The organism is Pantoea sp. Lij88 (assembly GCF_030062155.1).
GTDB lineage: Bacteria > Pseudomonadota > Gammaproteobacteria > Enterobacterales > Enterobacteriaceae > Pantoea.
In genome coordinates, this window is record NZ_CP118269.1 from 2,128,156 (window position 1) to 2,185,826 (window position 57,671).

Annotated in this window: 50 protein-coding genes and 1 pseudogene (2 of these 51 only partly in view); 28 read left to right on the plus strand and 23 right to left on the minus strand. The window is 56.8% G+C overall.

The genetic code is table 11. The features are described 5' to 3' along the window. Together PU624_RS13715 and PU624_RS13720 are read left to right on the plus strand one after the other, a co-directional pair. Positions 1-2,513: the 3' portion of a virulence factor SrfB gene (locus PU624_RS13715; protein ID WP_283545434.1), read on the plus strand. It extends 451 nt beyond the left edge of the window; 2,513 of the gene's 2,964 nt are visible here — the last part of the coding sequence; its start codon lies beyond the left edge, outside the window; its stop codon occupies positions 2,511-2,513. Continuing rightward, the gene (locus tag PU624_RS13720; protein ID WP_283545435.1) at positions 2,510-4,876 is read left to right on the plus strand and encodes a virulence factor SrfC family protein; all 2,367 of its coding nucleotides are present in this window, start codon (positions 2,510-2,512) and stop codon (positions 4,874-4,876) included. Before PU624_RS13715 ends, PU624_RS13720 begins: the two co-directional genes overlap by 4 nt. Here PU624_RS13720 and PU624_RS13725 read toward each other — a convergent pair. The 3 genes from PU624_RS13725 to PU624_RS13735 all read right to left on the minus strand — a co-directional run bounded on the left by PU624_RS13725 (position 4,873) and on the right by PU624_RS13735 (position 6,001). Continuing rightward, positions 4,873-5,136, minus strand: coding sequence for a barstar family protein (locus tag PU624_RS13725; RefSeq protein ID WP_283545436.1), 264 nt, complete (start codon positions 5,134-5,136; stop codon positions 4,873-4,875). The genes PU624_RS13720 and PU624_RS13725 overlap by 4 nt on opposite strands. A gap of 2 nt (positions 5,137-5,138) precedes the next feature. After that, a complete protein-coding gene (locus PU624_RS13730) occupies positions 5,139-5,573 on the minus strand; it encodes a ribonuclease domain-containing protein (RefSeq protein WP_283545437.1) in 435 nt (144 codons plus the stop codon). An 86-nt stretch (positions 5,574-5,659) separates the two neighbouring features. Continuing rightward, positions 5,660-6,001: a helix-turn-helix domain-containing protein gene (locus PU624_RS13735; protein ID WP_003853463.1), complete on the minus strand. Its 342-nt coding sequence runs from the start codon at positions 5,999-6,001 to the stop codon at positions 5,660-5,662. 302 nt (positions 6,002-6,303) lie between these two features. Between PU624_RS13735 and PU624_RS13740 the strand changes: the two genes are divergently transcribed. After that, positions 6,304-7,458 carry an efflux RND transporter periplasmic adaptor subunit gene (locus PU624_RS13740; protein WP_283545438.1) on the plus strand — a complete coding sequence of 385 codons (1,155 nt, stop codon included), beginning with the start codon at positions 6,304-6,306 and terminating at the stop codon, positions 7,456-7,458. Between the two features lie 12 nt (positions 7,459-7,470). Then, positions 7,471-10,623 (plus strand): multidrug efflux RND transporter permease subunit OqxB, encoded by a 3,153-nt coding sequence (gene oqxB, locus PU624_RS13745; RefSeq protein ID WP_283545439.1) that lies wholly within the window; start codon positions 7,471-7,473, stop codon positions 10,621-10,623. An 89-nt stretch (positions 10,624-10,712) separates the two neighbouring features. Here oqxB and PU624_RS13750 read toward each other — a convergent pair whose 3' ends face one another. The 3 genes from PU624_RS13750 to PU624_RS13760 form a co-directional block, all read right to left on the minus strand. After that, positions 10,713-11,138, minus strand: a complete 426-nt coding sequence (locus PU624_RS13750) for a type II toxin-antitoxin system HicB family antitoxin (RefSeq protein ID WP_283545440.1) — start codon at positions 11,136-11,138, stop codon at positions 10,713-10,715. 175 nt (positions 11,139-11,313) lie between these two features. After that, entirely contained in the window at positions 11,314-11,808 is a 495-nt protein-coding gene (locus tag PU624_RS13755; protein WP_283545441.1) for an RrF2 family transcriptional regulator, read from the minus strand. Between the two features lie 204 nt (positions 11,809-12,012). Beyond that, complete coding sequence (locus PU624_RS13760; RefSeq protein ID WP_283545442.1) at positions 12,013-13,197, minus strand: MFS transporter; 1,185 nt, start codon at positions 13,195-13,197, stop codon at positions 12,013-12,015. A gap of 202 nt (positions 13,198-13,399) precedes the next feature. On the opposite strand from PU624_RS13760, the gene tus reads away from it, so the two are divergent. Further along, the gene (gene tus, locus PU624_RS13765) at positions 13,400-14,329 is read left to right on the plus strand and encodes a DNA replication terminus site-binding protein (RefSeq protein ID WP_283545443.1); all 930 of its coding nucleotides are present in this window, start codon (positions 13,400-13,402) and stop codon (positions 14,327-14,329) included. Positions 14,330-14,373: 44 nt separating this feature from the next. Here the strand turns inward: tus and fumC are convergent, their stop codons facing one another. Next, positions 14,374-15,771, minus strand: coding sequence for a class II fumarate hydratase (gene fumC / locus PU624_RS13770; RefSeq protein WP_283545444.1), 1,398 nt, complete (start codon positions 15,769-15,771; stop codon positions 14,374-14,376). A gap of 196 nt (positions 15,772-15,967) precedes the next feature. On the opposite strand from fumC, the gene manA reads away from it, so the two are divergent. The 3 genes from manA (at position 15,968) to add (ending at position 19,960) form a co-directional block, all read left to right on the plus strand. Next, positions 15,968-17,143 carry a mannose-6-phosphate isomerase gene (gene manA, locus PU624_RS13775; protein WP_283545445.1) on the plus strand — a complete coding sequence of 392 codons (1,176 nt, stop codon included), beginning with the start codon at positions 15,968-15,970 and terminating at the stop codon, positions 17,141-17,143. A gap of 132 nt (positions 17,144-17,275) precedes the next feature. Next, a complete protein-coding gene (locus PU624_RS13780) occupies positions 17,276-18,775 on the plus strand; it encodes a YdgA family protein (protein ID WP_283545446.1) in 1,500 nt (499 codons plus the stop codon). Between the two features lie 189 nt (positions 18,776-18,964). Next, positions 18,965-19,960: an adenosine deaminase gene (add, locus tag PU624_RS13785; RefSeq protein ID WP_283545447.1), complete on the plus strand. Its 996-nt coding sequence runs from the start codon at positions 18,965-18,967 to the stop codon at positions 19,958-19,960. A 297-nt stretch (positions 19,961-20,257) separates the two neighbouring features. Here add and PU624_RS13790 read toward each other — a convergent pair whose 3' ends face one another. The 5 genes from PU624_RS13790 to PU624_RS13810 form a co-directional block, all read right to left on the minus strand. Then, positions 20,258-21,304: an oxidoreductase gene (locus tag PU624_RS13790; RefSeq protein WP_283545448.1), complete on the minus strand. Its 1,047-nt coding sequence runs from the start codon at positions 21,302-21,304 to the stop codon at positions 20,258-20,260. 102 nt (positions 21,305-21,406) lie between these two features. Further along, positions 21,407-22,324: an arabinose operon transcriptional regulator AraC gene (gene araC / locus PU624_RS13795; RefSeq protein ID WP_003853440.1), complete on the minus strand. Its 918-nt coding sequence runs from the start codon at positions 22,322-22,324 to the stop codon at positions 21,407-21,409. Between the two features lie 76 nt (positions 22,325-22,400). Further along, positions 22,401-23,384: an L-arabinose ABC transporter permease AraH gene (araH, locus tag PU624_RS13800; RefSeq protein ID WP_013357784.1), complete on the minus strand. Its 984-nt coding sequence runs from the start codon at positions 23,382-23,384 to the stop codon at positions 22,401-22,403. 12 nt (positions 23,385-23,396) lie between these two features. Further along, positions 23,397-24,917: an L-arabinose ABC transporter ATP-binding protein AraG gene (gene araG / locus PU624_RS13805; protein ID WP_283545449.1), complete on the minus strand. Its 1,521-nt coding sequence runs from the start codon at positions 24,915-24,917 to the stop codon at positions 23,397-23,399. A 99-nt stretch (positions 24,918-25,016) separates the two neighbouring features. Next, positions 25,017-26,000: an arabinose ABC transporter substrate-binding protein gene (locus PU624_RS13810; protein WP_003853437.1), complete on the minus strand. Its 984-nt coding sequence runs from the start codon at positions 25,998-26,000 to the stop codon at positions 25,017-25,019. A gap of 365 nt (positions 26,001-26,365) precedes the next feature. On the opposite strand from PU624_RS13810, the gene PU624_RS13815 reads away from it, so the two are divergent. The 3 genes from PU624_RS13815 to PU624_RS13825 all read left to right on the plus strand — a co-directional run bounded on the left by PU624_RS13815 (position 26,366) and on the right by PU624_RS13825 (position 30,600). Continuing rightward, on the plus strand, positions 26,366-28,051 hold the full coding sequence (locus PU624_RS13815; protein WP_283545450.1) for a ribulokinase: 1,686 nt from the start codon (positions 26,366-26,368) through the stop codon (positions 28,049-28,051). A gap of 8 nt (positions 28,052-28,059) precedes the next feature. Further along, positions 28,060-29,559, plus strand: a complete 1,500-nt coding sequence (gene araA, locus PU624_RS13820; RefSeq protein WP_283545451.1) for an L-arabinose isomerase — start codon at positions 28,060-28,062, stop codon at positions 29,557-29,559. Positions 29,560-30,132: 573 nt separating this feature from the next. Next, entirely contained in the window at positions 30,133-30,600 is a 468-nt protein-coding gene (locus PU624_RS13825) for a GNAT family N-acetyltransferase (protein WP_283547985.1), read from the plus strand. A 43-nt stretch (positions 30,601-30,643) separates the two neighbouring features. Here PU624_RS13825 and yjfF read toward each other — a convergent pair whose 3' ends face one another. The 4 genes from yjfF to ytfQ form a co-directional block, all read right to left on the minus strand. Then, positions 30,644-31,630, minus strand: coding sequence for a galactofuranose ABC transporter, permease protein YjfF (gene yjfF / locus PU624_RS13830; protein WP_283545452.1), 987 nt, complete (start codon positions 31,628-31,630; stop codon positions 30,644-30,646). Continuing rightward, complete coding sequence (ytfT, locus tag PU624_RS13835) at positions 31,627-32,643, minus strand: galactofuranose ABC transporter, ATP-binding protein YtfT (RefSeq protein ID WP_010245375.1); 1,017 nt, start codon at positions 32,641-32,643, stop codon at positions 31,627-31,629. The genes yjfF and ytfT overlap by 4 nt, the downstream gene beginning before the upstream one ends. After that, a complete protein-coding gene (locus PU624_RS13840; RefSeq protein ID WP_283545453.1) occupies positions 32,636-34,156 on the minus strand; it encodes a sugar ABC transporter ATP-binding protein in 1,521 nt (506 codons plus the stop codon). The genes ytfT and PU624_RS13840 overlap by 8 nt, the downstream gene beginning before the upstream one ends. Positions 34,157-34,232: 76 nt before the next feature. Beyond that, positions 34,233-35,189 (minus strand): galactofuranose ABC transporter, galactofuranose-binding protein YtfQ, encoded by a 957-nt coding sequence (ytfQ, locus tag PU624_RS13845; RefSeq protein ID WP_283545454.1) that lies wholly within the window; start codon positions 35,187-35,189, stop codon positions 34,233-34,235. Positions 35,190-35,874: 685 nt separating this feature from the next. Here ytfQ and ydgT point away from each other — a divergent pair. The 10 genes from ydgT (at position 35,875) to PU624_RS13895 (ending at position 44,281) form a co-directional block, all read left to right on the plus strand. Beyond that, on the plus strand, positions 35,875-36,090 hold the full coding sequence (gene ydgT, locus PU624_RS13850; protein WP_090961338.1) for a transcription modulator YdgT: 216 nt from the start codon (positions 35,875-35,877) through the stop codon (positions 36,088-36,090). A gap of 110 nt (positions 36,091-36,200) precedes the next feature. Further along, the gene (locus tag PU624_RS13855) at positions 36,201-36,644 is read left to right on the plus strand and encodes a DUF2569 domain-containing protein (RefSeq protein WP_283545455.1); all 444 of its coding nucleotides are present in this window, start codon (positions 36,201-36,203) and stop codon (positions 36,642-36,644) included. Positions 36,645-36,767: 123 nt separating this feature from the next. Next, complete coding sequence (gene rsxA, locus PU624_RS13860; RefSeq protein WP_003853423.1) at positions 36,768-37,349, plus strand: electron transport complex subunit RsxA; 582 nt, start codon at positions 36,768-36,770, stop codon at positions 37,347-37,349. Continuing rightward, complete coding sequence (rsxB, locus tag PU624_RS13865; RefSeq protein WP_010245386.1) at positions 37,349-37,927, plus strand: electron transport complex subunit RsxB; 579 nt, start codon at positions 37,349-37,351, stop codon at positions 37,925-37,927. Before rsxA ends, rsxB begins: the two co-directional genes overlap by 1 nt. Next, entirely contained in the window at positions 37,920-40,337 is a 2,418-nt protein-coding gene (rsxC, locus tag PU624_RS13870) for an electron transport complex subunit RsxC (protein WP_283545456.1), read from the plus strand. The genes rsxB and rsxC overlap by 8 nt, the downstream gene beginning before the upstream one ends. Further along, the gene (gene rsxD / locus PU624_RS13875; RefSeq protein WP_283545457.1) at positions 40,338-41,396 is read left to right on the plus strand and encodes an electron transport complex subunit RsxD; all 1,059 of its coding nucleotides are present in this window, start codon (positions 40,338-40,340) and stop codon (positions 41,394-41,396) included. 3 nt (positions 41,397-41,399) lie between these two features. Continuing rightward, on the plus strand, positions 41,400-42,032 hold the full coding sequence (gene rsxG, locus PU624_RS13880) for an electron transport complex subunit RsxG (protein ID WP_283545458.1): 633 nt from the start codon (positions 41,400-41,402) through the stop codon (positions 42,030-42,032). Then, positions 42,025-42,729 carry an electron transport complex subunit E gene (locus PU624_RS13885; RefSeq protein WP_033732568.1) on the plus strand — a complete coding sequence of 235 codons (705 nt, stop codon included), beginning with the start codon at positions 42,025-42,027 and terminating at the stop codon, positions 42,727-42,729. Before rsxG ends, PU624_RS13885 begins: the two co-directional genes overlap by 8 nt. Then, the gene (gene nth / locus PU624_RS13890) at positions 42,726-43,358 is read left to right on the plus strand and encodes an endonuclease III (protein ID WP_283545459.1); all 633 of its coding nucleotides are present in this window, start codon (positions 42,726-42,728) and stop codon (positions 43,356-43,358) included. Before PU624_RS13885 ends, nth begins: the two co-directional genes overlap by 4 nt. Before the next feature lie 203 nt (positions 43,359-43,561). Then, positions 43,562-44,281 carry an HPP family protein gene (locus tag PU624_RS13895; RefSeq protein WP_283545460.1) on the plus strand — a complete coding sequence of 240 codons (720 nt, stop codon included), beginning with the start codon at positions 43,562-43,564 and terminating at the stop codon, positions 44,279-44,281. A gap of 63 nt (positions 44,282-44,344) precedes the next feature. On the opposite strand, the pseudogene PU624_RS13900 reads toward PU624_RS13895, so the two are convergent. Continuing rightward, positions 44,345-45,040: pseudogene (locus tag PU624_RS13900) on the minus strand (CTP synthase C-terminal region-related (seleno)protein). Between the two features lie 668 nt (positions 45,041-45,708). Between PU624_RS13900 and dtpA the strand changes: the two are divergent. Continuing rightward, complete coding sequence (gene dtpA, locus PU624_RS13905; RefSeq protein ID WP_283545461.1) at positions 45,709-47,196, plus strand: dipeptide/tripeptide permease DtpA; 1,488 nt, start codon at positions 45,709-45,711, stop codon at positions 47,194-47,196. Positions 47,197-47,359: 163 nt separating this feature from the next. Next, the gene (gstA, locus tag PU624_RS13910; RefSeq protein WP_283545462.1) at positions 47,360-47,965 is read left to right on the plus strand and encodes a glutathione transferase GstA; all 606 of its coding nucleotides are present in this window, start codon (positions 47,360-47,362) and stop codon (positions 47,963-47,965) included. Between the two features lie 32 nt (positions 47,966-47,997). On the opposite strand, the gene pdxY is transcribed toward gstA, so the two are convergent. The 4 genes from pdxY to PU624_RS13930 form a co-directional block, all read right to left on the minus strand. Then, positions 47,998-48,858, minus strand: a complete 861-nt coding sequence (gene pdxY, locus PU624_RS13915; RefSeq protein WP_283545463.1) for a pyridoxal kinase PdxY — start codon at positions 48,856-48,858, stop codon at positions 47,998-48,000. Between the two features lie 56 nt (positions 48,859-48,914). Next, on the minus strand, positions 48,915-50,189 hold the full coding sequence (tyrS, locus tag PU624_RS13920) for a tyrosine--tRNA ligase (RefSeq protein ID WP_283545464.1): 1,275 nt from the start codon (positions 50,187-50,189) through the stop codon (positions 48,915-48,917). 140 nt (positions 50,190-50,329) lie between these two features. Next, a complete protein-coding gene (gene pdxH / locus PU624_RS13925) occupies positions 50,330-50,986 on the minus strand; it encodes a pyridoxamine 5'-phosphate oxidase (RefSeq protein WP_283545465.1) in 657 nt (218 codons plus the stop codon). A 26-nt stretch (positions 50,987-51,012) separates the two neighbouring features. Next, on the minus strand, positions 51,013-51,327 hold the full coding sequence (locus tag PU624_RS13930; RefSeq protein ID WP_283545466.1) for an MliC family protein: 315 nt from the start codon (positions 51,325-51,327) through the stop codon (positions 51,013-51,015). A gap of 190 nt (positions 51,328-51,517) precedes the next feature. Between PU624_RS13930 and PU624_RS13935 the strand changes: the two genes are divergently transcribed. The 5 genes from PU624_RS13935 to ycgZ all read left to right on the plus strand — a co-directional run bounded on the left by PU624_RS13935 (position 51,518) and on the right by ycgZ (position 53,733). Further along, on the plus strand, positions 51,518-51,721 hold the full coding sequence (locus PU624_RS13935) for a hypothetical protein (RefSeq protein WP_009090370.1): 204 nt from the start codon (positions 51,518-51,520) through the stop codon (positions 51,719-51,721). Positions 51,722-52,067: 346 nt separating this feature from the next. Beyond that, positions 52,068-52,301, plus strand: coding sequence for a YgdI/YgdR family lipoprotein (locus tag PU624_RS13940; RefSeq protein ID WP_283545467.1), 234 nt, complete (start codon positions 52,068-52,070; stop codon positions 52,299-52,301). Positions 52,302-52,316: 15 nt separating this feature from the next. Next, the gene (locus PU624_RS13945; protein WP_003848985.1) at positions 52,317-52,547 is read left to right on the plus strand and encodes a YgdI/YgdR family lipoprotein; all 231 of its coding nucleotides are present in this window, start codon (positions 52,317-52,319) and stop codon (positions 52,545-52,547) included. Between the two features lie 441 nt (positions 52,548-52,988). Continuing rightward, the gene (locus tag PU624_RS13950) at positions 52,989-53,261 is read left to right on the plus strand and encodes a hypothetical protein (RefSeq protein WP_283545468.1); all 273 of its coding nucleotides are present in this window, start codon (positions 52,989-52,991) and stop codon (positions 53,259-53,261) included. A 232-nt stretch (positions 53,262-53,493) separates the two neighbouring features. Then, positions 53,494-53,733, plus strand: a complete 240-nt coding sequence (gene ycgZ / locus PU624_RS13955; protein WP_283545469.1) for a regulatory protein YcgZ — start codon at positions 53,494-53,496, stop codon at positions 53,731-53,733. Positions 53,734-54,078: 345 nt separating this feature from the next. Here the strand turns inward: ycgZ and PU624_RS13960 are convergent, their stop codons facing one another. After that, a complete protein-coding gene (locus PU624_RS13960; RefSeq protein WP_283545470.1) occupies positions 54,079-55,512 on the minus strand; it encodes an anion permease in 1,434 nt (477 codons plus the stop codon). A 100-nt stretch (positions 55,513-55,612) separates the two neighbouring features. Then, on the minus strand, positions 55,613-57,671 hold the 3' portion of the coding sequence (gene acnB, locus PU624_RS13965; RefSeq protein WP_283545471.1) for a bifunctional aconitate hydratase 2/2-methylisocitrate dehydratase. It continues 551 nt past the right edge of the window; only the last 2,059 of its 2,610 coding nucleotides appear in the window; its start codon lies beyond the right edge, outside the window; its stop codon occupies positions 55,613-55,615.

Below are 57,671 nucleotides of genomic sequence, written 5' to 3' on the forward strand. Positions count from 1 at the left end.
GCCTCAGCGCTGCCGATGCGCAGAATGGCGTGACCTTTGCGCTCGCCTGGCACAACTACGAGCTGGGTGAGTTTCTGGACCTGACCTGGGTGGACGGCTGGCTGCGCGAATCCTTTACCGATCGCGTTTCCGATCGCCGCGAACAGGCGATTAATCAGGCGCTGCGCGAGTTTGAGTATCAGGCGCACTACCTCAATCTGCTGGAGCTGCTGGGCGAACAGCTCGACCTCAGCGAAATCCATATTCAGGCCGCCACGCTGCAGACCCCGGCGGTCAACGTCGATATCATTCTGGATGTCGGCAACTCCCATACCTGCGGCGTGCTGGTGGAAGATCATCCGGAAGAGAGCAACGGCCTGAAGCAGACCTATGAGCTGCAACTGCGCGATCTCTCTGAGCCGCATCAGGTTTACAACGAGCTGTTTGATAGCCGTCTGGAGTTTGCCGAGACCCGTTTTGGCAAAGCCAACTTCTCGCTGGAGAGCGGTCGTGAGCAGGCCTTTATGTGGCCCTCTCTGACGCGCGTCGGACGCGAAGCGAGCCGTCTGGCCCTGCAGCGTGTGGGACTGGAAGGCAGCACCGGCCTCTCCAGCCCGCGCCGTTATCTGTGGGATGAAGCGCGCTATCAGCCAGGCTGGCGTTTTAATACCCCTGGCGATCAGGCTGAACCGCTGGCCTATGCCGCGCCCTTCACCACCCTGCTGAACGACGAAGGCCAGCCGCTCTCTACGCTGGCACCTGACGATCGTCTGCCGGTCTTCTCACCGCACTACAGCCGCAGTTCGCTGATGACCTTCATGCTGTGCGAGCTGCTGGCTCAGGCGCTGATGCAGATGAACAGTGCGGCACAGCGTCAGCGGATGCCGCAGAGCCACGCGCCGCGTCAGCTGCGCCATGTGATTCTGACGCTGCCGTCAGCGATGCCGAAGCCGGAGCGCGAAATTTTCCGCCGCCGGATGCAGGAAGCGCTGGCGCTGGTCTGGAAAGCGGAAGGCTGGCTGGCGGACGAAGATGACCTGTCACCTTCGCTGCCGCGCCAGAACCCGAAACCGCTGCCGGATGTGCAGATGGAGTGGGATGAAGCGACCTGTGGTCAGATGGTCTGGCTGTTTAACGAAACCCAGGTCAACTTTGCCGGTCGCGCCGAAGACTTTTTCAGCAGCATGGCCCGTCCGGATCGCCCGCGCGAGGCTGACGAACTGCCTGGCAAAAGCCTGCGTATCGCCTCGATTGATATCGGCGGCGGCACGACCGACCTCGCCATCACCCAGTATCGTCTGGATGATGGTCAGGGCAACAACGTCAAAATCACCCCGCGCCTGCTGTTCCGCGAAGGCTTTAAAGTGGCGGGCGACGACATCCTGCTGGATGTGATTCAGCTGTGGATTTTACCGGCGCTGCAGCAGCATCTGCAGAAAGCGGGTCTGACGCTGGCAGAACCGCTGATGAACAAGCTGTTTGGTCACGACAGCCGCATGGACGGTCAGGCGACACTGCGTCAGCAGGTCACCTTACAGCTGTTTATACCGCTGGCGCAGGCGGTGCTGGAGCGCTACGAAAACTGGGATCCGCTGGAGAGCCACGCAGAAATTAATGCCCTGTTTGGCGAGCTGGTCGATCAGCCACCCGGCGAGGCGGTGCTGGCGTTTGTTAATGGCGAGATTCAGCGCGAGCTGGGCGGCAACAGCCGCTTTGACCTGCTGCAGGTGCCGCTGGTCGTCAGTCTGGCGCAGCTGCATGGCGAATTTATGCAGCACCGCATGGCGATCATTCCGGCGCTGCGCTCAATGTGTGAAGTGGTGTCGCTCTATCAGTGTGACGTGCTGCTGCTGACCGGGCGTCCTTCGCGCTTCCCTGGCATTCAGGCGCTGGTGCGCCATCTGCAACCGCTGCCGGGCAGCCGGATTCTGTCGCTGGAAGGCTATCACACCAGCGACTGGTATCCGTTTAACAAGCATGGCCGCATCGACAACCCGAAATCCACGGCGGCGGTCGGCGCGATGCTCTGCCTGCTGGCGCTGGATCTGCGCCTCAGCAGCTTCTGGTTCCGCGCGGGCGACTTTGAACCCTACTCGACGATTCGCTACCTGGGCGTGCTCGATGAAAACCAGGCGCTGACGGACGAGAACCTCTGCTACAGCGAAATTGACCTCGACGATCCCGGCTATGTGCTGGATAAAAAGAGCAGTTTCCGTATTCGCGGCAACGTCTGCCTGGGTTTCCGTCAGCTCGATAACGATCGCTGGCCCGCCTCGCCGCTCTACAGCCTGACGCTGAACGACGCCACGCTGGCGCGTAAAGTGGCCGGTGAGAGCGTGCTGCGTATCCGTCTGGCCGTGAAAGCGGGTCCTGATGCGGCTGGCCCGGAAACCCTGGTGCTGAGCGATGCGCGCCTGGATGATGGCACCCGCGTGCCACTGGAGCAGTTAAGTCTGAAGCTGAATACCCTGTCGGCGACCGGCAATGCCAATGCGCAATACTGGATTGACAGCGGGAGCGTGTGTAAACGATGAAAGCTTTGAAACCCCGTCAGCCACAAACGCTGGCAAAACGTCTGAGCCTGTTGCAGGACGCACTGAATAACAGCCTGACGTGGATTGAGACCACCCGCGAACAGTCGCCACGTCTGGCGCTGGAAGCCGAAACCCTGACGCTGCAACTGCGCCAGGCGCGCGTGCAGGCGCAGGCACTGGCACAGCAGGTGGCACGACCGGTGACGCTGGCGCTGTTTGGTCAGTCACAGGCGGGCAAAGCCTGGCTGCTGAACGAAATGGTGGCCGATGCCCAGGGTCAGTTGGTGACCCGCATGGGCGATAAACAGCTGAGCTGGTTCCAGCATATCAATCCCGGCAACCTCGATTTTGCTACCGCGACCCGCTTCAGCCATCAGCGCGAGCCGCTGTCAGGCGAGTGGCCGGTTGAACTGACGCTGCTGAGCGAAGCGGAGATCGTGCGGCTGATGGTCGCCTGTGCCGGCGAGACCACGCCCGACACCGCCCAGATCGACAGCGCACTGCAGCGCCTGCAGCGTCATCGCCTTGCCACGCCGCTGGCCGGTCTGGAAGGTGATGCGCTGGTCACGCTCTGGTCCTGGAGCCGTCGCCGTCCGCACCACGATGTGCGGCTCGATCGTCACTTCTGGCCGCAGGCGGTTGAACTGGCGCCCTGGCTGAGTGTTGACGACCGGGTGCAGCTGTTTTCACTGCTGTGGTCGGGTCAGCCCGAACTGAATGAGATGCTGCGCAGCCTGCTGCATCTGCGTCACCAGCTGCGTAACAGCACCCGCGTGCTTGCCCCGCTGAGCCTGCTGACCGACGCGTCACTGCTGCCAGCTGAGCAGCTGATTGTGCCAGCCAGTGAACAGGATCTGCAGCAGCTGGTCGAAGTCTGCCCGCTGAACGGCAACCGCATCGGCAAAACGCAGAACGTCCCGCTGGGATTACTGGCGCTGCTGACGCTGGAAGTGCTGGTGCCGCTAAGCTCCACACCGCGTACCGCGCTTTATGATGATGCCGATATGCTGGAGCTGCCCGCGCCGGGCCAGTCCGCTGATACGGCCACTCAGGAAGATCGTCAGCGTCTGCAGCAGCAGGATCCACTGCGTGCGAAGCTGCTGGAACAGAAACGCGCCCTGCTGCCCGGCTTCTATGCCGCGCGTCAGGCAATTGACCTGCTGCTGGTCTGCACCGCAGCCAGCCACCGTCAGGATGCTGACCTCGCCAGCGAAACGCTGCGCGAATGGCAGCGTCAGCAGCCCGCTCAGGAATCGGCAGAGAAACCGCGCCTGATCTGGGCGATTACCCCGTTCGATGCCCGCCATCAGCAGGTCAATGTGGATGAAGCGGTGCAGCGTCAGATGGGACAACCTGGTCAGCACTGGGGATCGATGCTGGCACTGGATCGCGCAGGCGTCGATCGCATGGCGAGCTGGTTACTGGAAGAGATGCAGCCGGAAGCCCGCCGCGACATGCTGCTGGCTCAGCTGGCGCAGATTCAGCACACCGTGGTGGAGCGGCGTCTGCTGCCCTGGACCGAAGCGGGTGCCAGCCCGGAACAGGCGGCACGCAAACAGAACATCGCCGATACGCTGCTGAAGTGTTTACAGCATCGCACCGGCCTGCATGGCGAGCTGCTGGAGCGTCTGCAGCCGCCGCGTGAAGCGCTGCGTCAGCTGTGGCTTAATCAGTCGGCACTGCAGGGCAGCAAACCGGCCAACATTCAGGCTCCGGAAAATCAGTTCGGTATCGGGTTTGAATTCGACCTGTTCAGTGAAAGCCCGGCTGAAGCGCCGGTTCAGCCGCGTCAGAGCCTGCAGAGCGCCCAGCAGTTCCCGCGTCAGGTGCTGCTGCTGTGGCTGGATCATCTGCGTCAGCTGCCGGAAAACCGCAGCCTGCTGGCGTTGCTGAACGTGGATAAAGCGACGATGGAGTGGCTGGTTGAGGAGTTGATCACGGCCGGTTTCCGCACCGATATCGCGCAGAAACTGCAGCAGGCGCTGCATGAGCCGGATACACAGAGCGTCAGCCATGAATCCCGCGCCGATCGTCAGGTGACGCGCGCGATGACGGTGCTGGGGGATTTTGTGGCCTGGCTCGGCTTTTTACAGCGTCCTGAATCCGAACGTCCGCCCAGCCGTGTTAACCGGGGTCAGGTGATTTTCTCACGTCCTCCGGCGCCCAGCGTCAGCTTCAGTGCCGGTCAGCGTCTGACCAAACTCTCTGCGGCACCAGCTAACCACACCGCCTACTATATCTACGACTGGCTGGTGGGTCTGAACCAGGTGATCATTGAGAACAACGGTTACACCGGCGGCGGCGATCTGCCGCTGGCGGCCCGCGAAGCGCTGGTTGCGCTGCTCAAACCACTGCGCGCTTAATCGATGATCAGGCGCAGTTCGCCCCCCAGCGACTGCGCCGCCTCTTCCAGCAGCGCCAGCACCGGCGCTAAATCCGCCCCATGCGCAGCATAGTGCTGCAGCCAGACCGTGGCAGGCAGTGCCATCCCACCCGTCAGCCAGTCCCATAACGCATCCAGATTATGTCCGAAACTCTCAGGGCAGCCGCTCTGATCGGCAAACTGCTGATAAAACGCCGCGCGCGTGGTGAGCTGGCGCAGGTCAAAGGTCAGATTAAGCATGTTCAGGGCACCTGTCTGAAGCTGCGGTAGTGATCGGTAGAGAGAAACACCAGCCCGTCAGTGGAGTAAACCAAGCGGTCGGCGTCGCGATGACCACAGCGATAATTCACATCCGCTTCATACCACTGACGGCCCGCCCGCGAGGGCAGACGCTTTTCACGGTTGGTAAAACGATCGCCACCGATGGCTTTGCCAGGCAGCACGTCGCACAGGTTGCCTTTGGCCGGATTCCAGCCACGCTTACGCGCCTCACTTTTGGTGACGTAGTAATCCGGCAATTGCTGATGCTGCAGGACCCAGCGCGCCACGGTATGGGCATCGGTCAGGCTGGCGATATCTGCCTGAGCAGGAGCTGAAACGGTATTCAGCCAGGGTTTCAGGCCGTAGAAGCAGACCGCGAGGACGAGGAAAAGTCCAATCCAGAGTTTTTTTGACATGATGGCATCCGAGACAACAGGACGCAGATGATACCAGTTTTGCGCACAGAGAAAAGCGCGGGCCAGACATGCTGGCCCTGGCGAGGTTATGCTGCGTGCGATTCCCCGCTGTGACGACGCCATGCACCCGGCGCGACACCGTACTGACGTTTAAAGCTGCGGTTAAAAGATTGCTGGGAGTCAAAGCCTAACGAGATCGCCACATTGAGAATCGGCTCATCCGTGGTGGTCAGACGATCGGCTGATTTTTTCAGCTTCTTCACGCGAATGTATTCACCCAGTGGATAGCCGGTGTGCTCTTTGAACATGCGCTGCAGGTGCCACTTGGAGTAGCCCGCGCGCTCTGAAACGGTATCCAGATCCAGACGTGCTTCGATGTTGTTATCAATCCAGTCGATTAAATCGTGAATAAAGGCGTCACTCATCATTCCAGTCTCTCCTGTCGCCGTGGCGAAAAGTATTAGTATCAGTTGCAGTTACACTTAAGGGTGGCTGACTATGCCATTTAATGCAAGTTTTATTAGTACATTAAATGCCGCACTATTTGTGTGGTTTTTACTGATTTGTTCAGGTCTTCATCACCCCGCCCCAAACCGCACATAAAGTGTATCTGTTATTCTTGCAGTTGCCAGCCACGCAAGCCTACACTCACTGCGATTAATTGCAATCTTAAAAGTTGCAAATATTGGCCTGCAGGCCGTCTGTTTATATCTATCGCGGAATAACAACAATGATCACGAACCGGGTTCGTCAGGGTTTAACCCTCTTAGGGATGGTACTGCTCATCACTCAACTGAGCGGCTGCGACAAGGGTGTGGCGCAAAACGCCCCGCCACCACCGCCTGAAGTGAGTGCCGCACCCGTGCTGATCAAGCCGGTCAGTCAGTGGGACAATTTCAATGGCCGGGTTGAAGCGGTGCAGAGCGTGCAGCTGCGTCCGCGCGTCTCGGGCTACATCGACGCTGTTAACTATCGCGAAGGCGATGAAGTCAAAAAAGGTCAGGTGCTGTTTACCATTGATGACCGGAGTTACCGCGCGGCGCTGGAGCAGGCCAAAGCGGAACTGGCACGTGCGCGCAGTCAGGCCAGTCTGGCCCGCAGCGAATCGGGCCGCAGCGAGAAGCTGATTGGCACGCAGGCGATTTCCCGCGAGGCATGGGAACAGCGTCGCTCTGCCGCCAGTCAGGCGCAGGCGGATGTGCTGGCTGCAGAAGCCGCGGTCGATATGGCCCAGCTGAACCTCGATTTCACCCGCGTCACCGCGCCGATTGATGGCCGCGCCAGCCGGGCGATGATTACCGCCGGTAACCTGGTGACCGCCGGCGACAGCGCCAGTGTGCTGACCACGCTGGTATCGCAGCAGCAGATGTATGTCTATTTCGATGTCGATGAGAATACCTTCCTTAACTATCAGGCGATGGCGCGTCAGGGCCAGCAGCGTCATGCGCTGCCGGTGGAGATTGCGCTGGTCGGCGAACAGGGCTTCCCGCATCAGGGCAAAATCGACTTCCTGGATAACCAGCTGACCGCCAGCACTGGCACCATTCGGATGCGTGCCCTGCTCGACAATCAACAGCGTCAGTTCACGCCTGGCCTGTTTGCCCGTGTGCGTCTGCCAGGCAGCGCGCAGTTCGAGGCGGTGCTGATTGATGATAAAGCGGTATTAACCGACCAGGATCGCAAATATGTCTACGTGGTGGATGGCGAAGGCAAAGCACAGCGGCGCGATATCCAGCCCGGCGCGATGATAGATGGCCTGCGTATTGTTAAGTCGGGTCTGCAATCCGGTGACAGGGTGATCATCGCCGGTCTGCAAAAAGTATTTATGCCCGGCATGCCGGTCACTGCTCAGCAGGTCGCCATGCGTGCGGCAGCCGCTCAATAATTCGAGGCCGCTATGGACTTTTCCCGCTTTTTTATCGACCGGCCGATTTTTGCTGCGGTGCTGTCGATCCTGATTTTTGTCACCGGCGTGATTTCCATCCCGCTGCTGCCGATCAGTGAATATCCCGACGTGGTGCCACCCAGCGTGCAGGTACGCGCTGAGTATCCGGGCGCTAACCCGAAAGTGATTGCGGATTCCGTGGCGACGCCACTGGAAGAGGCGATCAACGGCGTCGAAAACATGATGTACATGAAGTCAGTGGCCGGTTCGGACGGCGTGCTGGTGACCACCGTCACCTTCCGTCCGGGCACCGATCCCGATCAGGCACAGGTTCAGGTACAGAACCGCGTGGCGCAGGCGGAAGCCCGTCTGCCGGAGGATGTGCGTCGCCTGGGGGTCACCACCCAGAAGATGTCGCCGACCCTGACGCTGGTCGTCCACATGTTCTCACCGAACAATACCTACGATTCGCTCTACCTGCGTAACTACGCCACGCTGAAGGTAAAAGACGAGCTGGCTCGTCTGCCGGGTGTCGGTCAGATCCAGATTTTCGGCGCAGGCGAATATGCGATGCGCGTCTGGCTTGATCCCAACAAAGTGGCGGCGCGTGGCCTGACCGCCTCTGACGTGGTGACGGCGATGCAGGAGCAGAACGTGCAGGTTTCTGCCGGTCAGCTGGGTGCCGAGCCGCTGAAGAAGCAGAGCGATTTTCTGCTGTCGATCAACACCCAGGGACGACTGGAGAGCGAGCAGGAGTTCGGCGATATCATCCTGAAAACCTCAGAAGATGGTTCGCTGGTGCGCCTGCGTGATGTGGCGCGGATTGAGATGGGTTCAGGCAGCTATGCCCTGCGCTCGCAGCTGAATAACAAAGATGCGGTCGGTATCGGTATCTTCCAGGCACCTGGTGCTAACGCCATCGATCTCTCCAATGCGGTGCGCGCCAAAATGGATGAGCTGGCCACCCGCTTCCCTGATGATGTGAAATGGGCCGCACCTTACGATCCAACGGTATTTGTTCGCGACTCGATTAAGGCCGTGGTTCAGACCCTGCTCGAAGCGGTGATCCTGGTGGTGCTGGTCGTGATTCTTTTCCTGCAGACCTGGCGCGCCTCGATCATTCCGCTGCTGGCGGTGCCGGTGTCAATTGTTGGTACCTTCAGCGTGCTCTATCTGCTCGGCTTCTCGCTGAACACTCTGAGCCTGTTCGGGCTGGTGCTGGCGATCGGTATCGTGGTGGATGACGCCATTGTGGTGGTGGAGAACGTCGAACGTAACATCGAGATGGGACTGTCACCGCGCGCTGCAGCGCATCAGGCGATGCGTGAGGTCTCCGGACCGATTATCGCCATTGCACTGGTGCTGTGTGCGGTGTTTGTGCCGATGGCGTTTCTGTCGGGTGTGACCGGGCAGTTCTACAAGCAGTTCGCCACCACTATCGCGATCTCCACGGTGATCTCGGCCATTAACTCGCTGACGCTCTCCCCCGCGCTGGCGGCGATGCTGCTGAAAGGTCATGACGCGCCGAAAGATCGGCTGACGCGGATCATTGATGCCCTGTTCGGCTGGCTGTTCCGTCCGTTTAACCGCTTCTTCCAGCGCAGTGCGCATGGCTATGAGTCGCTGGTTGGCCGCACGCTGCGTCGCCGTGGCGCGGTGTTTGGTGTCTATCTGCTGCTGCTGGCCGGTGCCGGATTTATGTTCCACACCGTCCCGGGTGGCTTTATCCCGACTCAGGATAAGCTCTATCTGATTGGCGGCGTGAAGATGCCGGAAGGCTCCTCACTGGCGCGCACCGATGAAGTGATTCGTAAGATGAGCGAAATCGGTATGCAGACCGAAGGCGTCGCCTATGCGGTGGCGTTCCCCGGCCTGAATGCGCTGCAGTTCACCAATACGCCGAACAGCGGCACGGTGTTCTTTGGTCTGAAGCCGTTTAATGAGCGCAAACATACGGCGGCGGAGATCAACGCTGAAATCAATGCGAAGATCGCGCAAATCCAGCAGGGCTTTGGCTTCTCGATTATGCCACCGCCGATTCTGGGGCTGGGTCAGGGCTCGGGCTATTCGCTCTATGTGCAGGACCGTGCCGGTCTGGGCTATGGCGCATTGCAGACGGCGATTAATACGCTGTCAGGCAGCATCATGCAGACGCCAGGCATGCACTTCCCTATCTCCTCCTATCAGGCCAACGTTCCGCAGCTTGATGTGAAGGTTGACCGGGATAAAGCCAAGGCACAAGGCGTGTCGCTGACCGCGCTGTTCAGCACGCTGCAGACCTATCTCGGCTCGTCGTATGTGAATGACTTTAACCGGTTTGGCCGCACCTGGCGGGTGATGGCGCAGGCGGATGGGGATTTCCGCGACAGCGTCGAAGATATTGCTAACCTGCGTACCCGTAACGATCGCGGTGAGATGGTGCCGATTGGCAGCATGGTGAACATCACTACCACCTATGGTCCCGACCCGGTGATTCGCTATAACGGCTATCCGGCAGCGGATTTGATTGGCGATGCCGATCCGCGCGTGCTCTCTTCGGCGCAGGCGATGAGCCAGCTGGAAGCGATGTCCGGTCATCTGTTGCCGAACGGCATGAACATCGAGTGGACGGATCTGAGCTATCAGCAGTCAACCCAGGGCAATACCGCGCTGATTGTCTTCCCGATGGCGGTTCTGCTCGCGTTCCTGGTGCTGGCCGCGCTGTATGAAAGCTGGACGCTGCCGCTGGCGGTGATCCTGATTGTGCCAATGACGATGCTCTCTGCGCTGTTTGGCGTCTGGCTGACCGGCGGTGACAATAACGTCTTCGTGCAGGTCGGACTGGTCGTGCTGATGGGGCTGGCCTGTAAGAACGCGATTCTTATCGTCGAGTTCGCCCGTGAGCTGGAGATTCAGGGCAAAGGGATTGTGGAAGCGGCGCTGGAAGCGTGTCGCCTGCGTCTGCGCCCGATTGTGATGACCTCCATCGCCTTTATCGCCGGTACCATACCGTTGATTCTGGGTGAAGGCGCGGGTGCAGAAGTGCGCGGCGTAACCGGTATTACGGTCTTCTCCGGTATGCTTGGCGTGACGCTGTTCGGCCTGTTCCTGACGCCGGTGTTCTATGTTGCCCTGCGCAAGCTGGTGACGCGCCGGTCAGGAAATGCGGAGTCAGTGACCGCGTAAACCGTAAACGTTAACAGGGGCGATCATGTGATCGCCCCTTTTTTTGTCTGATAACTAACCCCGCCGCCATTCTGATTGCGGACAGATAATCAGGTGCGAATCTCAATCCGGGCTTTTCGTCCCAGCTGCGCCAGCGCCAGTTCCACTTTTTCAACTTTCGATGAGTGCTCAACATCCAGCAGTCGATCAACCTGTGGGCCATTCACGCCCAGCTGGCGTGCCAGATCGACTTTACGTGTGCCGGTTTCAATCATTGCGTTATAAAGTGCCGTTTTCATCGCCACCAACACAGGGACGGAGACAATGTATTCACCTTCCAGCGGTTTACTGGCGATCGGAATCGGACGACAGGTATCCATCTCAAGAGAGATAGCCGTCACCAGTCCATCTTCGGCTTCTGACAGTGCTTCCTCAGCGGTGGCGCCGACGGAATGCAGTAACGGCAAATCACGACACGAGACCTCATAGGTATCGGTTTTGGCGTCATGAGTTAAGCTGACGGCATAATTAAACACAGGTTTACCTCTCTGATCGGTCTCACAGGCCTGGATCCTTTGTAAAATTTTCTGCGCGTATCTTAGTTCTTATCGTGGTTCAAAAATGATGACCAAAGTCAGAAAGATAGGTAATGAGTCATGGCGGATTTGAGGCAGGGCGTTACTGATCTGCAGGCATAAAAAAAGCCGCACATCAGCGGCTTTTTTTGCAGAGTTCTTCACTCTCTTCGGGTTCAGGTTCCGGTATGGCGGTGCAGTTGCTGGTATCGCGTTTCTTCAGCTCGTTAAGCGCGTCTGCCACGGTGCGTTTTGCCAGCACATCCAGCGACGCCTGCTCGGCTTCATCGGCTATCGATTTGAAGTACCAGCAGAGGTTGGCACTGACCAGACAGCGCGGCGCTACGTCAGGGCGTGCGGCCCAGATCTTTTTGTCTTCGATCACTGAGACATAGATATCCCGCAGGGTGATATCCGCCGCAGGACGGCCCAGATGAATCGAACCGGTTCGGCCCAGCGTAGAGACGATAATGCCGTCACGGGTCAGCGGGACCATTAATTTTCGAATGAAACTGGGATTCGCTTCAAGCCCGTAGGCCAGAATCGCGCTGGTAGAGCGTTTACCCATTTGCTCCGCCATCGCTACGCTCAGAACCATTTGCAAAGCTGTCGGGAAGCGGTAATCAAGCATTTCTTTATCCTGAGTTGCGGTGGATCTTATTGTTTTATTGCCGCATAAGTGAACAATCAATGAGCAATAAATATAACAAACACTGTTGCTTTTTTGAAGCAAACCGGCAGCGACAAGGCACGTATTCACCAAAGGCGGAGGCCCGATAGCACAAGGTGCTCAGCCTGCTAACTGCCCTCACACTGCGTAACAGGAGGCGTACCGTTATACCGTGGTGGCCGCTGTTGGCGGTAATCGCTGTTTTAACGCCATAACCAGTACCACGTTAAAGATTGCTAAGGCGCAAAGCAACCACAGCGTCGCCGGGGCGCCCATCCTTTCAAACACATATCCACCAATAAGCGGTGTCAGTGCCTGTCCCATTAGTGCCGGGCGGGCCATTTTACCCACCACAATTGCGTATGACTCTGGTTTGACCATCGCCAGCGGTAAAGTTCCGCGCACGATGGCACGTAAGCCATTTCCTGCGCCATACAGCACCATGCTCAGCAACGCCATCTGCGGAAAAAGAGCCAGCAATAGCAGGCCCAGCGCGACCAGCCCGACGGAGAAAAAGGTGGTACGAATCGGATGACTGCGTTTAAAGACGATATCGACGATACGGGCACCCACCTGACACGGGCCCATGACGGCGCTGATTGCCAGCGCCGAAGTCAGCGTATGGCCTGTGGCCTGCAACAGGGCGATAAGCTGCACGGAAATCGCCGTCATGATCACCGACGCCAGGGTAAAGATGGCACACAGCAGCCAGAACAGCGCAGGTTCGATCTCTGCCGTGGCAGGCTGCTTAATCCTTTGTTTAACAGGCCGCCTGGTGTGACTTGCTGGTAAGGCAAACAGATACGCGGGCAGCACGCAGACCACCATCATTGCGGCAATAATCAGTGACGCATCCCGCCAGCCGAATCCGTGAATTAACAGTGCCGTTCCGGGCCAGACCAGCGTGGTGCAAAAGCCCGATATCAGCGTAATACTGGTGATCGCGGAACGCGCCTGACCGCCATAGCACGTGCCGAGCGTGGCAAACAGGGCATCATAAAGCCCCATCGCCATCCCAATGCCGATGATCACCCAGGCGAACAGAAACAGCGGCAGCGAGTAGCTGTACGCCATCATCACCAGCCCCACCGCCATCACAACGCCACTCAGCGCCAGCAGCAGGCGGCCACCGGTTCGGGCGATAATCCTGCCCGCCAGCGGTGACAACAGGCCAGACACCAGAATCCCGGTTGAGAGCGCGCCATAAATCCATTGCTGTGACCAGCCTGTCTCAGCCGCAATCGGATTCGCCATCACCGCCATCAGATAGAACGATCCGCCCCATGACAGGATCTGTATCCAGCCCAGGATGAAAATGGCGGCAATGCCGGGTTTGTTGTTGTGATTCACAGACGATCTCTTCATTAGCAGGCGAACCGTTTTTATAACATGTTCTGCGATAAGCCAAAATGCGTGGCGCTCTTTTCGCTGGATGACCCGGCAGACCGCACGTTTTTAGCGGAACGACTAAAAGTATGTTGTAACTATGTGGTGCTTGCATCCTCGCCGGGCTTCTGCCACATTGTGGACGTTGTAACTATGGAGGCACAATATGACGCGCTACGACTTAGTGGCTGATATGCATCAGTGTGTAAACGACCTGGAACAGGCGCTGGGCGAGTTGCGTCAGCAGATTGAGGCGCAGCCTTTGCTGATCGCCCGCGTCTTCAGCCTGCCGCCGGTGGTGAAAGGCCGCGAACATGAAGCGATTACTCAGATTGCCGTTGAGCAGCATCTCGGCGAGAGCGCATTGAAGATGGCACTCGACCACTACTGCCGCCTGTTTATGCAGCATCAGTCCGAACAGCTCAGCACCAAGGCTGCCGTTCGCTTACCAGGCGCGCTCTGTATTGAATGCGATGCGCAGCGGGAAGCGGAGATCGGCTCGCTGGTCGACCTCATCAACCAGCTGAAAGCCCGGCTGGAGCAGCTGATCACGGTGGACTCGGGCCTGCCGAGCGAAGCGCGTTTTGAGTTCGTCCACCAGCATTTACGCGGCCTGATTACCCTGAATGCCTATCGCACGATCACCCTGCTCAGCGCTCCGGACAGCCTGCGTTTCGGCTGGGCTAACAAGCACATCATTAAAAATCTCAAGCGCGAAGAGGTGATCGCTCAGCTGGAAAAAAGCCTGAAGTCGGGACGTGCAAAGGCACCCTGGTCACGCGAACAGTGGGCGGAAAAAGTGCAGGAGGAGCTGGCAAGCGTGCGCGCCCTGCCCGCCTCGGCACGGCTGAAAATCAAGCGTCCGGTGAAAGTCCAGCCGGTGGCTCGCGTCTGGCGCGCGGATGAACAAAAGCAGACCCAGCTGGCCTGCCCTTCGCCGATTCTGGTGATCTGTCGCGATCGCACTCAGGTTCCGGTGCTGGGCGAATTGCTTAATTACGATGCCGATAACATCACGCATCGTCATAAACCCGCCGCTGAACCGCTGAATCTGCTGATACCCCGACTGCATCTGTGGGTCGATTGCCCCCTCTGAATAAAAAAGGCCAGCATGCGCTGGCCTCTGACTCATCTTAAACCTTACGACTTCATGCTGCCGACCATCTCTTCCGGACGGACCCAGGCATCAAACTCTTCTTCAGTGAGATAACCCAGTTTCAGCGCCGAGCCTTTCAGCGTCAGCCCCTCTTTATGTGCCTTCTTGGCAATTTCTGCCGCTTTGTCATAGCCAATATGGGTATTCAGCGCCGTCACCAGCATCAGCGATTCGTTGAGCAGTTGATCGATGCGCTCGCGCACCGGCTCAATACCAACCGCACAGTGGTGATTAAAGCTGTCCATGCCATCCGCCAGCAGGCGAATCGATTGCAGGAAGTTATGGATCACCATCGGACGGAAGACGTTCAGCTCAAAGTTACCGGACGCGCCGCCCATATTGATCGCCACGTCATTACCCATCACCTGGCAGCAGAGCATCGTCATCGCTTCGCACTGGGTTGGATTCACTTTGCCCGGCATGATGGAGCTGCCTGGTTCATTTTCCGGGATAGCGATTTCACCGATGCCGCAGCGCGGGCCGGACGAGAGCCAGCGCACGTCGTTCGCGATCTTCATCAGTGATGCGGCCAGCCCTTTCAGCGCGCCATGCGCATGCACCAGCGCATCACAGGTGGCCAGCGCCTCAAATTTGTTGGGCGCGGTGACAAACGGCTGCTGTGTGAGATCGGCCAGCGCCTTCGCTACGCGCACCGCATATTCCGGATGCGTGTTCAGGCCGGTGCCCACCGCGGTTCCGCCCAGCGCCAGCTCGGCCACGTGCGGAATGCTCTGTTCGATATGCTTCAGGTTGTGCTCCAGCATCGCCACCCAGCCGGAAATCTCCTGGCCCAGCGTCAGCGGCGTCGCATCCTGCAGGTGAGTACGGCCAATTTTGACGATATCTTTAAAGGCCTCAGACTTCTGGCTCAGCGTCTTTTTCAGTACCTGGATCTGTGGGATCAGCTGTTCGCGCAGGGCGATGACGGCGGCAACGTGCATCGCCGTGGGGAAGACATCGTTCGAACTCTGACTCTTGTTGACATCATCGTTGGGATGGACCAGGCGCGACATGCCGCGCTCTCCGCCGAGGATTTCACTCGCGCGGTTCGCCAGCACTTCATTCATGTTCATGTTGGTCTGGGTGCCGGAGCCGGTCTGCCAGATCGCCAGCGGGAATTCATCTGCATGTTTGTCCGCCAGCACCTCATCCGCCGCGCTGACAATCGCATCGGCTCGGTCAGCGGGCAGCAGTCCCAGATCGCGGTTCACGCTGGCCGCAGCGCGCTTGGTCAGCGCCAGCGCATGCACCAGCGCGGTCGGCATTTTTTCGGTTGAGATACGGAAGTGTTCCAGTGAGCGCTGCGTCTGCGCGCCCCACAGTTTGTCTGCCGGTACGTCAATGGGGCCCATTGAATCTTTCTCAATGCGGTTGCCTGCCATGAATACGTCTCCTTCACCTTGTTTTTAAAAGAATGACCGCCAGGGTCGTTGCATTCAGCTGTCGGGCGGTCAGGATAGTAATACACAATAATTTAACATTATCAGAGCTTAGCGTCCTTTTGCGCTGGATATGTATTTTTACTGGCAGTTTCTGCTTTAATAGCCGCAATAATTTCCCGTGATAAAGGGTTATACGATGCAAAAAATGAACAATTCGCTGCAAAATTACGCGTGGGGCAGCAAAACTGCGTTGACTGAGCTTTATGGGATTGCGAATCCGGAGGGAGTGCCAATGGCGGAACTCTGGATGGGCGCACATCCGAAAAGCCCTTCCACCGTGATGGATCAGGGCAGCGAGCGTTCTTTGCGCGAGGTGATTGATGCCGCGCCTGCTGCCATGCTGGGCGATCCAGTCGCGCAGCGTTTTGGTGAACTTCCCTTCCTGTTCAAAGTGTTGTGTGCCGATCAGCCGCTGTCGATTCAGGTACATCCCAGCAAACGCGCCGCTGAAGTGGGTTTTGCCCGTGAGAATGCCGCCGGTATTCCGTTAAGTGCAGCAGAGCGCAACTATAAAGATGCCAACCACAAGCCGGAGCTGGTCTATGCGCTGACCGCCTTCCAGGCGATGAATGGCTTTCGCACGCTGACGCAGATGGTTTCACTGCTGGAGCCGGTCGCGGGTGCACACCCGCAGATTGCCCATTTTCTGCAGCACCCCAATCAGGAGACGCTGGCCGCGCTGTTCTCTACACTGCTGTCACTGGAGGGCGAGCCGAAATCGCTGGCGCTGGGCGTACTGAAATCCGCGCTTGATGTGCAACAGGGCGAACCGTGGGAAACCATCCGCATGATTGCGGCTGAATATCCAGACGATAGCGGTCTGTTTTCACCGCTGCTGCTGAATGTGATCACCCTGCAACCCGGTGAAGCGATGTTCCTCTACGCGGAAACCCCGCACGCCTATCTGAAAGGCGTGGCGCTGGAGGTGATGGCAAATTCCGATAACGTGTTGCGGGCCGGGCTGACCCCGAAATATATCGATATCGCCGAGCTGATGGCTAACCTGAAGTTTGATGAAAAGCCTGCCAGTGCGCTGCTGACCGAACCTGAGCAACAGGGCAATGCGCTGCGCTTCCCGATTCCGGTCGAAGACTTTGCCTTTGCCATTCATAGCCTGAACGCCGAACCGCAGTCGCTGGCCCAGCAGAGCGCCGCCCTGCTGTTCTGTATCGAAGGCCAGGCGGTGATCGCCAAAGGCGAGCAGCAGGTGACGCTGAAACCTGGCGAATCCTGCTTTATTGCGGCCAGCGAATCACCGGTCACTGTCGCCGGTACGGGCCGGCTGGCGCGGGTATTTAACGACTTAGGGTGAAGCGGCTGACGGAATGCCTGTTAACTGCTATTATTTCAACCTATTAGCTTTTAAACGCCTGCGGGCGTTTTTCTTCGGTCGCTGGGGCAAACCCGCGGCATAAGCGGACTCAAGGATAAGGACGAATCAGCAATGAAAAAGACCAATGTTGCCGTAGGTGTGATCATCGCACTGGGCGTTGTCTGGACGGGCGCGGCATGGTTCACCGGCAAGCAGATTGAAAGCCACAGGGACCAGCTGATGCAGAACGCCAATGCACAGCTGAATGCTTATGCCCCTAACAGCCGACTGAAGATCAGCTATCAGGACTATCAGCGCGGCGTGTTCAGCAGCAAAGTGAATCTGGTGGTTCAGGCTAACTCGCAGACGGAAGATAATCCGCTGCTGAAGCCGGGTCAGAGCATCATCCTGAACGAGACCATCGATCATGGTCCTTTCCCGTTTGCCCAGCTGAAGCATTTCAATCTGATCCCGAGCATGGCGTCGGTGCATACCGAACTGGCTAACACCGATGCGGTGAAGAAGCTGTTTGAGCTGACCGGCAACAAGTCGCTGATTAATGCAGATACCCGCATCGGCTACAGCGGTGCCACCGATACGGCGCTGCGCATCCTGCCTGTGGATTATCAGAATGCGCAAACCGGTGAACGTCTGGCCACCAATGGCGGCACCTTCAACGTCAGCGCAGATAATAAAGGCGATAAAGTGTCGCTGGACAGTGACGTTGATAGCCTCGCGCTGACCAGTAAAAATGAGATGGGCCAGCCGGTCCTCTTCACCATCAATGGTCTGAAGCTGAGCGGTAACACGCACCTCAGCCCGGAAGGCGTGCGTATCGGCGACCAGTCAGTGAATATTGAGAAGGTTAACGCCAGCATCAATGGTCAGGACGCGCTGACGCTGAATAAGATGAAAGGCACCTCCTCTTTCGATAACAGCGCCGGTAAAATTGGCGGCGATATCGACTACAAGGTTGAAGGCGTTCAGCTGCAGAAGCAGGACTTTGGTCAGGCCGCGCTGAAGATGAAGCTCTCCCAGTTTGACGCGCAGGCGGTGAAAGCCTTCTCCGATCGTTACAACGCGCAGATGCAGGAACTCCTGAGCCAGCCAGGCGTCGCGGAAGACCCTATCCGCTATCAGGCGGGCGTGCATCAGATTCTGGTGAGCAACCTGCCAATGCTGCTGAAAGGCTCGCCATCCATCAGCATCGCCCCGCTGAGCTGGAAGAATGATAAAGGTGAAAGCACCTTTAATCTGACCGCCAGCTTCAACGATCCGTCTGCCGTAACCGGCGAACCCCAGACTCTCAGCGCCATGGTTGATCGGGTTCTGAAGAGCCTGGACAGCAAGCTGGTCATCAATATGCCGATGGCGACAGAAACGATGCATAAAGTGGGTCTGGCTGAAGGTTATCAGGCCAACGATGCGCAGAAGCTGGCGGATCAGCAGGTGAAAGGTCTGGCGGCGATGGGTCAGATGTTCCGCCTGACTCAGCAGCAGGATAACAACATCGTTACCAGCCTGCAGTACACCAACGGTCAGGTGAACATGAACGGCGACAAGATGACGCTGGAGCAGTTCCTGTCCCGCTACATGCTGGGTATGCCGACCAGCGAAGGCATGCCGCAGTAAACGCTGTCTTCCCGTGAAGGCGACCTCCGGGTCGCCTTTTTTATGCCTGACAGCCGCCGAAATGCGTTTGCGCGCCGGTTATGGGTAATTAAGCAGCATCCGGCGCGGCTGTTGCGCAAATAGCTGGCGCTGTTGCGCAAGATATTTTTATAATGCTCTGCACTTCACCGACAACTGAGCGAGTGCGCCATGATCGATTCTAAAATTCCTCTGACTGATATTCACCGCCACCTTGATGGCAACATTCGTGCACAAACCATTCTCGATTTAGGTCGCCAGTTTAACCTTACCCTGCCCGCCACCACGCTTGAGACGCTGCTTCCGCATGTGCAGGTCGGCGAGAACGAACCTGACCTGGTCAGCTTCCTGCAGAAGCTGGACTGGGGTGTGAAAGTGCTGGGCGATCTGGATGCCTGCCGTCGCATTGCGCAGGAGAATGTCGAAGATGCCGCGCGCGCGGGCATTCACTATGCTGAACTGCGTTTTTCCCCTGGCTATATGGCGATGACCCACAACCTGCCGATTGCCGGTGTGGTTGAAGCGGTGATCGATGGCGTACGCGCAGGTCGTCAGCAGCACAATATCGACGTGCGTCTGATTGGTATTATGAGCCGTACGTTTGGCGAAGATGCCTGTCTGAGTGAGCTGGAAGGTCTGCTTGCTCATCGCGATCACATCACTGCGGTCGATCTGGCGGGTGATGAGCTGGGCTTCCCGGGCAGCGAGTTCCTGAGCCACTTTACTCAGGCACGCGATGCCGGTTTCCGCGTTACCGTGCATGCGGGCGAAGCGGCCGGACCCGAAAGTATCTGGCAGGCAATTCGCGAGCTGGGCGCTGAGCGTATCGGTCACGGCGTGAAAGCGATTGAAGATGGCGCACTGATGGATTTCCTGGCGGAACACCGGATTGGTGTTGAATCATGCCTGACCTCTAACATCCAGACCAGCACCGTGCCATCACTGGCGCAGCATCCGCTGAAGACCTTCCTGGAGCATGGCATTCTGGCGACCATTAACACCGATGACCCGGCGGTTCAGGGCATTGAGCTGGCGCATGAGTATCAGCACGCCGCACCGGCTGCCGGTCTGAGCGCAGCGCAGATGCGTCAGGCGCAGGAGAATGGACTGACGATTGCCTTCCTCAGCGAGGCTGAGAAAGCGGCTATCCGCGCCCGCGTGCAGTAATCTGCTCGTTGCAGCCATAAAAAACGGGCCGGATATCCGGCCCGTTTTAATGTAAGGAAATGCTCAAGGACAGGTGGCTTTAAGACCGAGATTACACAGGGAACGGGGTCAGATCGGAAAGACGCAAAAGCCGCCATCCCTGGCATGCTCGGCCCGCGCCGTCCTGCCGCGGGACGCTTTCCTCTTCTGACCCCGTTCCCTGAATGTTGAGCAAATTTATTGCTGTAGTACTTACCCGCTTTTGAGCTTGTCAGTCATCTGCCCGAAGTATTAAATGACCATTATTACACTCACCCATTAAACGCGCTTCAGCGACAGCGTCTGGCGTTTCTCGGCGGACTGCAGACCCAGCTCGATCAACTCCATCACCTGAATCGCCTCTTCCGCCGTCACCGGATTGTTACCACGTCCGGCAATCGCGTCGCGGATGCCCGCATAGTAGGCAGGATAGTTGCCTGGCTGCGTCAGCTGTGTGGTTTCGGTCAGTGAATCACCCTCAACCAGCGTCAGCGTGCCGTCGCGCATGTCATAACCCCAGTCCTCCTGCGGCGGGAAATCGCCCGACTTCAGGCGATCTTCCTGCGGATCCAGACCATATTTGACGTAACTGCCGCGCGTGCCGTGGACGGTGTAACGGGCAGATTCCGCCGCCACCAGCATGCTGGCATGCAGCACGACGCGGCGCTGCGGATAAGTCAGCGTGGCGTGGAAGTAGTCGGTGGTCTGCGCGCCCGGACGCATCTCGGCCAGATCGACATTGATGGCGACCGGCGGGCCAAACAGCTGCAGCGCCTGGTCCAGCAGATGCGGCCCCAGGTCATACCAGATTCCGCTGCCTGCGCCCTTCATTTCACGCCAGCGATTACGCACTTCCAGACGGAAGCGGTCAAAGTGCGATTCGAAGTAGCGCACTTCTCCCAGCGAGCCCGCCTCCAGCAGGGATTTCAGCGTCAGGAAATCACTGTCCCAGCGGCGGTTATGGAACACCGACAGCAGCAGCCCTTTGGCTTTCGCCAGCGCATCCAGCTCACGCGCCTGTGACAACGTCACGGTAAACGGCTTATCGACCACGACATGTTTACCGGCGTTCAGCGCCGCTTTAGCCAGCGGGAAGTGGGTGTCATTAGGGGTGGGAATGACAATCAGTTGCAGCGTAGGATCGTCCAGCAGCGCCTGAGGATCGGCCACCACCTTAACGGCAGGCCAGTCGGCGTGGACTTTGCTGGCATCGCTACTGGAAATGGCTGCCAGCTCGACATCCGGCGTCCCTGCAATCAGCGGGGCGTGAAACGTTTTACTGGCAAAACCGTAGCCGATCAAACCAACACGTAATTTATCGCTCATTTGGATTCCTCTTAGAGCCTGACTGGTCAGGCCCATCATTGATAACCTGATTGATTTAAGACTATTAACCAGGTGAGGACAAGAAGGAATCCCCCGAAAAAACTAAGAGATAGCACTCCGGGCCAGGGGCCAGGCCGTCTGTGCCGCCAGGCTGTCGTGCGCGTCCTGATTACGGCGGCGGAAGTCGCTGGGACTGACACCGACACGCTTACGGAATACCCGTGAGAAATAGAGCTGGTCGTCGTAACCCACTTCACGCCCTACCGAGGCGATCGGTTCCTGGGTGGTCTGCAGCAGCAGTTTGGCGCGGATAACCCGCTGATCTTCACGCCAGCGCAGCAGGTTGACACCCATCTGCTCGCGGAACAGGTGCGCCAGCCGCGACGGTGACAGGCAGACGTGGCGCGCCACCTCTTCAATCTTGACCTCGCTGGCGAGATGATTGGTCACATACTGGCAGGCTTCAATCACGCGCGGATCGCGGATGAGTTGATGACTGCGCGGATCTTCTTCAACGGCACGCAGCAGCAGCCGTTCCAGCAGGTTCATCGCCAGCTCTTCCGCAAATCGGCGGCCCGAATTGTGGGTCTGTTCGATGCTGGCAAACAGGCGGTCGAATTCACCGCGCAGCGATTCCGGCAGCAGCAGACGTCCCACACCCTCCTGCTCATCCTGCCAGCGCAGCCAGTCATGCCAGTAGGCGCGCGGACGGAAATAGACCCAGCGGTGGAACCACTGCGGGCTGTCCGGCGCACGGCCATAGTAGTGGGCGGTTTTTGGCTGAAACAGCAGCATTTCGCCCGGTTCGCAGTCGAACGCCCGCTCGCCGTCGAACACCCGACCTTTGCCTTTAATGGTGAGATTCAGAATGTAACCTTTCATGCCGTGCGGGCGGTCGATAAAGAAATCGAGCGGGCCATCAGCGGTGATGGGCGTCAGCCCTGCCACCAGCCAGGCATTAAATGAATAGCCCGGCAACAGGGGGTTTTGCTGCTCGGCCGGTAATTCGCGGTGATACATAGCGTCCTCACTCAGTCTGTTATTGTTCGGATAGCCCGCAGAGGCTTCTGCCTCTGCGGGCCAACGACTCGTTCAATCAGGCTTTTTTCTGTTTGTAACGGTCAAAAATCACCGCAGCTAACAGTATCAGACCGCGCACCACATACTGTGAGAATGGCGAGATATTCAATAAATTCATCGCATTCTCTACCGTGCCGAGGATTAATACCCCTGCCACCACGTAAGAAATTTTGCCGATGCCACCTTTCAGCGACACGCCACCCAGTACGCAGGCAGAAATCACCACCAGCTCATAGCCGATGGAGGTCATTGGCTGTCCGCTGGTCATACGTGACGCCAGGATGATGCCCGCCGCCGCTGAAACCAGACCGGAAAGAATGAAGATGATGATGCGGGTACGCACCACCGGCACACCGGCCAGGCGCGCCGCCTCTTCATTGCCACCAATCGCCAGCGTATTCCGGCCAAACGTCGTTTTGTTGAGCAGGAAGCCGAAGATCAGCATGGTCGCCAGGGTCAGCCAGATTGGCGCCGGTACGCCAAGCCAGTTGGCAAAGCCGAGTTCAAAGAAGCGCTCATCTTCGATCCCGACCGCTTTACCGTCAGAGAAGATATAAGCCAGGCCGCGCACGATCTGCATCGTCGCCAGCGTGGTGATCAACGCATTGATCTTGAGCCGGGCGATTACAAAGCCGTTGATAAAGCCGGTGATCATACCGAGCACCAGACCGGCAGCGACGCCAATCCACAGGCTTTCGGTCATGTTGATCACCACGGCGGTGACGACACCGGCACAGGCGATAACCGAGGCGACCGACAGGTCGAAATCACCGGAGGCCAGACAGAACAGCATGCCGCAGGCGACCATGCCGGACATCGACATCGCCAGCCCTAAGCCTTTCATATTGATAAACGAGCCGAAGTTCGGCACAAAAATCGCACAGACAATAAACAGCAGTGCAAATACCACCAGCATGCCGAAGTTGTCCCAGATGCGACCTAACTGCAGGCCGCCGCGTGAAGCGGGCTGCGGCGTATTTGAGGTCGTGGATGAAGCCATGATGATCTCCTGTCAGGCCACGGCGGCCGCTTGAGTGGTTTTGGGCATCGCCAGGCTCAGCGTCTGCTGCTCCGTAGCGTCGTCGTGCAGCAGTTCACCGGCAATGGCACCTTCACGCATCACAACGATGCGGTCAGCCAGGCCCATCACTTCCGGTAAATCGCTTGAGGCGAACAGCACCGCAATGCCCCGGTTCGCCAGCTGATAAATCAGGTTATAAATTTCATGTTTGGCACCGACATCGATGCCGCGCGTGGGCTCATCCAGCAGGATCACTTTCATATCTTCGGAGAGCCAGCGTCCCAGAATCGCCTTCTGCTGGTTACCGCCGGAGAGGTTCATGATCAGCTGATCGGCGCTGGGCGTTTTGATGTTCAGCGAGCGGATATGGCTGTCGGCATTCTTGTGTTCCCAGCCATTTTTAATCAGGCAACCAGCCGTAAGATTGTGACGACGGGCGCTGATGTTGATGTTGTCGCGCACCGAGTGCACCGGAATAATTCCCTCGGCTTTACGGTCTTCCGGGCAGAGCATGATGCCCGCGCGGATGGCGTCGATAGGCTCCCGCAGCGGCAGCGGTTTACCGTCCAGGATCACCTGACCGCCGCGCAGACGCGTGCCGCCAAACAGGCCTTTCAGCAGCTCACTGCGTCCGGCACCGACCAGGCCAAACAGTCCGACGATTTCACCGGCATGGACTTTCAGCGAAATGGGCGTACGCACGCCCTTCGCTTCGACCTTGTCCAGCTCCAGCCGCACGTCCCCTTTGGGACGCGGTGAGTAGCCATAGATATCACCCAGGTTACGTCCCACCATCGCCTGCACCAGATCGTCGTGATGGGTGTTCGCCATATCAGTAAACGTCCGCACGTAGCGGCCATCTTTAAACACGGTGATGGCATCGCTGAGGGCGAAGATCTCTTCCATGCGGTGGGAAACGTAGAGCACCACCCGGCCCTCCTCGCGGAGCTGGCGGATGACGCGGAACAGGTTGTCGATTTCACGTGCTGACAGTGAGCTGGTTGGCTCATCAAAGGCGATAATGCGCGCGTTGCGCGCCAGCGCTTTGGCAATTTCTACCATCTGCCACTGCCCCAGCGACAGATATTTCAGTGGCATATCGGGATCGATATCCATGCCGAGATTTTTCAGCTGCACGCCCGCTTCAAAACGCATCAGCTTACGGTTAACCAGCCCATGCTTGTGCGGGATCTGGCCGAGATAGATGTTCTCCGCCACGCTCATTTCCGGCACCAGATGCAGTTCCTGGTAAATAATGGCGACGCCCGCGTCCAGCGCATCCGTGGTGCGCTGAAAACTCATCGGCTTGCCTTTAATGCGAATCTCACCGCCGCTCGGCTGATAACTGCCGCTGAGTATTTTTAACAGCGTCGATTTGCCTGCGCCGTTCTCGCCCATCAGAGCATGGACTTCACCGCCACGGCAGTCGAAAGAGATATCCTGCAACGCTTTCACGCCAGGGAAGGTTTTACTGATGCCATGAAACGACAGAAATGCTGAATCAGTGTTCATGTTAATCCTCACTCTTTCGCGCCACCGGCCGGGTATGGCGGGCGACGCGAAATGGGCTATTAAGGATGCCGGGCTGCGGACAGCCCGACAGGCTCAGAGTTACATCAGTCCTTTTTTCGCCAGTTCAGTTTTGAAGTTGTCACGGGTGATCAGCACCACATCAGTAACTTCGGTGAATTTCGGTGGCTCTTCACCTTTGCTGACCCAGTTGTAGAGCATCTGGCTGCTTTTGTAGCCGTGGATATCCGGGCTTGGCAGCAGCGAACCGTAGAAGCCGGTCGCCTTGTCTTTCGACAGTTCACTGATGGCATCAACGCCGTTGATGCCGATGCCGATGACGTCAGCCGCTTTAAAGCCCTGACCTTCGGTGGCACGCACGCCGCCCAGCACGGTGTTGTCGTTCATGCCGACAATCAGCCAGTGTTTAACTTCAGGATGCTGAACCAGCAGAGAGTTACCGGCGTCAAACGCGCCAGGGATGTCGTTAGATTTGGTTGGCACCTGGTAGATCTGCGCTGCCGGGAAGCCAGCGGCTTTGATCGCGTCCATTGAGCCGCCGGTACGACGACGGGCGGTGTCGAGTTCGTTCGCGGTAATCGCCATCACGCCGGTGGTTTTTACATCCCAGCCGCGTTTCTGCATCTCTTTATAGAGTTCCTGACCCTGACGCTCACCGATTTTGGTGGCGGCCATCATTACCAATGGCACGGTGTCCATCGGTTTGCCTTTCGCGGTGACGAACTGGTCATCCACTGCGATGACTTTCAGACCGTAGCCACGCGCTTTCGCCATGATGGCAGAGCCGAGTTTCGGATCGGGGGTACAGATGACAAAACCTTTTGCGCCGTTGGCCGCCAGGCTGTCGATGGCATTCAGGGTTTTTTCACCATCCGGCACGGCAATTTTGATGACATCGAAGCCAAGATCTTTGCCCGCTTTATCGGCGAATTTCCATTCAGTCTGGAACCAGGGTTCTTCTGGTTGCTTGACTAAAAAACCCAGCTTCATGGTCTCGGCGATAGCGGATTGTGACATAACCGCTGCCAGGCCGATGGCCGCGAATGCTTTAGTGAATTTATGCATGATGCTCTCCGGTACCAGGTTATTTTTCGCTGCTAATAACGAATCGGTGTAAACGCTACCAGTTTGTTTTGTTTTGTGGGTACAGCCATAAATCAGTGCGTTAGGCTGGCATGTGCTGACAGACTGTCCAGACGCTGGGCTAGTTTTAGCGGTATTAGCGAAGAAAAATGTAGAGCGGTATCACACATTAAAATCACGACAAAATGATCCATATATTCAGCAAATTTAACCGGACCTTAACTTTTGCAATGGATCACAAAATCACTGCCGATGACAGAAAAGTGCATATTGTCAGCCAGCGATGACTAACTGATTTGGCGCGCCGAACCCAGGATACAGGAGTTAACTAACTACAGGAGATTCCGATGCGTGCTGGAGCCATCACCCTTGGGCTGGACTTTGGTAGTGATTCGGTGCGTGCGCTGGCCGTGGATTGTCATAGCGGCAAAGAGCTGCAGAGTGCGGTGTTCAGCTATCCGCGCTGGCAACAGGGCTTATACAGCGATCCGCACACTAACCGTTTTCGTCACCATCCACAGGATTACATCGACGCAATGGAGCAGGCACTGCTCGGCGTTCTGAATGCACTGAGTGAAGATCAGCGCAACGCCGTGGTCGGCATTGGCGTTGACAGCACCGGCTCGACCCCGGCGCCGATAGACCGCGACGGCAACGTGCTGGCACTGCGTCCGGAGTTCGCCGAAAACCCCAACGCGATGTTCGTATTGTGGAAAGATCACACGGCGATAGAAGAAGCAGAAGAGATCAATCAGCTGTGTCACAGCGGCCGCTTCCAGGATTACAGCCGCTATATCGGCGGCATTTACTCCTCGGAGTGGTTCTGGGCGAAGATTCTGCACGTGTCGCGCGAAGATGCGGCCGTGCGTGAGGCTGCGGTCTCCTGGGTCGAACTGTGCGACTGGGTGCCTGCTCTGTTAAGCGGCACCACCGCGCCAGACAAGCTGCGTCGTGGCCGATGTGCCGCCGGACATAAAGCGCTATGGCACGGCGACTGGAACGGCCTGCCCGATGTCGGTTTCCTTAATGCGCTCGACCCGCTGTTAACGCAGCAGCTCGACTCACCGCTGTTTACGGAGACCTGGACCGCCGATCTGCCGGTCGGCACGCTCAGCCCGGAATGGGCGCAGCGTCTGGGCCTGACGCAGACCGTCACGCTCTCCGGTGGCGCGTTTGACTGCCATATGGGCGCAGTCGGTGGCGGCGCCAAACCTTATACCCTGGTGAAAGTGATCGGCACGTCCACCTGCGACATCCTGATTGCTGACGCAGAAAAGGTTGGCGATCGCGATATTAAAGGCATCTGTGGTCAGGTCGATGGCAGCGTCGTGCCCGGTGCTATCGGACTGGAGGCGGGTCAGTCTGCCTTTGGTGATATCTACGCCTGGTTCAGCCGCTTACTGGGCTGGCCATTGCAGCTGGCGGCGCAGCAGCATCCGGAACTGAAGCCTCAGCTGGCTGAGATGCAAAAGAGTCTGATTAAGGATCTGACCGAAGCCTGGGCTGCTAATCCGCAGCTCGACCATCTGCCGGTGGTGCTGGACTGGTTTAACGGTCGCCGCACACCCAACGCCAATCAGCGGCTGAAAGGGGTGATTACCGACCTGAATCTGGGCACCGATGCGCCCGCGCTGTTTGGTGGACTGGTCGCGGCAACCGCGTTTGGCGCGCGCGCCATTATGGAGTGCTTCGAGCAGCAGCAGATCCCGGTCCAGAGCATTCTGACCCTCGGCGGTATCGCGCGGAAATCCCCGGCGATTATGCAGGCCTGTTGCGATGTGATGAACCGGCCACTGGATATTGTCGCCTCTGACGAGTGCTGTGCGCTGGGTGCAGCCATTTTCGCCGCCGTCGCCGCCGGTGTTCACGCCAGCGTCCCGGATGCACAGCAGGTCATGGCCAGTCCGATTGCCGTGACGCTGCAGCCCGATCCGGCGCGCGTCGCCCGCTATCAACAACTTTATCAACGCTATCAACAATGGTGCGTGACGGCTGAACCGCAATACGCCGCCCACCCCGCTTCCGCTAAGTAAGGAGTCTTATGGAACAGTCAAACAGTTACAGCGTGTGGTTTGTCATCGGCACGCAGCACCTCTACGGGCCGGAGACGTTACGCCAGGTTGAACAGAATGCACGTCAGGTCGTCGAGGGGTTGAATCAGGCCGGTTTACCCGTGCGTCTGGAGCTGAGACCGCTGGTGAAGTCACCGGATGAAGCGCTGGCCCTGTGCCGCGACGCTAACTATGACAAGCAGTGCGTCGGGATTATTACCTGGCTGCACACTTTCTCTCCCGCCAGGATGTGGATCGGCGGCCTGAGCGTGCTGAATAAACCGCTGCTGCAATTCCACACCCAGTTCAATGCAGAGATCCCGTGGGACAGCATGGACATGGACTTTATGAACCTGAACCAGACCGCACACGGCGGCCGCGAGTTCGGTTTCATTGGCGCACGTATGGGCCTGCAACACAGCGTGGTGACCGGTCACTGGAAAGACAGCGCCAGCCAGCAGCGTCTCGGTAACTGGATGCGTGCGGCCCTGGCAAAACAGGCCAGCCAGCAGCTGAGAGTCGCCCGTTTTGGCGATAACATGCGTGAAGTGGCCGTGACTGAAGGCGATAAAGTCGCCGCACAGATTCAGTTCGGTTATTCCGTAAATGGCTGGGGCGTTGGCGATCTGGTTGAGGTGATCAATGGCGTCAGCGATGGCGACGTGAATGCGCTGATCGACGAGTACGAAAGCCTCTATCGCTTTACCGATGTTGCCGCTTCTGGCGGTGAAAAGCGTCAGAACGTGCTGGATGCTGCGCGCATCGAACTCGGTCTGAAGCGTTTTCTGGAAGCAGAAGGCTGCCATGCCTTTACCACCAACTTCCAGACACTGCACGGCATGACGCAGTTACCGGGTCTGGCGGTACAGCGTCTGATGGGTCAGGGTTATGGGTTCGCTGGTGAAGGTGACTGGAAAACGGCTGCGCTGCTGCGCATTTTCAAAGTGCTGGCAGGCGATCGCAAAGGTGGAACCTCATTTATGGAGGATTACACCTATCACTTCTCACCAGGCAACGATCTGGTGCTTGGCTCACACATGCTGGAAGTCTGCCCGTCGATTGCCATTGAAGAGAAACCTTTAATCGATGTGCAGTTCCTGGGCATTGGTGATAAAGCCGATCCGGCACGCATGATTTTCTCCACGCCAGCCGGTCGCGCGGTTAACGCCAGCGTGATCGATATGGGTGATCGTTTCCGTCTGCTGGTTAACGTGGTGGATGCTATCGAACAGCCGAAACCGCTGCCGAAGTTACCGGTTGCACGCGCGCTGTGGAAAGCACAGCCTTCACTCGCAACGGCCTCCGAAGCGTGGATTCTGGGCGGTGGCGCGCACCATACGGTGTTCAGTCAGGCGCTGACGCTGGAGGATATGTATCTGTACGGTGAGATGAACGACATCGAAGTGCTGGTGATTGATGAGCACACCACCTTGCCAGCGTTTAAAGATGCGCTGCGCTGGAATGAAGCGTATTACCGGTTGAAACGTTAATTAGCGATCATTGGCGCCTTAGGACTCTTTAAAAGATAGTTTCAGGGAAGGTAAGGCGCCGTTTGGTAGAGAATCAGTGCAATTCAGTCGGAAATGGCGGGCGTTGCGTAAAGACGCCGTAAATACATCCCTGTAGGCTCTGCCGCCGGACTACTCGCCTCATCCCTGAGGCTCGCCCGCAAGCGGGCCAACGCTCCGCGTTGTTCAAAAACGCTCCCGGCGTTTTTGTCCATGCGGCGGACGCTTTACTCCACTGCCCGCCATCCCCTCCTTCCTCACAATTCCGCACGTATTTCTGACAGCAATGATCAAGCCCAGCCGGGAAGGAATGGTATGCCTGAAGAGCAAAGCGTCCGCGCCAGGGATGGCGCGGCCGATCCGCATGGATGCGGGAATCCTTTGCTATCAGGCATACCTTTCCTGACCTTGCACCTGAATCCCATAGCGATTGTTTTCCCGGTAAGACATAAGAGCACCGGTCTCTTTGCTAAAACTCAATTCTTTCATCAACTTGCACTTTCTCCCACAAGCCTGTATTGCTACATACCTGATAAAACAAAGGTAGCCAGCGCCATGCAAATTGCCGATCTGAACCAGCAGCCCGACTACGCGCCGCAAACCGCACAACTGCTGCATGCTGAATGGTCACATCTCCCCGCATGGTCGCATCAGCCCACCATCCTTGAGCGCTTAAAACAGCGGAACCAGACAGCCTCGGCGGAATTTACTTTTGTTGCCACGCCGGATGGCGAAACGGTTATCGCGACCTGCAGCGTCATCCGTTATGAACTGGACGACATCGCGGCAAGGGAATACTGGATAGGTGAAGTGGTTACAGACAAAAAATTCCGGGGCCAGGGCGTGGCAAAAGCCTTGATCCAGCGGGCAATAGCGCGAGCAAGACAACAGCAGATTGGCGAACTCTGGCTCTATACCCCCGATCAACAGGCATACTATCAGCGTTCAGGATGGCAGGCGGTGGAACAGCGGCACATAGCGGGTGAAGACGTTACAGTAATGGTGCTGCCTCTGGCGCAGTAAAAAGCGGCTCCTGAGAGCCGCTTTTATCCAGAATACTCAATACTCAGGTAGGTATGCGTTTAACCGGTGCGTTCTGCTGACGATCCCAGATTACCGTCAGTAACCGCTGCAGCGCGATAAACGCAAACAGCAGAATCCCGATAGCGATCTTGGTCCACCACGAACTCAGCGTACCGTCAAAGTTAATCCAGGTCTGAATCAGACCCTGAATCAACACACCAAACAGCGTGCCCAGCACCGTTCCGACACCGCCCGACAACAACGTGCCGCCAATCACCACCGACGCGATCGCATCCAGCTCTACACCCAGCCCGGCCAGCGCATAACCTGCCGAGGTGTAAATAGAGAACACAATGCCAGCCAGCGTCGCCAGCGTGGTGGAAAGCATATAAATCTTAATGGTGGTGGCACGGGTTGAAACGCCCATCAGCTGCGCCGACGTCATATTGCCGCCGATGGCGTAAACGCGGTTACCAAAGCGCGTACGGTGCGCCAGAATAATCCCGCCAAACACCACCACCAGCATAATCACTGCCAGCAGACTGAGACGCCCTCCGCCCGGGACTTTCCACGCCAGACTGGACAGCATGGTGTAAAACGGATGATCGATGGGAATCGAGTTCTCAGACACCAGATAACTGCAGCCGCGCAGGAAAAACATCCCCGCCAGCGTAATGATAAAGGCCGGGATCTTCAGCGCATCGATCAGCCAGCCCATCATGGCACCGAACAGCGCGCCCATGGAGAGAATCAGCGCAAACGCCAGCAACGGATCGACATGGAAATCGCCAATTGCGCGCGCCAGAAACACGCCGGTAAAGGCAATCACCGCGCCGACCGACAGATCGATACCGCCCGATAAAATCACAAAGGTCATGCCGACGGCGATAATGCCCAGGAAGGCGTTATCGGTCAGGATATTGCAGATCACCCGGGTGGAGGCGAAGCCCGGAAACTGACTCAGACAGAACAGGTAACCCGCCACAAACACCAGTAAGGTGATCATCAGCGGAAGATGACGTTTAATCATGTCGGGCGTCTCCGTTTCAACATCGCAATAAACCGCGGTGACTGCAGTAACAGCACACACATCACCACCACCGCTTTCACCACCTGATTCAGCTCAGGCGGGAAGCCGGAAAGCAGAATCCCGGTATTCATCGACTGGATAATCAGTGCGCCAATCAGCGACAACACCAGATTAAAACGGCCCCCCATCAGCGATGCACCACCGATGACCACGGCGAGAATCGCATCCAGCTCCAGCCATAGACCGGCGTTATTGGCATCCGCACCGCGAATATCAGCTGCGACAATCAGACCCGCAACAGCAGCACAGACACCACTGATCGCGTAAGTGGACATCACCACCAGCCAGCCGGTCACACCCGCATTGCGGGCAGCGCGCAGGTTAATCCCCACCGCTTCGATAAACAGACCCAGCGCGGTCTTGCGCGTCAGCAGCCAGACGGCCAGCGCCACGACTAGCGTGATCCAGACCGGCACCGGCAACATCCACAGCGAGCCGTTACCAAACCAGCCAAGACTGTCACTGTCGAACGTCACAATCTGTCCCTGGGTAATCAGCTGAGCGATACCGCGCCCGGCGACCATCAGAATCAGCGTGGCAACAAACGGCTGAATACGCAGCAGCGCCACCAGCACCCCATTCCACACACCACAGGCTAAACCGGTTCCCAGCGTGCAGAGAATAATAAACGGCACACCGTGGCCAGCGACGGTCAGTGTCGCAGCCGTCGCGCCCGCGATTGCCATCACCGCACCCACGGAAAGATCGATACCGCCGGTGGCGATCACCAGCGTCATCCCAATCGCCAGCAGGGCAACCGGCGCCGCACGGTTAAGAATATCGATCGGACTGCCAAACAGACGGCCATCCTGCAGATGCACCGCAAAAAAGTTATTGGCCACCAGACTGTCGATCAACAGCACCAGCAACAGCGCGGCGATTTGCGGCATCCCTGGCGGCAGTTTCAGCTTACGACGTGGCGTTTTTTCAGATGTCATAGGAGACTCAAGCATGTTTTGCCCCTCCGTCCGCGATAGCATTCACGATCGACGCCACCGAAAGCTGCTCCAGCGGAATTTCTGCCACCTGCTTCAGATCGCGCATGATCAACACCCGATCGGCATAACCGACCAGCTCTTCGAGTTCAGAGGAGATCACCAGCAGCGCCAGACCATCGGCGCACAGGGATTCAATTAAACGGATAATCTCGGCGTGCGCGCCCACATCGATACCGCGCGTCGGCTCGTCGAGGATTAAAAACTGTGGTTTGGTCACCAGCCAGCGCGACAGCAACACCTTCTGCTGATTGCCGCCCGATAACAGCTCCACCGGCTGCCCGGCGTGCGGCGTGCGAATGCCCAGACTCTTAATAAAACGGTCGGCAATCGCCTGCTGCTCACGCTTCTTAATCGGCCGTAACCAGCCGCGCTGCGCCTGCAAGGCCAGAATAATATTTTCGCGGACTGAGGCCGCGCCGATAATCCCGTCCGTCTTACGATCTTCCGGGCAAAAGCCCATGCCAAGCTGTGAGGCTTTCGCCGGGTTAGTAATCTTCTGCACTTTCCCTTTGATCTTCGCAGTTCCACGATCGGCACGTCGAATACCAAACAACACCTCGGCGGTTTCGGTGCGCCCTGAACCCAGCAGACCGGCCAGGCCGACGACTTCACCGGGACGAACCGACAGATTAAAGGGTTCGATAGTCCCCTTCCTGCCGTAATCTTCAAACGACACCACCGGCTGATTACTGCGCAGCGTGCTGCCCTGACGCTGCAACGCCGTCTCCAGCAGTTCACGCCCCAGCATCAGCTTAATCAGTTCAATCTGCGGCAGCGTGGCGGTATCGCGGGTCGCGATAAACTGCCCGTTACGCAGCACGGTAATCCGGTCAGTAATTCGGTACACCTGGTCGAGGAAGTGGGTCACAAAAATCAGGCTCATCCCTTTGGCTTTTAACTGCGCCATCAGGGTAAACAACATTTCGACTTCACTGGCATCCAGACTGGCGGTCGGCTCATCGAGGATCAACACCTGGGCCGAGAGATCGACCGCGCGGCAGATGGCGATAATCTGCTGCATCGCGACTGAGTAGTGGCCCAGCGGGCGCGTCACATCGAGGGAAAAACCGTAATTCCGCATCAGCGCATCGGCATCGCGCACCATTTTCCGACGATCGATCATGCCAAACCGGCGCGGCTCACGGCCAATATAAAGGTTATCCGCCACCGACATGTTCGGCAGCATATTCACTTCCTGATAAACGGTGCCGATGCCCATCTCCTGCGCCTGCGCCGTATTATGCGGCGTAATCGGTTCACCATTCAGGGTGATCGTGCCGGCATCACGGCTGTAAACACCGGTCAGCACTTTGATCAGGGTGGATTTGCCCGCGCCGTTCTCGCCCAGCAGCGCCATGATCTCCCCTTTGCGGATATCAAAGGAAACATTGCTCAGCGCTTTAACGCCGGGAAAACCTTTGCTGACGCCGCTGATGGATAACAGCGGTGTTTCATTTTGCGTGGTCATTCTGCTCACTCCGCCTTACGTCATGAAAAACCGCCCCGTAGGGCGGTCTGCGGCTGGTCTGTGGCGGGTCTGTGAATCAGTAACCCATACCATTTTTCTTATCCAGCTCCTTCTGCGCGTCGGCAGGCAGGAACAGCTTCGACTCGGTCTTGATCACTTTTGGCGGCAGCGTGCCATCTTTCCTGAATTTTTCCAGCGCATCAAACGCCGGGCCAGCCATGTTCGGCGTCAGCTCAACGTTGGCGTTCGCCTCACCCGCCAGCATCGCTTTGTAGATATCCGGCACACCATCAATCGAGCCGGTCAGAATATCTTTGCCGGGTTTCAGGCCCGCTTCTTTAATTGCCTGGATGGCACCGATCGCCATGTCATCGTTATGCGCGTACACCATGCAGATGTTTTTGCCGTTGTTCTCGGCCTTGATAAAGCTCTCCATCACCTCTTTACCCTTACTGCGAGTGAAGTCACCAGACTGCGAGCGGATCACTTTAATGTTTGGATGGTTACTGATCGCTTCGGCAAAGCCTTTCTTACGATCGATCGCCACGCTGGCACCCACGGTGCCCTGCAGTTCCACGACGTTACACTGTTTGTCGCCCACGGTTTTCACCAGCCAGTCGCCAATCAGTTTGCCTTCCAGCACGTTGTCCGCCGTGACCACCGCCTGATAGAGCGATTTGTCTTTCACCACGATGGCGCGGTCCAGCAGGTAAACCGGGATTTTGGCATCTTTGGCTTCTTCCAGTACCGGCTCCCAGCCAGTCTGAACCACCGGCGCAATAAAGATGGCATCAACGCCCTGGGCAATGAACGAGCGTACTGCCTTGATCTGGTTCTCTTGTTTCTGCTGTCCATCGGCGATTTTCAGGGTGATTCCGCGTTTTTTGGCTTCGCTTTTCGCTACGTTGGTTTCCGCTGAGCGCCAGCCAGATTCTGAACCGACCTGCGAGAAGCCGACCGTCATATCTGCGGCAAGGACCGGGCCGGTTAACGCGGCGCTGACCAGCGTGGTCAGAAGTAAACGTTTCCACATAGTTTTTTATCCTCTGAAAGGCGTTTGCTGTTTAGGGTAGAGAGCCTGCTTAGACTGGACTAAAAAAGGGTGCATAATGGCGACACACTTCACAAAACAGAGCAATTTAAAGGGGTTACGTGCACAGGTGCGGGTTCGCTGACAGGGGGGTTATGGATAAAACGGCTGATTAAGATGACAGTGCCCGTTAAATAATTGTAATAAACAGAATCGCTTATGTTTATCGTCACTGGAAACGATTACAGACAGGCGTACAAAACGGGTTATCGGGTTCGGGATGAACAAAAAATGGGTTTTGTGATTGTCCGCACAGTCGCCAGCGACTTCAGTTCAGGAGCGAAACGTTTCTATAGCGGCAGTGGCTGAAGGGTGAATTTTGCAGCGCTGAAAGGGTCAGAAAGAAGGCGCAGGCACGCTGTCGACGCTTAATGAAATAAAAATAATATTTTGCGGCTGTTTTTACGGATTTCTTCCCATGCGCTGCCGTGTGCATTAATGAGCCGTTTAAGATTAAGGCGTTGAGTTAGCCGCTCTGACAATAGTAAAAAAGCTAAATATGGAGTTTTAGTGACTAATAAGGTGCTTTTGTCTGATTTTCGGCATTTTTCACCCTCATGATCTGGACAGCCCAAGCCTGCTCTCTATACTGAGCACTCCTTTGTTACTTCTATCTGTTATGGCAATGATGACTGCGCACGATTACCTGCTTAAATTCCGCAAAGTAAATAATTCAGACAGTCTGGAAAAGCTTTTCGATCATCTTAATTACTCCCTCACCAATGATATGGAAATTATCAATATGTACCGGGCGGCCGATCATCGACGTGCTGAACTGGTCTCTGGTGGAAAGTTATATGATCTCGGCTGTGTTCCCAGAACGGTGTGGCGCTACGTGGTCTGATTTCAGGCTGATTTATCGTCTTTTAAACCGCTGACCCTGTCCGGATGGGCGTGCCCTTCTGGACATGTTATTCTGCTGCGCTTCGACTCTCCGAGACAGGAATAACCACGATGAATGAACAGGTTGCTGCGCCGCGTATTGGTGGCTGGCTTTTGCTGCCGCTGGCCTGGCTGATAATGACCCTGTTAACCACCGTTCTGGTGCTGGCGATGTATCTGACACCACTGTTTAATCCGGAATGGCGTGTGGCGCTGTTTTCTCACGGCAGCACCCTCTTCTCTTACTGGGCCATTTCCCTGCTCACCGCCGTGGCGGTCTGGGCCTATAGCCTCTGGATCAGCTGGCTGTTCCTGAAGCGCTCCCGACGTCTGCCGCGCCATTATCTGCTCTGGTTGCTGATTACCGTGCTGCTGGCGCTGAAAACGTTCGCTTTTACCCCGGTCGCCGATAGCCGTGCCCTTCAGACATTACTGCTGTCGCTGCTGGCCGCTGCGGTGTTTGTGCCCTATTTCAAACGCTCAGCACGGGTAAAAACGACCTTTATCGCGCCGTAACGCTGTGAGTTATGTCAGGAATTTAATTCTGAGTGCGGTCTGCCGCCTTGCGGGTGGCGCGGGTGTTGAGATACGCCGCGCTATCAATGATAATAAGCCGCTTTCTGGCTCCCAGGCGAAAAAATGACCGATTATCTGCTTCTCTTTGTTGGCACCGTGCTGGTGAATAACTTCGTGTTAGTGAAGTTTCTCGGCCTTTGTCCTTTTATGGGCGTTTCCAAAAAACTGGAAACGGCGATTGGCATGGGCCTCGCCACGACATTCGTGATCACCCTGGCCTCGATCTGCGCCTGGCTGGTCAACCATCTGATCCTGCTGCCGCTGGATCTGGTCTATCTGCGTACCATGGCTTATATCCTGGTGATCGCCGTCGTCGTGCAGTTCACCGAGATGGTGGTGCGTAAAACCAGCCCGTCGCTCTATCGCCTGCTGGGTATCTTTCTGCCACTGATCACCACCAACTGTGCGGTGCTGGGTGTGCCTCTTCTGAGCGTCAACCTTAACCACACCTTTATGCAGGCTGCGCTTTACGGTTTCAGTGCCTCTATCGGCTTCTCGCTGGTGATGGTGCTGTTCGCCGGTATGCGTGAGCGCCTGGTGCTGGCCAATGTGCCTGCCCCGTTTAAAGGCAACTCCATCGCCCTGATCACGGCGGGACTGATGGCGCTGGCGTTTATGGGCTTCAGCGGTCTGGTGAAATTCTGATGACCGCGATCTGGATTGCTGTTGCCGTATTGAGTGCACTGAGCCTGGTGTTCGGCGCCCTGCTGGGTTACGCCTCGCGTCGCTTTGAAGTCGAAGAAGACCCTATCGTTGAGCAGATTGATGCGATTCTGCCGCAGAGCCAGTGTGGCCAGTGCGGCTATCCGGGCTGCCGTCCCTATGCGGACGCGGTCGGCAACAACGGTGAAGCGATCAATAAATGCGCGCCTGGCGGTGAACAGACCATGCTCAAGCTGGCCGCGCTGCTTAACGTTGAACCGCAGCCTATTGATGGTGATGAAACGGCGAAAGAGCCGGTGCGCACCGTCGCCTTTATCGATGAAGCCAACTGCATTGGCTGCACCAAATGTATTCAGGCCTGTCCGGTGGATGCGATTGTCGGGGCAACCCGCGCCATGCACACCGTGCTGAGCGATGTCTGCACCGGCTGCGATCTCTGTGTCGCGCCCTGCCCGACTGACTGTATTGAAATGCGTCCGGTTGCCACCACGCCAGCTAACTGGAAGTGGGATTTGAATACCATTCCTGTACGGGTGATCCCGGTAGAAACTCATGCTTAATCTGTTTAACTTCCTGAAAAAAGAGAAGGTCTGGGATTTTCAGGGCGGTATTCATCCGCCGGAAATGAAAACCCAGTCCAACGGCACGCCGCTCAGCGAACTGCCGTTGCCGCACCGTTTTATTATTCCGCTGAAACAGCACATCGGACACGAAGGTGAGATCTGCGTTGCGCCTGGCGACAAAGTACTGCGCGGTCAGCCCCTGACGTTTGGCACGGGCCGTATGCTGCCGGTCCATGCGCCCACCTCCGGCGTGATTGAGGATATCGGTCAGCATATGACCGCGCATCCTTCCGGTCTCTCTGAGCTGTGCATCTTCCTGACGCCCGATGGTGACGACCGCTGGATGCCACTCGATCCGCTGCCTGACTACCGTCAGCATCCCCGCACCGATATTGTGCAGCGTATTCACGACGCGGGCATCGCGGGTCTCGGCGGCGCGGGCTTCCCCACCGCCACTAAACTGAAAGGCGGCCTGCGCGGGGTGAAAACCCTGATTATCAATGCGGCAGAGTGCGAGCCTTATATCACCGCTGACGATCGCCTGATGCAGGATTATGCCGCCGAGGTACTGGAAGGCAGCCGCATTCTCGCCTGGGTGTTACAGGCTGAGCGGGTGCTGATTGGCATTGAAGATAACAAACCTGAAGCGATTGCCGCGCTGAAACAGGCGCTGGGCAGCGAGCGCGACCTGCAAATCCGGGTGATCCCGACCAAATATCCGTCCGGCGGTGCCAAACAGCTGACCCGCATTCTGACCGGTCTGGAAGTGCCGCACGGTGGACGCTCGACTGATATCGGCGTGTTGATGCAGAACGTCGGCACGGCCTGGGCCGTAAAGCGCGCCATCATCAATGGCGAACCGATTACCGAACGTGTGGTGACGCTGACCGGCGAGGCGATTGCCCAGCCGCGTAACGTCTGGAGCCGTCTCGGCACCCCCATCAGCCATCTGCTGCATCAGGTCGGATTCACGCCTGCGCCGCGTCAGATGGTGATTATGGGCGGTCCGCTGATGGGCTTTACCCTGCCATCGCTGGATGTGCCGGTGGTGAAGATCACCAACTGTATTCTTGCCCCCTCCGCCAGTGAGATGGGCAACAACGATGAAGAGCAGTCCTGCATTCGCTGTTCCGCCTGTGCCGATGCCTGTCCGGCTAAGCTGCTGCCGCAGCAGCTTTACTGGTTCAGCCAGGGCGGCGATCACGATAAAGCGCGCTCACACCACATCGATGACTGCATCGAATGTGGGGCCTGCGCCTATGTCTGCCCGAGTAACATCCCGCTGGTGCAATATTACCGCCAGGAAAAAGCCGAACTGCGCGCCATCGATCTGGAAGCGAAACGCACGCTGGAAGCCAAAGCGCGTTTCGAAGCACGTCAGGCGAGACTGGAGCGTGAGAAGCAGGCCCGTGAAGCGCGTCATGAAGAGGCGAAACAGCGCGTGGCCCGCACGGATACCCACGAACTGGCCGCAGCTAAAGCGCGCGTGAAAGCCCGCCAGGCCGCTGAGCCGGATGAAGCGACGCTCGAAGCGCAGCGTGAAGCCCGCCATGCACAGGCGCGTCTGCGTCAGGCCGAGGCGCAGGCTGAAACCCAGCCGGTAACGCGTCAGTCCGTCGATCCGCGTAAAGCGGCGGTTGAGGCTGCGATTGCCAGAGCGAAAGCGAAAAAAGTCGCTCCGGCTGATGCGGTGGATACCGGGGCTGAAGCCAGCGTCGATCCGCGCAAAGCCGCTGTCGAAGCGGCGGTAGCCCGCGCGAAAGCGAAGAAGGCCGCACAGGCGGAAACCGCTGAGGTGACGGCGCCGGCTGCATCGGAAAGCGCTGCAGACGCCTCACCAGAAGCTGAAACCGATCCGCGTAAGGCCGCAGTGCAGGCAGCCATTGCCCGCGCCAAAGCGAAGAAAGCCGTACAGGCGGAAGCCGCGACGACTCCTTCTGCATCGGATAGCGCTGCAGACGCCGCGCCGGAAGCTGAAATCGATCCGCGTAAAGCCGCAGTGCAGGCCGCTATCGCCCGCGCTAAAGCGAAGAAGGCCGCACAGGCGGAAGCCGCGACGACTCCCTCTGCATCGGATAGCGCTGCAGACGCCGCGCCGGAAGCTGAAATCGATCCGCGTAAAGCCGCGATCCAGGCCGCTATCGCCCGCGCCAAAGCGAAGAAAGCCGCGCAGGCTGAAAGTGATGCGGATGCCGCGTCACGCGACGCCGCCGCACTGGCCACCGCCGCGCATTTTGCGGTGGAGAACGCGGAGCAGGCTCAGGAGCAGGCCAACAACGCTAATTCTGAACCTGAACAGGCACCTGAACTGAATCAACCCGATGATGCGCGCAAAGCTGCTATTGCTGCCGCCATCGCCCGTGCCAAAGCGCGTAAAGCGCAGTCGTCTACGACGCTTGAGGATTAAATGGCTTTTCGTATCGCAAGTTCTCCCTACACCCATAATCGCCGCAGCACCGGCAACATCATGCTGCTGGTGGTGCTGGCCGCGGTGCCGGGTTTTGCTGCACAGTGTTATTTCTTTGGCTACGGCACCTTTTTGCAGGTTTTACTGGCAACGCTGACCGCCTGGCTGACCGAAGCGGCGATTCTGCGTCTGCGCAAAGCACCGGTTGCCAGCACGCTGGCGGATAACTCGGCGCTGCTGACCGCCGTGCTGATCGGTATCAGCCTGCCACCGCTGGCACCGTGGTGGCTGGTAGTGATCGGCACGCTGTTTGCGGTCGTCATTGCTAAACAGCTGTATGGCGGTCTGGGCCAGAACCCGTTTAACCCGGCGATGGTTGGCTATGTGGTGCTGCTGATCTCCTTCCCGGTACAGATGACCAGCTGGCTGCCGCCTGACACCCTTCAGGCGATTAAACCCGGACTGATGGACAGTCTGAGTATGGTCTTCCAGGGCCACACGCTGGCGGGTGAAACCATGCAGCAGTTACAGATGGGTGTCGATGGCATCAGCCAGGCGACGCCGCTTGATACCTTTAAAACCGGTTTACGCGCCGGTCATAGCGCCGACCAGTTGCTGGCGCAGCCAATTTACAGCGGCGTGCTGGCGGGCCTCGGCTGGCAGTGGGTTAACGTGGGTTATCTGGCGGGCGGTCTGTTCCTGCTCTGGAAGAGCGCGATTCGCTGGCATATCCCTGCTGCGATGCTGCTGTCACTGGCGTTCTGCGCCACGCTGGGCTGGTTCTTCTCACCGGAATCGCTGAACAGTCCGCTGATTCACCTGTTCTCCGGTGCCACCATGCTGGGTGCGTTCTTCATTGCCACCGATCCGGTGACCGCTTCCACGACTAACCGTGGTCGCCTGGTGTATGGCGCGCTGATTGGACTGCTGGTCTGGCTGATCCGCAGCTTTGGCGGTTATCCCGATGGCGTGGCGTTTGCTGTGCTGCTGGCGAATATCTGCGTGCCGCTCATTGATTACTACACCCAGCCGCGCGTTTACGGCCATCAGAAGGATTAAGCGATGCTGGAGACGATTCGCAAAAATGGGGTCACGCTGGCAATTTTTGCCGCGATTACCACGGCGGCTACGGCCGTCGTCAATACGGTGACTAAGCCGACGGTAGAACATCAGACCCTTTTGCAGCAGAAAAACCTGCTGGATCAGGTGGTGCCCACCGAATTGTATGACAACAACATCCAGCAGGATTGTTACGTTGTCACGGATGCAGCACTGGGTAATAGCGCTCCGCACCATCTCTTCCTGGCGCGAAAAGGCGGCCAGCCGGTCGCTGCCGCACTGGAGACAACCGCCCCTGACGGCTATTCTGGTGCGATACAGATGCTGGTGGGTGCCGATTTCCAGGGTAAAGTACTGGGCGTGCGGGTGATCGAGCACCATGAGACGCCGGGTCTGGGCGACAAGATCGAACTGCGCATCTCTGACTGGATTAACAGCTTTAATGGCAAAGTGGTTCATGGTCCGTCAGATAAAGCGTTTGCAGTTAAAAAAGATGGCGGCGACTTCGATCAATTTACCGGCGCTACCATTACTCCACGCGCGGTGGTCAATGCGACGAAACGCACCGCGCTGTTGATGAAAACGCTTCCGGAGAGACTCTCTTCGTTACCGGCATGTGGAGACGCAAATGAGTGAAGCTAAAAGTCTGCTGGTAGGTGGACTGTGGAAGAATAACTCGGCACTGGTGCAGCTGCTGGGCCTCTGCCCGCTGCTGGCAGTCACGGCGACGGCGACGAACGCGCTGGGTTTAGGTCTGGCCACCACGCTGGTGCTGACCCTGACCAACAGTTTTATTTCCGCCTCGCGCCGCTGGGTGCCGTCGGAAATCCGTATCCCGATTTATGTCATGATCATCGCCTCAGTGGTGAGCTGCGTGCAGATGCTGATCAACGCCTATGCCTATGGTCTCTATCAGTCGCTGGGGATTTTTATCCCGCTGATCGTGACTAACTGCATCGTGGTCGGTCGTGCTGAAGCCGTCGCCTCTAAGAGCAGCATTCCGCTTGCCGCGCTGGACGGCTTCGCCATTGGTATGGGCGCGACCTGCGCCATGGTGGTGCTGGGTTCGCTGCGCGAAATTATCGGCAGTGGCACGCTGTTTAACGGTGCCGATCAGCTGCTTGGTCCATGGGCGAAATCGCTGCGTATCGAAGTGGTCCACTTTGACTCGCCGATGCTGCTGGCCATGCTGCCGCCAGGCGCCTTTATCGGCCTAGGCATGATGCTGGCGTGTAAATACCTGATCGATCAGAAGATGAAACAGCGTGCAGCCCTGCGAGCGCAGGCCGCTGAAACCGCTGCGCCTCAGAACGCCGTCGGGAAGCCGGTGTGAATCAGACCAAACGCACCGAAATTCTCCATCGGCTGCAGCAGAACAATCCGCATCCGACGACCGAGCTGAACTTCAGCTCGCCGTTTGAGTTGCTGATTGCGGTGCTGCTCTCGGCGCAGGCGACGGATGTCAGCGTGAATAAAGCCACTGCGAAGCTCTATCCGGTGGCGAATACGCCTGCCGCGATGCTGGCGCTGGGCGTGGATGGCGTAAAGGAATACATCAGGACTATCGGCCTGTTTAACAGCAAAGCGGAAAATGTGATTAAAACCTGCCGCATTCTGCTTGAGCAGCATAACGGCGAGGTACCGGAAGATCGTGCGGCGCTGGAAGCGCTACCCGGTGTGGGCCGTAAAACCGCTAACGTGGTGCTGAATACTGCTTTTGGCTGGCCGACGATTGCCGTCGATACCCATATCTTCCGCGTCAGTAACCGGACGAAATTTGCGCCGGGTAAGAATGTGGAAGAGGTGGAGCAGAAGCTGCTGAAGGTGGTGCCAGCCGCGTATAAGGTTGACTGCCACCACTGGCTGATTCTGCATGGCCGTTACACCTGCGTGGCGCGTAAGCCCCGCTGCGGCTCCTGCCTGATAGAAGATCTCTGCGAGTATCCCGACAAGGTCGAGTGATACGGCTGACTAACCCGCTGCGGCGGGTTTTTTATTGTCTGGTTAAAAGCTCCGCGCCCTCATTGCCTTCGCATCTCTTTTTCAGCGCACTCTCTGATTCATCTGAATAACACCACGGTTTGTCGGGTTGTTACATTGATGTTGATGATGGAAAATCGCCGCCCCTGACGATAAGAAAAAGTTATGACACGGTGAGTAAAGTAATGAACAAAGGTCCTTCTGCAGGGAGGCATTCGCTGCGCCTGTTTCTGGCACGATTCTGGCCGCATCCGCTGACAGTCAGTAAAAAGCATGTGGTCATCGCCGGCCTGGGTGCGGGCACGGGTCTGGTGCTGACCAGCCTGCTGAGCCACTGGATGCTGGGGGAACTGAATCTGTGGTTTGTCGCCCCGGTCGGTGCTTCGGCGGTTTTACTCTTTGGTCTGCCCGCCAGTCCGCTGGCTCAGCCATGGGCGATAGTCGGCGGCAACACTCTTTCTGCGCTGGCAGGCGTCACCGTCAGTCAGCTGATCCCCAATCCGGCCATCGCCTGCGGCGTTGCGGCCTGTGTAGCCATCCTGCTGATGTTCCAGCTGCGCTGTCTGCATCCACCCGGCGGTGCAGTGGCCCTGACCGCTATTCTGGGCGGGCCTTCAGTACAGCAACTGGGTTATCACTTTGTCCTGACGCCGATCCTGCTCAACTCACTCACCCTGGCGCTGCTGGCCCTGCTGTTTAACAATCTGGCCGGTCGTCGCTATCCGCATCCGCTGGCGCCCCAGGAAGTTAAACCCGAGCCGGTTGCCATGCCGGTCCCGCTGACACGCGCCGATCTGCATCAGGCATTAGAGGGCGGTGAACTGCTGGATATTGACGAAGATGATCTGCAGGCACTGCTGCTGCGGGCGGAAGAGATTGCCCAGCGCCGTCAGTGTAGCGGCTGAAATCCAGGGCTGGATGTGGGAAACAGGCAGCACGCCGTGACAGTGTCACAGCGTGCCGGGTCGTTAGCGTTGCGCCAGCGCCGCCTGTATCCAGGCAATCACCAGCGGAGAGTCTTTCTCCTGCAGCGCCGCGCGCTCCGACTGGAACAGCGTTGCGACAAAGAAAGGATGATCGGGCAACTCTACACCGCGTACGTCACCCGCTTCATCCCACGCAGTAATGCGCAGCGTGTTGTCGCCCAGCGCATTACTGAAGTCCGGGTTAACGCCAAAGTTACAGTGATAGCCCTCATCGCTTTCCAGCGTGCCATAGGCCTGAGCGATACGGGAACCCGCTTCAAACCTCACTTAGCCGCGCTGCTCCACCAGCGAGCAACTCAGCGGAGCAATCACCATCCGCCCGCCGGTGTCGGTCTCTGCATGACTGGCATCGTGCCAGCCCAGTACGTTGCGCGCATATTCGATCACCGCATACTGGAATCCCCCACAGGAACCCAGCAAAGGTTTGCCGCTCTCCCGCGCCCAGCGAAGGGTTTCAAACACACCGTTATCGTTAAGATAAGGACTGCCAGGTACGACCCAGACCGCGTCACTGCGCGTCAGGTCTGTCTGGTCAAGCTGGTCGGTGGCAATCCATTCTGCTTCAACGGGGATGTTCAGCCAGCGGGCAGCACGTTCAATGGCAAGGGGTATGGCCTGATGAGCAACCGCATCGGCGTGGTAGTCACCAACGAGAGATAAACGCAGGGGAGACGACATAAACAGATCCTTCCGGGGGAAATTGAGAGGTTACAGTAATGTTAATTTTCTGTCGAGGGAGAATTGATGCGGCGGCGTATTGATAAGTTTTACATCACGACTGGGCGGGTTTTGACCCGCTGACCGCGTCGATTTTATCTGCCTGCCAACACCGCCCACCCTCCACTTCCTCGCCAGACCGCGCGACGCAATCGGTTTCTTTTTTTTCTTTCAGAAATAAATCATCTGTTTGTGCGCCCGATCGCTATCTGGCTGTTTTTCCGGCAATGCCAGACCGGTAACGCCTGATAATTCGTCAGATTGACTGTGAATTAGCCAGCAACCTGCCATTAGTGCTGCCTGAATATTATTCAACAAACGATTTATCTGGCTTACACCGCATTAGCAGTTAATGTTAATACTCTCCACCCAGGGGCACGGATACAGAGTATCTGTACTGATATTTTTCTCTTCCTCAACATTTAAAACCAATTAACAGTTTGTTATAAGTTTTTTAACCCAACATTTTCGGGTCTGGTGGGTTGTCAGAAAATTCTTGCCCTGCCGCCCGTAATCAGCCAAATTAGTCGCCGCTTTTCCCTTCTAATAACAATCTTGCGCATGGAAAACTCACATGACGCGGACTTAATTCCTGTCCCGAAACAGGGTATGAAAAAACTGAGGTACATGTGTCAACTGCAAACAAACACACTGATGAGGCTGTCAGTCTCAATGCGTTTAAACAGCCGAAGGCGTTCTACTTAATCTTCTCGATTGAGTTATGGGAACGTTTTGGCTTCTATGGCCTGCAGGCCATTATGGCGGTTTACCTGGTGAAGCAACTGGGATTGTCTGAATCAGACTCTATTACCCTGTTCTCTTCATTCAGTGCGCTGGTTTATGGCCTGGTCGCGATTGGCGGCTGGCTCGGTGACAAGGTGCTGGGCACCAAACGCGTCATCGTACTGGGTGTTCTGGTGCTGGCTCTGGGCTATGCACTGGTGGCGTTCTCCGGTCATAACGTCAGCATCGTCTATGTCGGTATGGCAACCATCGCGGTGGGCAGCGGCCTGTTCAAGGCTAACCCCTCTTCGCTGCTCTCTACCTGCTACGAAAAAGATGATCCGCGTTTAGACGGTGCGTTCACCATGTTCTATATGTCGATCAACATCGGTTCGCTCTTCTCGATGATGCTGACACCGTGGTTAGCAGCGAAATATGGTTACAGCGTGGCGTTCTCGCTTTGCGTTATCGGTCTGATTATCACCCTGTTTAACTTCCTGTTCTGCAAACGCATGGTTAAAGATTACGGCTCTAAGCCGGACTTTGCGCCACTGCAGGTCGGCAAACTGCTGATGACTCTGGTCGGCGTCGTCGTCCTGATCGCGCTAGCCAACTGGATGCTGCATCACCAGTCTATTGCACGCCTGGTACTGGCGGTGATTGCACTGGGTATCGTGCTGGTGTTTGCCAAAGAGGCTTTCGCGCTGCAGGGCGCGGCGCGTCGTAAGATGATTGTTGCCTTCCTGCTGATGGTCGAAGCGATTCTGTTCTTCGTGCTCTACATGCAGATGCCAACGTCACTCAACTTCTTTGCTATCCGCAACGTTGAGCACACCATTCTCGGCATTACTTTTGCGCCAGAGCAGTTCCAGGCGCTGAACCCGTTCTGGATCATGCTGGCCAGTCCGCTGCTGGCAGCGCTCTATAACAAGCTGGGCGATAAGCTGCCGATGCCGCACAAGTTTGCCTTCGGTATGGTGCTCTGCTCCGCGGCGTTCCTGGTGCTGCCGGTGGGCGCGAAATTCGCCAGCGATGCCGGTATCGTGTCGGTCAACTGGCTGATCCTGAGCTATGCGCTGCAGAGTATCGGTGAGCTGATGATCTCCGGCCTCGGTCTGGCGATGGTCGCGCAGCTGGTGCCACAGCGCCTGATGGGCTTTATCATGGGTTCCTGGTTCCTGACCACCGCTGGCGCAGCCGTGATTGCCGGTAAAGTGGCAAACCTGATGGCCGTGCCGGAAAACGTCACCGACCCGCTGATTTCGCTGGCGACCTACAGCCGCGTCTTCAAAGAGATTGGTATGGTGACGGCGGTGATCGCCCTGCTGATGCTGATTACGGCTCCGTTGCTGAACCGTATGACCCAGGCGCAGGACAGCGACGCAAAATTATAAGACGCAGGCGTCATCGCCACCGCGTTTCAGCTAAGCCGGGCACTGCCCGGCTTTTTTATGACCCGCCGCCGCACCCTTCACCGATCCCTGATCCTTATCACTGGTAATTCCACCCTGAGCCTTTACTATGCTGTGATCCCATTGCAACAAGGAGTACATGGTCATGAAACTGTTTTGCAAAGCAGGAGCCTGCTCTCTCTCTCCCCACATTGTTATGCGCGAATGCGGGCTGGACTTCACTCAGGTGAACGTTGATCTGGCAACAAAACTCACTGAACGCGGCGACGATTTCCGCCAGATAAACCCTAAAGGTCAGGTGCCCGCGCTGCAGCTCAGCGACGGCACCGTGCTGACGGAAGGCGTCGCGATTGTGCAGTATCTGGCGGATCTGAAGCCCGATCGTCACCTGCTGGCACCGGTCGGCAGCCTGACGCGTTATCACACCATAGAGTGGCTCAGCTTTATCGGCAGCGAGCTGCATAAGGGCTTTGGACCGCTGTTCCGCCCCGGTTACTCCGACGAGGTAAAAGCGCAGACACGTAGCCAGCTGGAAGCGAAATTCCGCTATGTTGATGAGTCATTGCGTGACAGACAGTGGCTGACAGGGATGCATTTCAGCGTGGCCGATGCCTATCTGTTCGTGGTGACACGCTGGGCAAAAGCGCTGGGACTGGATTTGACCGACTTTACGGCGCTGGGCGCGTGGTTTGATCGCGTTGCGGAACGTCCTGCGGTGCAGGCGGCGCTGAAAGCGGAAGGCTTAGCCTGAGTGAACAGGGCCGGTTAACCGGCCCTTTTGCGTTACAGCTTCTCTGCTGCGAAGTGCTGCGTCGGACTGGCGATGGCATCCTGCGCTGCCACCAGCTGCAGTTCATACTCACCCATCTCGTGGGTTTTCAGCATCACCTCATAGACCGCTGCGGTCACGTGCTCCAGCGCATCCTGCAGTGATTTGCCGTGCAGCAGATTTACCAGCAGCAGACCACTGGTCAGATCGCCCACGCCGACCGGCTGACGGACACCGAAATCGACCAGCGGACGGCTGATGTGCCAGGCGTCATCCGCCGTCACCAGCAGCATCTCAAAACGATCGCTGCGACGACCGGCACGGGCCAGATGCTTCACCAGCACCACACGTGGTCCCTGGGCAATCAGTGCCCGCGCAGCGTCTACCGCCGCGTTGACGTCCGTGATAGTGCGCTCACTCAGCATCTCCAGCTCAAGCAGGTTCGGGGCGATAATGTCGCTGGCAGGCATCGCCATTTTGCAGTGAAACTCCGCCACACCCGGCGCCACGATGCAGCCTTTCTCCGGATGACCCATCACCGGGTCGCAGAAGTACCAGGCATTCGGGTTGGCCGCTTTCACCTGACGAACAATCTGCAGAATCTGCTCACCCTGCTCTGCTGAGCCCAGATAACCGCTCAGCACCGCGTCACAGGTCTTCAGGCGGTCGATGTCCGCAATGCCTTTAACGATGTCGGTTAAATGCGTTGCAGGCATCACCGTGCCCGTCCAGTGGCCATACTGCGTATGGTTGGAAAACTGCACGGTATTCAGCGGCCAGACGTTTGCACCCAGGCGGCGCATCGGAAACTCAGCCGCCGCGTTACCGGCGTGACCAAAAACAACGTGCGACTGAATCGCTAAAATATTTTTCACTTGTTTGCCCTGTCCTGCCTTGCCATAAAAAAGGGCCGGAAACCGGCCCTGAAATCTTACTGCCAGTTAATCAGGCAGTAATGTTTCTTGCCGCGACGCAGCAGCGTGTAGCGGTTAAACAGTTTGTCGCTGTCGCTGAAGCGATATTCCGCATCGGACTGCTTTTCACCGTTCAGCGAAACGGCATTGGAGCCGATCATGGTGCGTGCCTGACCGCGCGACGGCACCAGCTCAGCTTTCACCAGCGCCTGCTGCAGATCATCATCAGCGCCCAGCACGATAGTTGGCATACCATCCTGCGCCAGTTGCTCAAAGTCAGCTTCGGTCATTTCGCTCACGGAGCCGGAGAACAGGCTGGCGGTGATGCGTTTCGCCGCCGACAGACCCGCTTCGCCATGCACCAGACGTGTCACCTGCTCAGCCAGGACATACTGCGCGCGTGGCGCGGTGCCGCTGTTTTTGTCCTCTTCTTCCAGTGCGTTGATCTCTTCGATGCTCAGGAAAGTGAAGAACCTCAGGAAGCGATAGACGTCAGCATCCGCGGTATTGATCCAGAACTGATAGAACTTGTACGGACTGGTTTTCTTCGCATCCAGCCAGACTGCGCCGCCTTCAGTTTTACCGAACTTGGTGCCGTCAGACTTAGTGATTAACGGAACGGTCAGGCCAAAGACCTGGTTCTGATGCAGACGACGGGTCAGATCGATGCCGGAGGTAATGTTACCCCACTGATCGGAGCCGCCAATCTGCAGCGACACGCCGTGCAGCTCATTCAGGCAGGCGAAGTCGTAACCCTGCAGCAGATTGTATGAGAACTCGGTAAAGGAGATGCCCTGATCGTCACGGTTCAGACGCTGCTTCACCGCTTCTTTGTTGATCATCTGGTTAACGGAGAAGTGCTTGCCGATATCACGCAGGAAGGTCAGCACGTTCATGCTGCCAAACCAGTCGTAGTTGTTGGCGGCGATCGCGCTGTTGCTGCCGCAATCGAAGTCGAGGAATGGCGCCACCTGCTGGCGGATCTTTTCAACCCATTCGTTGACGGTTTCGCTGGTATTAAGTTTACGCTCTGCGGCTTTAAAGCTTGGGTCGCCAATCAGGCCGGTGGCACCGCCGACCAGCGCCACCGGCTTATGGCCGGCATCCTGAAAACGCTTCAGGCAGAGCAGCGGTACCAGATGGCCCAAATGCAAGCTGTCAGCAGTGGGGTCGAAGCCGCAATAGAGCGAAATTGGCCCCTGCGCCAGTTTCTCTGTTAACGCGTCTTCATCCGTCACCTGGGCGATAAGGCCCCTCTCCTGCAATTGTTGTATCAGGTTACTGCTGGTCATTACTGACTCCAAATTGATCAGACTGCACCTATGCTGGTACACAGCTTTCCGCTGAGTTGCGGAATCGAAAAAAAACAGGGCTATAGCATAAAGCGCTGACGTCTTCTGTGCCAGCGCTGATAGGGGGAAATCGTGCAGATTCAGGGTGCCAGACGGTCAATTTTCCAGCCGTCGTGATCACGCTGATAGATGAAACGATCGTGCAGACGATGTTCGCCTCCCTGCCAGAACTCTACCGTGTGAAATTTCACCCGGTAGCCACCCCAGAAGCTGGGCAGCGGCACTTCGCCCTGCTGAAACTTCTGCTTGAGCTCAAGGAACTTCCCTTCCAGAATGCCGCGCGCCGAAATCCGGCTCGACTGCTTCGACACCCAGGCCCCAATCTGACTGTCGCGCGGGCGGCTGTGGAAATATTTCAGCACCTCAAGCGGCGACAGTTTTTCCACTTCGCCCAGCACCATCACCTGACGTTCCAGAAAGTGCCACGGGAAGTGCAGGCAAATGCGCGGATTGTGCGCCAGCTGCAACGCCTTGCGGCTACCGAGGTTGGTATAGAACACCATGCCCTGCGCATCGAAGTGCTTCAGCAGCACGATACGCTGCCACGGCTGGCCCTGCTCATCCACGGTGGCCACGGTCATGGCGGTAGGATCGGGCAGTTTTGACTCACAGGCCTGGCTCAGCCACTGTTCAAACAGCGCAATCGGATTGTCTGGCAGATCCTTACGACGCAATCCGCCGCGGGTATATTCACGCCGCAGATGGGCAATGGTGTGTAGGGTTTCGCTGTCGCTCATTAATGCTCGCCTATTCAGATAAACAGTCAGCTGGCAGGTTGCAGCTCACAATCATTCACGACAATTTTATCGTTACGTTCGATAAATGCGCCGTTTCCTTTGGACCAGAAAACATAGGTGTCATCGCTGTAGCGGGCACCGGAGGCAGATACGGTCTGCTTCAGCGTCAGGGGCTTGCCGTCCATGATGAAGCTCACCTGCTCCTTCGCCTCGTCGAGCGTCACGGTCAGCGGCAGGGTTCCGCAGCGATAGTGCAGGGTCTGCGGCGACGGCGGCTGTTTATGCATCAGACTACAGCCTGAAAGCAGCAGCACTGCGGCAACGGTTAATCCTTTCAACATAAGCGGGTCTCCTTCACGAGTGAAGCTGGCATTATAAGAAGGATTTGGCGCGAAGTAAGTGGGAATCCGCGCCAATCTGGTGGATGCTGTCAGGCAGGCTGAATTATTGCGCCTTTTCAGGCGGTTGTCTGAATGCGCAGGCCGCGTTCTCAGGCTACGCTCTATAGATTCTTAAGCGAGGAAGACAAACATGAAATTTGATAACGAAGATGCATTTAAGCTGGCAGTCGCGTTTATGAACCACAAAGAGAATGCCACCATTGCCAGTAGCTACTTTAAAACCTTTATCGACACCTACCAGAAATTTGATCGCTGGCTGAGCGCATCGGACCCGGTCAGCGCCATGAAAGCTGAAAAAGCGGCCGCCAAAGCGGGCGAAGACTCTGTCCTCTGATCCCCTTCTCCACGGGTCCGATCGCTCTCCTGAGATCGGACCCGCGCATCCCGCCAGCTATTAACGCCGATACGGCGTTTTACCCTGCGTTTATTCTGGCTTTTACGGAAAGATCCGCCGGGCTTATTTCCCGCATCGGCCTCGATCTTATTTCGGGGCGGTGAAGAATGTCTGACACGAATTTTACATTTGCAATAAATGCTCTTTCCCGGCGTCATATCCGCTAATCATCCGCCTGCGCTCTGATTTTGTCTAAAAAACAGGCAACGAGACGCTGCAGCGCCAGCAAACTTTATAAAGCCGTCTATGCTGAAAACGTCTGGATATACTTCATGGAGCAGAAAAAATGAAATTGAAATCCCTGTCAGCCATTGCGTTGCTGGCCCTCTCTTTAGGTACGCTGGCAGGCTGCGCCTCAAATCAGTCGATTAAGACCACAGATGGCCGCACGATTGTGACTGATGGCAAACCGCAGATTGATTCAGATACTGGTCTGGTTTCTTACCGTAATGCTCAGACAGGAAAAACTGAGCAGATCAACCGTAATGAGATCAGTAATATGAGTGAACTCGACAACTAATATAAGGTGAAGACGATGAAAAAAGCGCTGATTTTACCTCTCGCCGCATTGATTGGTATGACCGTATTAACCGGCTGCACCCGTACCAGTTATGCAATTCAGACTAACGATGGACGCACCATTATTAGTGATGGCAAGCCTTCTGAATCGGATGCCGGCCTGCTGGCATATACCGATGCAAATGGCGTGAAGCAGCAGATTAATAAAGCAGACGTTAAAGCCGTCTCTGAAGTTCCGCACAAATAAACAGTGTGCTGTTATCCAGTTAATAAAGCCGCCTGAGGGCGGCTTTATTTTTGCCTGCGATATCGGTGTTTCCTGGCCTGAGAACGCCGTTTTTATCGGCCTCATTTAAATCAGAACTATCCGGTTTGGTCTGGCAATAATATTGCTAAGCCCGGTCAGATAGCGCCCCACAAATATGACAAAATATGACGCGGGCAGACGCTCCTGTTATCTGAATTTCAGGCTAGTCCCCTCTTTTTTAACCAGCATTATAGTTCAGTCATTTTCTGACAAATCAAAGCGCGCTGCTTTTATCAGCTACTATCAGAAGGTTATGGCTTCGCTTAAAGGTTCATTTTATTTACGGTATTTTTAACTGTCTTTAGCCGGGCTTTCAGACCTTTTCGTCCAGAGCACCTTTAACTAGAATATTTATATCGCTATTTAATCAGGAGGGTACAGATGGTTTATCACGACAAAACAACCGGTCATATGATTCTTGGTGAGGCAGCAATTAATCTGGCGTTTGAAGAGCAGGAAATCACCCTGGTTTCACTGATTCGCCAGCTGGGCGAAATGGCTGAGAATGAGCACAGCGATGAGCGGGTAGAGCAGATTGCGGATGCGCGAAACTGGCTTAAAGGTTTCATTGAAGCCTCAACCCGCGACCGCGCGGAACTCAACTGGCTGGTTGAGACCGGACAGGCTCCGGTTTCCCTTAAAGATTATCGTTAATCATGTACGGGTTACTGCTGTTCATTTGTTATGGCGCCGGACGCCCGTCCGGCGCCTGTCAGCCTGATCGTTCGTCCCTCTGCGTCTCCCTTCAGCCCGTCCGGCTTTGACCCGGTGTCCGCAATAATCAACTCATTTACCATCACGGCTGAAATAGCTGTACAGATGCACTGCTTTTGTATAACTTCGCGGCTATCTGATCGCTTTTACACCACCCTCCAGGAAATCACCCATGTACCCGACCCAGAGACTGCCGCGGACGGCAGACGACATTGCCCGTTATTTCAATGCGGCAAGCCTGCCGTCGCAGCAGGAGACGCTGGGACAGGTGGTGGTGGACATCCTGAATGCCGGTGGGAACGTGAATCGTAAATCGATCTGCACCAAACTCCTGCGTCGCCTTGAAACGGCGTCCACTGAGGAAGAAGAGCGCCATTACCGCGCGCTCATCAGCCTGCTGTTTGGGCGTTAATCTTCCCCACTCCCCCCATCAGCGCGTCAGCGGCTCCCCGCTTTCCGTCACCCGCTGTGCCTGTGGATGTTTCGCTGTCTGGGTTTCAAACCCACCCCGGGCGGCAAAAACAGAACAGCTAATCGCTGCTACGAGTGTCAGTAAGATTGAAGTTTTCACGAGACAGGCCTTAATTTTCCACGCTAAAGAATAAAGCGTGAAAGCCTGGCACAGAATCCCAGGTGGGGAAAGGAAACTGCAGCATTTCTCTTTACTGAACAAGTGAGGCCAGGCTGGCCACATAAGCCGAAATAGCGCGCTACCACGCTGAGTCAGCAGGAACAGGCGATGAAACTGTTACGCCCTTCACAGCAGGTGATGCTGCATGAGGAAATTCCACCAGGGAAGACCGAGAGTCATGTGCAGAATAAAGGTTAATAGCGTAATCACCGTTCCCGCGATCCACCACGATTTAATATCGTTATAACCTGCAGCAAAGATGATGGGCCCCGCTGCGCCCCCATAGTGGGTCAGGCTGCCGCCATAAGAGTTAGAAAAAAGAATCGCCAGCGCAAGAAGGACCGGCGCGGTTCCGGTCACCAGTCCCACGGTGGCTAATACCGGCACCATGGCAGCCACATAGGCACCGCCTGAAGCGAACAGATAGCGCACAGCCAGACTCAGAAAGACGATGATCACAATCGTGCTGTTGCCTGAACCGAGAAACGTGAGGTGGGACGACATGACCTCTGCCAGCCAGATGAATATCCCCTCTTTGCTTAACGTCGCGCTGAGTCCGATAATCCCTCCGTACCAGACCAGCGTATTCCAGCCGCCTTTATTCTGCAGAACATCATTCCAGCTGATGATATTAAAGATAAGTGCAGCCACCATCGCGATAACGGCCACCGCGGATTCGTTCAATCCCAGATCGTGAGAGAAAATCCATCCCAGCAACGCCGCAATAAAAACAATAATCAGCCCCTTCTCTTTGGGGCTGATGGGGCCCAGCGCGTTCAGTCCGTCAGTCGCAATTTTAACGTTGTCTAATGCTTTTAATTCAGGACGCACGACGTTGTAGGTAATACAGGGGATGAGCGCAAGCATCACAAGCCCCAGCGGTACCCCAGCCAGCGCCCAGCCTGCCCAGCTGATCTGAATCTGGAAAATGTCAGAAATTAACTGAAGAGCTAAGGCATTTCCCGCAAAAGCCGTTAAAAACATATAGCTGGTGGTTTTGGTGATCATATAAACATTCACCATCAGAAACCGCCCGGCTTTACGCGGCGTCTCGCCAGGCGTTGAGCCCAGAGCCAGTGCAATGCTGTTGATGATAGGAAAAACGACGCCACCTGCACGTGCGGTGTTGGAGGGGGTCGCCGGAGACAACATTAAGTCCAGCAGAGCGGTGACATAACCGAGCCGCAAAGTAGTAGAGCCAAACTTCAGAATAAACCCGTACGCCAGTCGTTTCCCTAATCCGGTCGTCACAAAAGCCGCACTCAGGGTAAATGCGCTAAAAACCAGCCATGTTGTTCCGGAGGCATAACCGCTCAGGACATCCAGCGATTTCAGCGGTGAATCATCAAATCTGGCTATCACACAACATGATAACGCCATAGCCACCAGCATGATCACTGGCTCCGGGTAAGGCTTGCTCACCAGCCCGGCAATAGCCGCCAGATAGATGCCTGCCAGTATTGCCGCTTCTTTCGTTAATCCTGTGGGTGGCGGAAAAATGATGGGTAAAACGATAATCAAAAGAAGAAACGCTATTTTTGTTTTTTTTGCTGTCAACATACATCCCCCAGTTAGCCGCACGTCCCTTGTCCGCAGACACCTCAGAAAGTCTTCTGCGGAACAGGAATGCGGTTCACTCTTCTCGGGTTAAAAGTCTTAATTAAACGTTATGCCCGGCGAATTTTTTAATAATCTTATCTTCATCCTGCGCTGACTGATATTGCGTCAACTGGTCGAAATTAAGGTAGCGATAGGTTTCGTCGCGGCTGCTATTCATTTTCTCCATGTGCCGCAGATACTCTTCAACCGTTGGCATTTTACCCATAATCGCCGCGACCGCGCTCAGTTCCGCTGAAGCCAGAAAAACGTGCGCATTTGTTCCTAAACGATGCGGGAAATTACGGGTTGAGGTGGAGACAACATGACTTCCCGGCCGCACGCGCGCCTGGTTACCCATGCAAAGCGAACATCCGGCAGGTTCGATTCTGGCTCCGGCCTGAATAAACTGACTAAAGTAGCCTTCGCTGGAGAGCTGCTGAGCATCCATTTTCGTTGGCGGCGCCAGCCAGAGTCTGGCAGGGAGCTCGGTGACATCCGACAGAAGTTTACCGACGGCGCGAAAATGGCCAATGTTAGTCATGCAGGATCCCACGAACACTTCCTCAATCGGCGAACCTGCCACCGCGGAAAGCAGACGGGCATCGTCCGGGTCATCCGGCGCACAGACAACCGGTTCGGTAATCTCAGTCAGATCAATCTCAATCACAGCCGCATACTCAGCATTGTTATCCGCAACCAGAAGCGACGGGTTCGCCAGCCATGCCTCCATTTCCGCAATACGCCGCGCCAGCGTCGCGGCATGCTGATATCCCTGGTTTATCATCCAGCGCAACAGCACGATATTAGAGCGCAGATACTCCGCCACATTCTCTTCCTCAAGACGGAGGACGCAGGCCGCCGCAGAACGTTCAGCAGAGGCATCGGCCAGCTCAAACGCCTGCTCTGCTTTCAGGCTGTTCAGCCCTTCAATTTCCAGAATCCGGCCGGAGAAAATATTGACCTTATTTTTTTTCTCAACGGTCAGTAATCCCTGTCTGATGGCATAAAGCGGGATGGCGTGAACCAGGTCACGCAGGGTTATCCCTTTTTGCATTTCGCCGGTGAAACGTACCAGCACCGACTCCGGCATATCCAGTGGCATAATGCCGGTTGCGGCCGCGAAGGCGACCAGGCCGGAGCCGCCCGGAAAAGAGATCCCCAATGGGAAACGCGTGTGGGAGTCTGCGCCGGTGCCTACCGCATCGGGAATAAGCATACGATTGAGCCAGGAGTGAATGATACCATCGCCCGGCTTCAGCGCGACGCCCTTACGCTGGCTGATGAAATCAGGCAGCGTCTCATGCAGCAGGACATCGACCGGTTTAGGGTACGCGGAGGTGTGGCAAAAAGACTGCATAACCAGGTCGGCGGAAAAGCTCAGACAGGCCAGATCGGTCAGCTCGTCGCGCGTCATGCCGCCGGTGGTATCCTGCGAACCGACCGTTGAGACTTTCGGTTCACAATACTGGCCGGGCCGCACGCCATCCACGCCGCATGCCCTTCCCACGATTTTCTGCGCCAGTGTAAATCCGGCTGCAGACGGTGCGGGTACCTGAGGCTTACAGAAGAGATCAGACGGAGGCAGTCCCAGCGATTCACGCGCCCTCGCCGTCAGGCTTCGGCCAATGATCAACGGAATACGCCCCCCGGCGCGCACTTCATCAAGCAGCACTCCGGTCTTCAACGCGAATCGGGTAATCAGCTGCTGGCTGTGGGTGTCACGAATCTCTCCCTGATAAGGACAGAAGTCGATCAGCATGCCCGTTTCCAGCGCAGACACATCCATTTCAACCGGCAGCGCCCCCGAATCCTCCAGGGTATTGAAGAAGATCGGGGCAATTTTTCCGCCAAAAACAAAGCCCCCATTACGTTTATTCGGAACCCAGGGGATGTCGCTACCGATGTGCCACAAAACCGAGTTGGTCGCCGATTTGCGCGACGACCCGGTGCCTACCACATCCCCCACGAAGACCAGTGGATAGCCCGCTTTCTTCAGTTGCTCCAGTTGCCCGATGGGTCCCCGGCGTCCAGGCTCATCCGGTTCCACGCCGTCGCGCGGATTGCTCAGCATAGAGAGCGCATGCAGAGGAATATCCGGACGTGACCAGGCCTCAGGCGCA

Coding starts and splice junctions, on each gene's coding strand:
- PU624_RS13720 (WP_283545435.1), top strand. CDS start 2,510: ATGAAAGCTTTGAAACCCCGTCAGCCACAAACGCTGGCAAAACGTCTG.
- PU624_RS13725 (WP_283545436.1), bottom strand. CDS start 5,136: ATGCTTAATCTGACCTTTGACCTGCGCCAGCTCACCACGCGCGCGGCG.
- PU624_RS13730 (WP_283545437.1), bottom strand. CDS start 5,573: ATGTCAAAAAAACTCTGGATTGGACTTTTCCTCGTCCTCGCGGTCTGC.
- PU624_RS13735 (WP_003853463.1), bottom strand. CDS start 6,001: ATGATGAGTGACGCCTTTATTCACGATTTAATCGACTGGATTGATAAC.
- PU624_RS13740 (WP_283545438.1), top strand. CDS start 6,304: ATGATCACGAACCGGGTTCGTCAGGGTTTAACCCTCTTAGGGATGGTA.
- oqxB (WP_283545439.1), top strand. CDS start 7,471: ATGGACTTTTCCCGCTTTTTTATCGACCGGCCGATTTTTGCTGCGGTG.
- PU624_RS13755 (WP_283545441.1), bottom strand. CDS start 11,808: ATGCTTGATTACCGCTTCCCGACAGCTTTGCAAATGGTTCTGAGCGTA.
- tus (WP_283545443.1), top strand. CDS start 13,400: ATGACGCGCTACGACTTAGTGGCTGATATGCATCAGTGTGTAAACGAC.
- fumC (WP_283545444.1), bottom strand. CDS start 15,771: ATGGCAGGCAACCGCATTGAGAAAGATTCAATGGGCCCCATTGACGTA.
- manA (WP_283545445.1), top strand. CDS start 15,968: ATGCAAAAAATGAACAATTCGCTGCAAAATTACGCGTGGGGCAGCAAA.
- PU624_RS13780 (WP_283545446.1), top strand. CDS start 17,276: ATGAAAAAGACCAATGTTGCCGTAGGTGTGATCATCGCACTGGGCGTT.
- add (WP_283545447.1), top strand. CDS start 18,965: ATGATCGATTCTAAAATTCCTCTGACTGATATTCACCGCCACCTTGAT.
- PU624_RS13790 (WP_283545448.1), bottom strand. CDS start 21,304: ATGAGCGATAAATTACGTGTTGGTTTGATCGGCTACGGTTTTGCCAGT.
- araC (WP_003853440.1), bottom strand. CDS start 22,324: ATGTATCACCGCGAATTACCGGCCGAGCAGCAAAACCCCCTGTTGCCG.
- araH (WP_013357784.1), bottom strand. CDS start 23,384: ATGGCTTCATCCACGACCTCAAATACGCCGCAGCCCGCTTCACGCGGC.
- araG (WP_283545449.1), bottom strand. CDS start 24,917: ATGAACACTGATTCAGCATTTCTGTCGTTTCATGGCATCAGTAAAACC.
- PU624_RS13810 (WP_003853437.1), bottom strand. CDS start 26,000: ATGCATAAATTCACTAAAGCATTCGCGGCCATCGGCCTGGCAGCGGTT.
- PU624_RS13815 (WP_283545450.1), top strand. CDS start 26,366: ATGCGTGCTGGAGCCATCACCCTTGGGCTGGACTTTGGTAGTGATTCG.
- araA (WP_283545451.1), top strand. CDS start 28,060: ATGGAACAGTCAAACAGTTACAGCGTGTGGTTTGTCATCGGCACGCAG.
- PU624_RS13825 (WP_283547985.1), top strand. CDS start 30,133: ATGCAAATTGCCGATCTGAACCAGCAGCCCGACTACGCGCCGCAAACC.
- yjfF (WP_283545452.1), bottom strand. CDS start 31,630: ATGATTAAACGTCATCTTCCGCTGATGATCACCTTACTGGTGTTTGTG.
- ytfT (WP_010245375.1), bottom strand. CDS start 32,643: ATGCTTGAGTCTCCTATGACATCTGAAAAAACGCCACGTCGTAAGCTG.
- PU624_RS13840 (WP_283545453.1), bottom strand. CDS start 34,156: ATGACCACGCAAAATGAAACACCGCTGTTATCCATCAGCGGCGTCAGC.
- ytfQ (WP_283545454.1), bottom strand. CDS start 35,189: ATGTGGAAACGTTTACTTCTGACCACGCTGGTCAGCGCCGCGTTAACC.
- ydgT (WP_090961338.1), top strand. CDS start 35,875: ATGACTGCGCACGATTACCTGCTTAAATTCCGCAAAGTAAATAATTCA.
- PU624_RS13855 (WP_283545455.1), top strand. CDS start 36,201: ATGAATGAACAGGTTGCTGCGCCGCGTATTGGTGGCTGGCTTTTGCTG.
- rsxA (WP_003853423.1), top strand. CDS start 36,768: ATGACCGATTATCTGCTTCTCTTTGTTGGCACCGTGCTGGTGAATAAC.
- rsxB (WP_010245386.1), top strand. CDS start 37,349: ATGACCGCGATCTGGATTGCTGTTGCCGTATTGAGTGCACTGAGCCTG.
- rsxC (WP_283545456.1), top strand. CDS start 37,920: ATGCTTAATCTGTTTAACTTCCTGAAAAAAGAGAAGGTCTGGGATTTT.
- rsxD (WP_283545457.1), top strand. CDS start 40,338: ATGGCTTTTCGTATCGCAAGTTCTCCCTACACCCATAATCGCCGCAGC.
- rsxG (WP_283545458.1), top strand. CDS start 41,400: ATGCTGGAGACGATTCGCAAAAATGGGGTCACGCTGGCAATTTTTGCC.
- PU624_RS13885 (WP_033732568.1), top strand. CDS start 42,025: ATGAGTGAAGCTAAAAGTCTGCTGGTAGGTGGACTGTGGAAGAATAAC.
- PU624_RS13895 (WP_283545460.1), top strand. CDS start 43,562: ATGAACAAAGGTCCTTCTGCAGGGAGGCATTCGCTGCGCCTGTTTCTG.
- gstA (WP_283545462.1), top strand. CDS start 47,360: ATGAAACTGTTTTGCAAAGCAGGAGCCTGCTCTCTCTCTCCCCACATT.
- tyrS (WP_283545464.1), bottom strand. CDS start 50,189: ATGACCAGCAGTAACCTGATACAACAATTGCAGGAGAGGGGCCTTATC.
- pdxH (WP_283545465.1), bottom strand. CDS start 50,986: ATGAGCGACAGCGAAACCCTACACACCATTGCCCATCTGCGGCGTGAA.
- PU624_RS13930 (WP_283545466.1), bottom strand. CDS start 51,327: ATGTTGAAAGGATTAACCGTTGCCGCAGTGCTGCTGCTTTCAGGCTGT.
- PU624_RS13935 (WP_009090370.1), top strand. CDS start 51,518: ATGAAATTTGATAACGAAGATGCATTTAAGCTGGCAGTCGCGTTTATG.
- PU624_RS13940 (WP_283545467.1), top strand. CDS start 52,068: ATGAAATTGAAATCCCTGTCAGCCATTGCGTTGCTGGCCCTCTCTTTA.
- PU624_RS13945 (WP_003848985.1), top strand. CDS start 52,317: ATGAAAAAAGCGCTGATTTTACCTCTCGCCGCATTGATTGGTATGACC.
- PU624_RS13950 (WP_283545468.1), top strand. CDS start 52,989: ATGGTTTATCACGACAAAACAACCGGTCATATGATTCTTGGTGAGGCA.
- ycgZ (WP_283545469.1), top strand. CDS start 53,494: ATGTACCCGACCCAGAGACTGCCGCGGACGGCAGACGACATTGCCCGT.
- PU624_RS13960 (WP_283545470.1), bottom strand. CDS start 55,512: ATGTTGACAGCAAAAAAAACAAAAATAGCGTTTCTTCTTTTGATTATC.